At 60.9% G+C, this 57,671-nt stretch carries 50 protein-coding genes and 2 pseudogenes (2 of these 52 running past the window's edge); 31 read left to right on the top strand and 21 right to left on the bottom strand.

Annotated elements, in window-relative coordinates; all coding sequences use genetic code 11:
* The 3 genes in view from CD175_RS27250 to secB are tightly spaced (at most 56 nt apart) and all read left to right on the top strand, a layout consistent with a single transcriptional unit that may run on beyond the window.
* Window positions 1-382: the 3' portion of a rhodanese-like domain-containing protein gene (locus CD175_RS27250; RefSeq protein WP_007972742.1), read on the top strand. The gene continues 32 nt to the left of window position 1, outside the view; the window shows 382 of its 414 coding nt (coding positions 33-414); its start codon lies beyond the left edge, outside the window; its stop codon occupies window positions 380-382.
* A gap of 1 nt (window position 383) precedes the next feature.
* Window positions 384-638, top strand: a complete 255-nt coding sequence (grxC, locus tag CD175_RS27245; RefSeq protein WP_104451153.1) for a glutaredoxin 3 — start codon at window positions 384-386, stop codon at window positions 636-638.
* Window positions 639-694: 56 nt separating this feature from the next.
* The gene (gene secB / locus CD175_RS27240) at window positions 695-1,180 is read left to right on the top strand and encodes a protein-export chaperone SecB (RefSeq protein ID WP_104451152.1); all 486 of its coding nucleotides are present in this window, start codon (window positions 695-697) and stop codon (window positions 1,178-1,180) included.
* A gap of 175 nt (window positions 1,181-1,355) precedes the next feature.
* Here the strand turns inward: secB and CD175_RS27230 are convergent, their stop codons facing one another.
* Window positions 1,356-1,811 carry a tRNA (cytidine(34)-2'-O)-methyltransferase gene (locus CD175_RS27230; protein WP_104451151.1) on the bottom strand — a complete coding sequence of 152 codons (456 nt, stop codon included), beginning with the start codon at window positions 1,809-1,811 and terminating at the stop codon, window positions 1,356-1,358.
* Between CD175_RS27230 and CD175_RS27225 the strand changes: the two genes are divergently transcribed.
* A complete protein-coding gene (locus tag CD175_RS27225) occupies window positions 1,810-2,250 on the top strand; it encodes a hypothetical protein (RefSeq protein ID WP_104451150.1) in 441 nt (146 codons plus the stop codon). The two genes, CD175_RS27230 and CD175_RS27225, sit on opposite strands and share 2 nt — an antisense overlap.
* 504 nt (window positions 2,251-2,754) lie before the next feature.
* Here CD175_RS27225 and ntrC read toward each other — a convergent pair.
* From ntrC to glnA, 5 genes are all read right to left on the bottom strand, one after another.
* The gene (ntrC, locus tag CD175_RS27220) at window positions 2,755-4,191 is read right to left on the bottom strand and encodes a nitrogen regulation protein NR(I) (RefSeq protein ID WP_104451149.1); all 1,437 of its coding nucleotides are present in this window, start codon (window positions 4,189-4,191) and stop codon (window positions 2,755-2,757) included.
* Window positions 4,188-5,273 (bottom strand): nitrogen regulation protein NR(II), encoded by a 1,086-nt coding sequence (gene glnL, locus CD175_RS27215; protein ID WP_007970636.1) that lies wholly within the window; start codon window positions 5,271-5,273, stop codon window positions 4,188-4,190. The genes ntrC and glnL overlap by 4 nt, the downstream gene beginning before the upstream one ends.
* Window positions 5,274-5,503: 230 nt before the next feature.
* Window positions 5,504-6,124 (bottom strand): DUF4124 domain-containing protein, encoded by a 621-nt coding sequence (locus tag CD175_RS27210; RefSeq protein ID WP_104451148.1) that lies wholly within the window; start codon window positions 6,122-6,124, stop codon window positions 5,504-5,506.
* Window positions 6,121-6,636, bottom strand: a complete 516-nt coding sequence (locus CD175_RS27205; RefSeq protein WP_104451147.1) for a DUF4124 domain-containing protein — start codon at window positions 6,634-6,636, stop codon at window positions 6,121-6,123. Before CD175_RS27205 ends, CD175_RS27210 begins: the two co-directional genes overlap by 4 nt.
* Before the next feature lie 316 nt (window positions 6,637-6,952).
* Window positions 6,953-8,359: a glutamate--ammonia ligase gene (gene glnA / locus CD175_RS27200; RefSeq protein ID WP_007970634.1), complete on the bottom strand. Its 1,407-nt coding sequence runs from the start codon at window positions 8,357-8,359 to the stop codon at window positions 6,953-6,955.
* 328 nt (window positions 8,360-8,687) lie between these two features.
* Here glnA and thiI point away from each other — a divergent pair, with 328 nt between their 5' ends.
* Complete coding sequence (gene thiI / locus CD175_RS27190) at window positions 8,688-10,142, top strand: tRNA uracil 4-sulfurtransferase ThiI (RefSeq protein WP_104451145.1); 1,455 nt, start codon at window positions 8,688-8,690, stop codon at window positions 10,140-10,142.
* Between the two features lie 139 nt (window positions 10,143-10,281).
* Window positions 10,282-12,102, top strand: a complete 1,821-nt coding sequence (typA, locus tag CD175_RS27185) for a translational GTPase TypA (protein ID WP_007970631.1) — start codon at window positions 10,282-10,284, stop codon at window positions 12,100-12,102.
* A gap of 219 nt (window positions 12,103-12,321) precedes the next feature.
* Here typA and CD175_RS27180 read toward each other — a convergent pair whose 3' ends face one another.
* The gene (locus tag CD175_RS27180) at window positions 12,322-12,759 is read right to left on the bottom strand and encodes a YkgJ family cysteine cluster protein (protein WP_007970630.1); all 438 of its coding nucleotides are present in this window, start codon (window positions 12,757-12,759) and stop codon (window positions 12,322-12,324) included.
* Window positions 12,760-13,014: 255 nt separating this feature from the next.
* Here CD175_RS27180 and CD175_RS27175 point away from each other — a divergent pair, with 255 nt between their 5' ends.
* The 5 genes from CD175_RS27175 (at window position 13,015) to CD175_RS27155 (ending at window position 22,076) form a co-directional block, all read left to right on the top strand.
* The gene (locus tag CD175_RS27175) at window positions 13,015-15,465 is read left to right on the top strand and encodes a glycogen/starch/alpha-glucan phosphorylase (protein ID WP_104451144.1); all 2,451 of its coding nucleotides are present in this window, start codon (window positions 13,015-13,017) and stop codon (window positions 15,463-15,465) included.
* A gap of 149 nt (window positions 15,466-15,614) precedes the next feature.
* Entirely contained in the window at window positions 15,615-18,818 is a 3,204-nt protein-coding gene (locus CD175_RS27170; RefSeq protein WP_104451143.1) for a DUF2339 domain-containing protein, read from the top strand.
* Complete coding sequence (locus tag CD175_RS27165) at window positions 18,815-20,188, top strand: DUF3999 domain-containing protein (protein ID WP_104451142.1); 1,374 nt, start codon at window positions 18,815-18,817, stop codon at window positions 20,186-20,188. Before CD175_RS27170 ends, CD175_RS27165 begins: the two co-directional genes overlap by 4 nt.
* Window positions 20,189-20,459: 271 nt before the next feature.
* Entirely contained in the window at window positions 20,460-21,470 is a 1,011-nt protein-coding gene (locus CD175_RS27160; RefSeq protein WP_057397179.1) for a class 1 fructose-bisphosphatase, read from the top strand.
* Window positions 21,471-21,473: 3 nt separating this feature from the next.
* Window positions 21,474-22,076 (top strand): DUF924 family protein, encoded by a 603-nt coding sequence (locus tag CD175_RS27155; protein ID WP_104451141.1) that lies wholly within the window; start codon window positions 21,474-21,476, stop codon window positions 22,074-22,076.
* 99 nt (window positions 22,077-22,175) lie between these two features.
* Here the strand turns inward: CD175_RS27155 and CD175_RS32200 are convergent, their stop codons facing one another.
* Both CD175_RS32200 and CD175_RS32195 read right to left on the bottom strand, forming a co-directional pair.
* On the bottom strand, window positions 22,176-22,940 hold the full coding sequence (locus tag CD175_RS32200) for a methyl-accepting chemotaxis protein (protein ID WP_371317842.1): 765 nt from the start codon (window positions 22,938-22,940) through the stop codon (window positions 22,176-22,178).
* 93 nt (window positions 22,941-23,033) lie between these two features.
* Window positions 23,034-24,056, bottom strand: a pseudogene (locus tag CD175_RS32195) (HAMP domain-containing protein); the annotation flags it as partial.
* A 296-nt stretch (window positions 24,057-24,352) separates the two neighbouring features.
* On the opposite strand from CD175_RS32195, the gene CD175_RS27145 reads away from it, so the two are divergent.
* Together CD175_RS27145 and CD175_RS27140 are read left to right on the top strand one after the other, a co-directional pair.
* Complete coding sequence (locus tag CD175_RS27145) at window positions 24,353-24,607, top strand: hypothetical protein (RefSeq protein ID WP_007975531.1); 255 nt, start codon at window positions 24,353-24,355, stop codon at window positions 24,605-24,607.
* Between the two features lie 30 nt (window positions 24,608-24,637).
* Entirely contained in the window at window positions 24,638-25,207 is a 570-nt protein-coding gene (locus tag CD175_RS27140; protein WP_104451139.1) for a lipocalin family protein, read from the top strand.
* Window positions 25,208-25,318: 111 nt separating this feature from the next.
* Here the strand turns inward: CD175_RS27140 and CD175_RS27135 are convergent, their stop codons facing one another.
* Entirely contained in the window at window positions 25,319-26,683 is a 1,365-nt protein-coding gene (locus tag CD175_RS27135) for a formimidoylglutamate deiminase (protein ID WP_104451138.1), read from the bottom strand.
* Window positions 26,684-26,829: 146 nt separating this feature from the next.
* Between CD175_RS27135 and hutC the strand changes: the two genes are divergently transcribed.
* From hutC to mdoH, 18 genes are all read left to right on the top strand, one after another.
* A complete protein-coding gene (gene hutC / locus CD175_RS27130) occupies window positions 26,830-27,540 on the top strand; it encodes a histidine utilization transcriptional repressor HutC (RefSeq protein WP_205886360.1) in 711 nt (236 codons plus the stop codon).
* Between the two features lie 10 nt (window positions 27,541-27,550).
* A complete protein-coding gene (locus tag CD175_RS27125) occupies window positions 27,551-28,120 on the top strand; it encodes a HutD/Ves family protein (protein ID WP_104451136.1) in 570 nt (189 codons plus the stop codon).
* A 442-nt stretch (window positions 28,121-28,562) separates the two neighbouring features.
* Complete coding sequence (gene hutU / locus CD175_RS27120) at window positions 28,563-30,245, top strand: urocanate hydratase (RefSeq protein WP_104451135.1); 1,683 nt, start codon at window positions 28,563-28,565, stop codon at window positions 30,243-30,245.
* 138 nt (window positions 30,246-30,383) lie between these two features.
* On the top strand, window positions 30,384-31,853 hold the full coding sequence (locus tag CD175_RS27115; RefSeq protein ID WP_104451134.1) for a purine-cytosine permease family protein: 1,470 nt from the start codon (window positions 30,384-30,386) through the stop codon (window positions 31,851-31,853).
* Between the two features lie 69 nt (window positions 31,854-31,922).
* Window positions 31,923-32,891 carry an ABC transporter substrate-binding protein gene (locus tag CD175_RS27110; protein WP_104451133.1) on the top strand — a complete coding sequence of 323 codons (969 nt, stop codon included), beginning with the start codon at window positions 31,923-31,925 and terminating at the stop codon, window positions 32,889-32,891.
* Window positions 32,892-32,961: 70 nt separating this feature from the next.
* Window positions 32,962-33,813, top strand: a complete 852-nt coding sequence (locus CD175_RS27105) for an ABC transporter permease (protein ID WP_103396924.1) — start codon at window positions 32,962-32,964, stop codon at window positions 33,811-33,813.
* Window positions 33,810-34,640 carry a quaternary amine ABC transporter ATP-binding protein gene (locus tag CD175_RS27100; RefSeq protein ID WP_007975542.1) on the top strand — a complete coding sequence of 277 codons (831 nt, stop codon included), beginning with the start codon at window positions 33,810-33,812 and terminating at the stop codon, window positions 34,638-34,640. Before CD175_RS27105 ends, CD175_RS27100 begins: the two co-directional genes overlap by 4 nt.
* Before the next feature lie 132 nt (window positions 34,641-34,772).
* The gene (locus tag CD175_RS27095; protein ID WP_104451132.1) at window positions 34,773-36,296 is read left to right on the top strand and encodes an HAL/PAL/TAL family ammonia-lyase; all 1,524 of its coding nucleotides are present in this window, start codon (window positions 34,773-34,775) and stop codon (window positions 36,294-36,296) included.
* A 119-nt stretch (window positions 36,297-36,415) separates the two neighbouring features.
* Complete coding sequence (gene hutH, locus CD175_RS27090; RefSeq protein WP_104451131.1) at window positions 36,416-37,948, top strand: histidine ammonia-lyase; 1,533 nt, start codon at window positions 36,416-36,418, stop codon at window positions 37,946-37,948.
* A gap of 109 nt (window positions 37,949-38,057) precedes the next feature.
* A complete protein-coding gene (locus CD175_RS27085) occupies window positions 38,058-39,467 on the top strand; it encodes an amino acid permease (protein WP_104451130.1) in 1,410 nt (469 codons plus the stop codon).
* 17 nt (window positions 39,468-39,484) lie between these two features.
* Window positions 39,485-40,690, top strand: coding sequence for an imidazolonepropionase (gene hutI / locus CD175_RS27080; protein ID WP_104451129.1), 1,206 nt, complete (start codon window positions 39,485-39,487; stop codon window positions 40,688-40,690).
* Window positions 40,691-40,700: 10 nt separating this feature from the next.
* Window positions 40,701-41,504 carry an N-formylglutamate deformylase gene (gene hutG, locus CD175_RS27075; protein WP_104451128.1) on the top strand — a complete coding sequence of 268 codons (804 nt, stop codon included), beginning with the start codon at window positions 40,701-40,703 and terminating at the stop codon, window positions 41,502-41,504.
* 265 nt (window positions 41,505-41,769) lie between these two features.
* Window positions 41,770-42,717, top strand: a complete 948-nt coding sequence (locus CD175_RS27070; protein ID WP_104451127.1) for a choline ABC transporter substrate-binding protein — start codon at window positions 41,770-41,772, stop codon at window positions 42,715-42,717.
* A gap of 154 nt (window positions 42,718-42,871) precedes the next feature.
* Window positions 42,872-43,777, top strand: coding sequence for an alpha/beta hydrolase (locus CD175_RS27065; RefSeq protein ID WP_104451126.1), 906 nt, complete (start codon window positions 42,872-42,874; stop codon window positions 43,775-43,777).
* Window positions 43,778-43,881: 104 nt separating this feature from the next.
* Complete coding sequence (pip, locus tag CD175_RS27060) at window positions 43,882-44,853, top strand: prolyl aminopeptidase (protein WP_104451125.1); 972 nt, start codon at window positions 43,882-43,884, stop codon at window positions 44,851-44,853.
* Window positions 44,850-45,287, top strand: a complete 438-nt coding sequence (gene dtd / locus CD175_RS27055) for a D-aminoacyl-tRNA deacylase (protein ID WP_104451124.1) — start codon at window positions 44,850-44,852, stop codon at window positions 45,285-45,287. The genes pip and dtd overlap by 4 nt, the downstream gene beginning before the upstream one ends.
* A gap of 321 nt (window positions 45,288-45,608) precedes the next feature.
* A complete protein-coding gene (locus CD175_RS27050) occupies window positions 45,609-47,423 on the top strand; it encodes a glucan biosynthesis protein G (RefSeq protein WP_104451123.1) in 1,815 nt (604 codons plus the stop codon).
* A complete protein-coding gene (gene mdoH / locus CD175_RS27045; RefSeq protein WP_104451122.1) occupies window positions 47,416-49,986 on the top strand; it encodes a glucans biosynthesis glucosyltransferase MdoH in 2,571 nt (856 codons plus the stop codon). The genes CD175_RS27050 and mdoH overlap by 8 nt, the downstream gene beginning before the upstream one ends.
* Window positions 49,987-50,213: 227 nt before the next feature.
* Here the strand turns inward: mdoH and CD175_RS32190 are convergent, their stop codons facing one another.
* The 11 genes and pseudogenes from CD175_RS32190 to ubiE form a co-directional block, all read right to left on the bottom strand.
* The gene (locus CD175_RS32190) at window positions 50,214-50,927 is read right to left on the bottom strand and encodes a methyl-accepting chemotaxis protein (protein ID WP_420849154.1); all 714 of its coding nucleotides are present in this window, start codon (window positions 50,925-50,927) and stop codon (window positions 50,214-50,216) included.
* A 141-nt stretch (window positions 50,928-51,068) separates the two neighbouring features.
* Window positions 51,069-52,130 (bottom strand): annotated as a pseudogene (locus CD175_RS32185) (methyl-accepting chemotaxis protein); the annotation flags it as partial.
* Between the two features lie 150 nt (window positions 52,131-52,280).
* Complete coding sequence (locus CD175_RS27030; protein WP_104451120.1) at window positions 52,281-52,988, bottom strand: 16S rRNA (uracil(1498)-N(3))-methyltransferase; 708 nt, start codon at window positions 52,986-52,988, stop codon at window positions 52,281-52,283.
* Window positions 52,985-53,779, bottom strand: a complete 795-nt coding sequence (tatC, locus tag CD175_RS27025; protein WP_057712372.1) for a twin-arginine translocase subunit TatC — start codon at window positions 53,777-53,779, stop codon at window positions 52,985-52,987. Before tatC ends, CD175_RS27030 begins: the two co-directional genes overlap by 4 nt.
* Complete coding sequence (tatB, locus tag CD175_RS27020) at window positions 53,776-54,216, bottom strand: Sec-independent protein translocase protein TatB (RefSeq protein WP_104451119.1); 441 nt, start codon at window positions 54,214-54,216, stop codon at window positions 53,776-53,778. Before tatB ends, tatC begins: the two co-directional genes overlap by 4 nt.
* 10 nt (window positions 54,217-54,226) lie before the next feature.
* Window positions 54,227-54,499, bottom strand: coding sequence for a twin-arginine translocase TatA/TatE family subunit (locus CD175_RS27015; protein ID WP_104451118.1), 273 nt, complete (start codon window positions 54,497-54,499; stop codon window positions 54,227-54,229).
* 25 nt (window positions 54,500-54,524) lie between these two features.
* A complete protein-coding gene (locus CD175_RS27010; RefSeq protein ID WP_085725457.1) occupies window positions 54,525-54,857 on the bottom strand; it encodes a phosphoribosyl-ATP diphosphatase in 333 nt (110 codons plus the stop codon).
* Entirely contained in the window at window positions 54,850-55,251 is a 402-nt protein-coding gene (gene hisI, locus CD175_RS27005; protein WP_007989281.1) for a phosphoribosyl-AMP cyclohydrolase, read from the bottom strand. The genes CD175_RS27010 and hisI overlap by 8 nt, the downstream gene beginning before the upstream one ends.
* A gap of 81 nt (window positions 55,252-55,332) precedes the next feature.
* Window positions 55,333-56,937 carry a ubiquinone biosynthesis regulatory protein kinase UbiB gene (gene ubiB, locus CD175_RS27000; protein WP_104451117.1) on the bottom strand — a complete coding sequence of 535 codons (1,605 nt, stop codon included), beginning with the start codon at window positions 56,935-56,937 and terminating at the stop codon, window positions 55,333-55,335.
* Window positions 56,934-57,557, bottom strand: a complete 624-nt coding sequence (locus tag CD175_RS26995) for a ubiquinone biosynthesis accessory factor UbiJ (RefSeq protein WP_007975567.1) — start codon at window positions 57,555-57,557, stop codon at window positions 56,934-56,936. Before CD175_RS26995 ends, ubiB begins: the two co-directional genes overlap by 4 nt.
* A protein-coding gene (ubiE, locus tag CD175_RS26990) for a bifunctional demethylmenaquinone methyltransferase/2-methoxy-6-polyprenyl-1,4-benzoquinol methylase UbiE (protein ID WP_007975568.1) crosses the window boundary here: on the bottom strand, window positions 57,557-57,671 show its 3' end. It continues 656 nt past the right edge of the window; the window shows 115 of its 771 coding nt (coding positions 657-771); its start codon lies off the right edge, out of view; its stop codon occupies window positions 57,557-57,559. Before ubiE ends, CD175_RS26995 begins: the two co-directional genes overlap by 1 nt.

Raw genomic sequence — 57,671 nt, 5'->3', positions numbered from 1 at the left:
CCACTACATTCTCGTCGGTATCTTCGTCGTACTGCTGGCGTTGCTGATTGCCTATCAAATGCAGGGCGGCGGCCGTAGCCTGAGCACTGGCGAACTGACCGGCCTGGTCAACAAGGACGCAGGCGTGGTGATCGACATTCGTCCAACCAAGGATTTCGCCGCCGGTCACATTGTCGGCGCGCTGAACATTCCCCAGGACAAACTGATCGCCCGCGTTGGCGAGCTGGAAAAGCACAAGGCCAAGACCATCATCCTGGTCGATGCCATGGGCCAGACTGCCGGCACTCACGCCCGCGAATTGATGAAATCCGGCTTCACCGCCGCCAAGCTTTCCGGCGGTATCTCCAGCTGGAAAGCCGACAATCTGCCGCTGGTGAAGTGATATGAGCAACGTCGTCGTCTATTCCAGCGATTACTGCCCTTACTGCTCGCGAGCCAAGTACCTGCTCGAGAACAAAGGCGTGGCCTTCGAAGAGATCAAGGTCGATGGCAAGCCGCAGGTGCGCGCTGCGATGGCCCAGAAGGCCGGACGTACTTCCGTGCCGCAAATCTGGATCGGCAGCACCCACGTGGGCGGTTGTGATGATTTGTTCGCCCTGGAGCGCGCCGGCAAGCTCGACGTGCTGCTCAGGGCCTGACGGCAATACCTCAAACAAGCAAACCTAAAAGAACCCTGGATCAAGAAGGATCTGCGATGACTGACCAACAGAACACTGCTGCGAACGAAGAAGAAACTGCACCGCAATTCTCCTTGCAGCGCATTTATGTGCGTGACCTGTCCTTCGAAGCTCCGAAAAGCCCGGCGATCTTCCGCCAGCAGTGGGAGCCGAGCGTCGCCCTGGATCTGAACACCCGTCAAAAGGTATTGGAGTCGGACTTCCACGAAGTCGTGCTGACCCTGTCGGTTACCGTGAAAAACGGTGACGAAGTGGCGTTCATCGCTGAAGTGCAGCAGGCCGGTATCTTCCTGATCAAGAACCTGGACGATGCTTCGATGAGCCACACCCTGGGTGCGTTCTGCCCGAACATCCTGTTCCCGTACGCTCGCGAAACCTTGGACAGCCTGGTGACCCGCGGTTCGTTCCCGGCACTGATGCTGGCCCCGGTGAACTTCGATGCGCTGTACGCGCAAGAGCTGCAACGCATGCAGGCTGCCGGCGAGACGCCGACCGTTCAGTAAAAGCTTCGTTTGCCCCATGAAAAAAGCGCCTCTGAAGGCGCTTTTTTCATGGGGCAAACCAAACTGCTGGATGCACTGCCTCCTGTAGGAGCTGCCGAAGGCTGCGATCTTTTGATCTTGATTTTTAAGATCAAAAGATCGCAGCCTTCGGCAGCTCCTACATTGGGTCGTGGTGTTATTTGAAGTCGTTCTGGCGCCAGGCTTCGTAAACCGCGACGGCCACGGTATTCGACAGGTTCAGGCTACGGCAGCCTTCGCGCATCGGCAGGCGCAGGCGTTGCTCGGGGGGCAGGGCGTCCAGGACCTCGGCGGGCAAACCCCGGCTTTCCGGGCCGAACAAGAACGCATCGCCAGGGGCGAAGCTGGCATCGTGGAATGGCCGCGAGCCCTTGGTGGTGAAGGCGAACAGCCGTGGATGACCGAGGCTTTTCAGGCAGCTGGCGAGGTCGGCGTGACGTTGCAGGGTGGCATACTCGTGGTAGTCGAGGCCGGCGCGGCGCAGGCGCTTGTCGTCCATCTCGAAGCCCAGCGGCTCGATCAAATGCAGGTGGCAGCCACTGTTGGCGCACAGCCTGATAACGTTGCCGGTATTCGGCGGAATTTCTGGTTGGAAAAGGATGACGTGAAACATGCACGGCTCCGAAGGTAAAGATGACGCGCATTCTACGCCGCAAGCAGGCGTGCGTTCGAAACTATTCCTGCAGGTGATGGGTTCGCTGGCGATCGTCGGGATGATGATCGGGCTGATGATCGGTCGCCTGACCACGCCAGACCCGAGCCAGTTGCAGCAGGTTGAGGTGATGGGCGACGGGCTGGTGGTGTGGTTCAACAACGAACCCAAGGTCCATGGCGAAATCGTCGACGGCAGTGTCGCGCTGCTGTTTGGCGCCGAGGGCAAGGCGCAGAAAGGCCAGCTCAAGCTTGGCGGTAAGGATGTGAACTGGCGGGTACGTTTGAGTGATGGGGGGTTGCTGCTGACGCTGGTGGCAGCCCGTCCGCTGCAGGGCGAATGGGCCGGTAGCGAGGTCGATGACCGCTGGCGGCTGGAGATCCATCTCCGAGAGCAATAAAAGAGGGAATCCCCGGCCTGCCTGTACCAAGGTTCCCGAAACGGGAGGCTCGTCGCGAGTGCGGTGTGAGCCTGGTGTAAAGAAGGAACCCCTGACCTGCCTGTATCAAGGGCCCCAAAACGGCTGGGCTCGTCGCGGCTGCGGTGTGAGCCCGGTGTAAAGAGGGGAATCCCCGGCCTGCCTGTACCAAGGTCCCCGAAACCGGGTCGGTGATCTGAATCACCTGAAAGGGTTATTGCAGGGGGCGTGCCAGGTTTTAACAAGTTGAAACAGAAACCCGCGTATAAACGTCGAAAGCCCCGTAATCCGGGGCTTTCGTGTTTTTTCGATAGGGGTTCGATTGTGAACGCAGGTAGGGTTTCGGATCGGTTGCCGTGCGCGATTGCGGTTCACGGTGCATCCAGTCGGTGCACGCCGGGCAAAAAAAGATCGCAGCCTCCGGCACCTGTAGGAGCTGCCGAAGGCTGCGATCTTTTCACTGACGACTAAATACCGAAGCCGGACTTAACCTTCATCGCCCTCATCATCATCCCCACCATCCACCTTCATCCCCAATTCCTTGATCTTGCGCGTCAGGGTGTTACGCCCCCAACCCAGCAAAACGGCGGCATCGCGGCGGCGACCGGCGGTGTGTTTGAGGGCGGTCTCGATCATGATCCGCTCGAAGGCCGGCACGGCACTGTCGAGCAGGCTCGACTGGCCGCGGGCCAGCGCCTGGTCTGCCCACTGGCGCAGGGCCTGTTCCCAGTTGGTCACGGGTGCCGAATCCTGCGGCAGGCTCAGCAACTCCGGTGGCAGGTCGCCGATGTGCACTTCGCGACCCGAAGCCATCACCGTGATCCAGCGACAAGTGTTCTCCAGTTGCCGCACGTTGCCGGGCCACGGCAGGTTCTTCAGGTATTCCTCGGTTTCGTTTTTCAGCAGTTTTGGCTCGACGGCCAGTTCTTGCGCGGCGCGGCCGAGGAAGTGCTTGGCCAGGGTCGGGATGTCTTCGCGACGGTCCGACAGGCGCGGGATGTGGATGCGGATCACATTCAGGCGATGGAACAAGTCCTCACGGAATTTCCCGGCATGCACCAGGGTTTCCAGGTTCTGGTGAGTCGCGGCAATGATGCGCACATCGACCTTCACCGGCACATGACCGCCGACGCGGTAAAACTCGCCATCGGCCAGCACCCGCAGCAAGCGGGTCTGGGTGTCGGCGGGCATGTCGCCGATTTCATCGAGGAACAGCGTGCCGCCGTCCGCCTGTTCAAAACGCCCGCGACGCAGGTTGGCCGCGCCGGTGAACGCGCCTTTTTCGTGGCCGAACAGTTCGGATTCCATCAGGTCCTTGGGAATCGCCGCCATGTTCAGCGCGATGAACGGCGAAGCGGCGCGCGGGCTGTGACGGTGCAAGGCGTGGGCCACCAGCTCTTTACCGGTACCGGATTCGCCATTGATCAGCACGGTGATGTTGGAGTGGCTCAGTCGACCAATGGCGCGAAACACTTCCTGCATCGCCGGCGCCTCGCCGATGATTTCCGGGGTACGGGTCAGTGTCGGGGCGACTTCCAGGCCCTGCTGCTCCTGGGCGTGCTGGTTGGCGCGCTTGACCAGGGAGACTGCTTCGTCGACATCGAACGGTTTGGGCAGGTATTCGAAGGCGCCGCCCTGATAGGACGCGACAGCGCTGTCCAGATCGGAATGAGCGGTCATGATGATGACCGGCAGTCGTGGATGCTGCTCGCGAATCCGCGCCAGAAGGTCCAGGCCGCTGGCGCCGGGCATGCGGATGTCGGAAATGATCACGTCCGGTTGCTGGCGCGCCAGGCGGCTCATCACGCCATCGGCGCTGTCGAAGCTTTGCGTGGTCATGCCTTCCTGTTGCAAGGCTTTTTCCAGGACCCAACGGATAGAACGGTCGTCATCGACGATCCACACGGTTTCACTACGGCTCATGTCGATGTGGCTCCTTGTTCCAGTGGCAGAAAGATCGAGAAGGTGGTGTGGCCGGGGTGGCTGTCACATTCGATCAGGCCCTGGTGCTGGCTGATGATGTTCTGGGTAATGGCCAGGCCGAGCCCGGTACCGTCCGGGCGACCGCTGACCATGGGAAAGAAGATGGTTTCCTGAAGCTCCGCAGGGATGCCCGGACCGTTGTCGATGATCTCGATCTTGGTCACCAGGCGATGGCGCACATGGCCGATGGTGAACTGGCGCATGGTACGGCTGCGCAGGCTGATTCGGCCCAGGCGCAGCTCGTTCTGGCTGCTGATGGCCTGCATCGCGTTGCGAACGATGTTCAGTACGGCCTGAATCATCTGTTCGCGGTCGATCAATACGTCGGGAATGCTTGGGTCGTAGTCGCGCACCAGCGTGATGCAACCCTGGCTTTCGGCTTCCACCAGTTGGCAGACGCGCTCCAGCACTTCGTGGACATTACACAGGGCCAGTGACGGCAGCTTGTTGGAGCCGAGCATGCGATCGACCAGGTTACGCAGGCGGTCGGCTTCTTCGATGATGACGTTGGTGTAGTCGCGCAGGCTTTCTTCCGGCAGTTCCCGGGCCAGCAATTGCGCCGCGCCACGAATCCCGCCCAAGGGGTTCTTGATTTCATGGGCGAGCCCGCGCACTAGCATCTTGCTGGTCTCCTGCTTGGAAAGCTGTGCTTCTTCCTTGGTGATCCGCAGCAAGCGGTCGCGAGGGTGGACTTCAAGCAATAGCATGGTGTCGCCATTGCTCAGAATCGGCGTTACCGCGTAGTCGACGGTCAGGGTCTGGCCGGTGAGGGCGGTGAGCATGGCTTCGCGCTTGGTGAACGGGTGGGCCTGTTCGACAGCCTGGCGCAAGGAGTTGAGCGCTTCAGTCGATTCTGTAAACAGTTCACTGATGAACTGCCCATGGCTGCGCTGGCCGCTGATGGCCAGTAGCATCTCCGCCGCCGGGTTCATGTACTCGAGGCGCAGTTCGGCATCGAGCAGAATGGTGGCGGTGGTGAGGTTGTCGAGTAGCAAGCGGTGGAGTGCGTCGCTAATGGTCATCGGGACCTCTTTTGGGGCGGAGCATGCGCAAGAAACAAGTGTTGGTAAGTAGAAGTTGCAAAAAGTAAACCAAGGCTCCGAAAAGAAGCGCCAAAGCCCTGAAACGGGCGTTTGACGCTCGCTTGCGTGGCGTTCTGCCGGCTTTCACGGGTAATTTCGAACCAAAATGGGTTGGAATGTGAGTACGGTGCAGACAGTTGCACCAATATAGTGCGCAAACCTGAATGAGGTTAAAAAAGTCGCAGGAAAGGATTTTTTTCTTCGGCGGGTTTGTCGTTGAGCGGGCATTCCGGCCGCTGGCCGTAGTCGTCGAGGGTGCAGGGTTTGATCTTGCGCTTCTGGGCGAGAGACGTGCGCTGCATATGGAAGGGTTGGCTGGCGGTGCGTTCGATGATGCGTCCCTGCTCATCGAGGATTTCCACGGACAGGGTATGGCTGCCGCGATCGATGTTGCTCAACGGGAACACCGGGCTCAGGCCGGGTTCAGCGGTGGGCTGGCCGTCGAGCAGTAAACGGTAGCGGTGACCGGGTTGCAGGGCGGGTTCGTTGGTGGCACTGACGATGATTTCACCGGTGTTGCTGCGGATGGTCGCATCGGGTTCCGGAACCAGGATGCGCAACAGGTCATAGTGGAACGGCGCTTGTACTTCTGGACTGTCTTCTGCATTCGACGGCGCTGCAGGGGTGGGGTTGGCCGCCATTCGATTGCTATTCACCTGCGGGACACGCGTGGCGTTGCCGGGTTTGGGCTGGTCGGTGAAAACCCGATTGCCTTGGGTGTCAAGGTAAGTAAAGACCTGCGCCGACGTGGGCAGCGCAATGAAGCAGGCGATCAGTAGCCAGGCCTTCAAGGCGTGTGCACTCGTTGCACGGTGAAGGTTGCGGTGGGGCTCTGCTGCACAACGTTTTCGCCATCGATCACTTGCACGGCGAGGCGATGCTCGCCGCGATCGATGTTCACCAGTTGCAGGATCGGCACATTGACTGGCTGGCCGTAGGGTTGATCGTCCAGCAGCAGGCGCATTAGATGGGGGCCTTGCAGGCGCGGCTTGATCAGTACGTTTATCGTGAAGGTGCCATTGTTGGAGCGCAGAGCTTCGGTATTGGGTAGGCCGGTCAGCTCCAGCACTTCATAGGGTTTTTGGGGCTGCTCATTTCGGGCGGCTTCAGCAGCAGGCGCGGCTTCGCCGGGAGGCTGGCGCTCTATGCTGTTGAGGGGCGGCAAGTGGACCGGTTGGGCACTGGTGCCGTCAGGCGGTTGATTGCTGTACGCAGTGGCGCCGTTGGCGTCTGTGTATTTGTAGATCTGCGCCATGGCGGGCAGGGCGATCAGCAGCAGGATGAAGAAAAAACCACGACCCATGGAATCGACCGGAAGCGAAAGCGTTGGGTTGCAGCATAGGTCAGGCCGAGCGGTTAACCCAAGTCGCTAAACATCCGGGCAATAAAAAAGGTTCTTCGCGGAATCCCGGGAAACTGTAGGAGCAGCCGGTCGACGCTCGATTGCTGGCGATGGACTCCAGTGCGCCGCGTTTATTCAGGTTCACACGCGTTATCGTTAACGACCATCGCGGGCAAGCCCGCCCCCACAGGGATGTGCGTCAGCCGTTGAATCGCTGGCAATAAAAAGGCCTCCCGAAGGAGGCCTCTGTCACGCCGCGTGCCGCAGCGCTACCGGATCAGCAGCTGTAGTACAGCTCGTATTCCAGTGGGTGTACGAAGGTACGTACCTTGATTTCTTCTTCGCTTTTCAGGGCGATGTAAGCGTCGATGAAGTCGTCGCTGAAAACGCCGCCTTTGGTCAGGAACGCACGACCCTTGTCCAGCTCTTCCAGGGCTTCTTTCAGGCTGCCGCAAACTTGTGGAATCTCTTTCGCCTCTTCAGGCGGCAGGTCGTACAGGTTTTTGTCAGCAGCGTCGCCAGGGTGGATCTTGTTCTGGATGCCGTCCAGGCCAGCCATCAACAGTGCGGCGAAGCACAGGTACGGGTTGGCAGCCGGATCCGGGAAGCGTGCTTCGATACGGCGGGCTTTCGGGCTCGACACGTAAGGAATGCGGATCGAAGCGGAACGGTTGCGAGCCGAGTAGGCCAGCATCACTGGTGCTTCGAAGCCTGGAACCAGACGCTTGTAGGAGTTGGTCGCCGGGTTGGTGAAGCCGTTCAGGGCCTTACCGTGCTTGATGATGCCGCCGATGAAGTACAGGGCGGTGTCGGACAGGCCGGCATAGCCTTCGCCTGCGAAGGTGTTCTTGCCATCTTTCCAGATGGACATGTGCACGTGCATGCCCGAGCCGTTGTCGCCGTACAGTGGCTTAGGCATGAAGGTCGCGGTGCGGCCGTAGGCGTCGGCAACGTTGTGCACGACGTACTTCAGGGTTTGGGTTTCGTCGGCTTTCTTCACCAGAGTGTTGAACTTGACGCCGATTTCGTTCTGGCCGGCAGTTGCCACTTCGTGGTGGTGAACTTCGACGGTCAGGCCCATTTCTTCCAGTGCGTTGCACATGGAGGTACGGATTTCGTGGTCGTGGTCGAACGGTGGAACCGGGAAGTAGCCGCCTTTGACGCCTGGACGGTGGCCCTTGTTGCCGCCTTCGATGTCCTGGTCGGACATCCAGGAACCTTGTTCGGAGTAGATCTTGAACATGGAACCGGAAATGTCGGACTTGAACTTCACCTGGTCAAAGATGAAGAACTCTGGCTCTGGACCTGCGAATACGGTGTCACCGATACCGGTGGCTTTCAGGTGCTCTTCGGCGCGCTTGGCGATCGCACGTGGGTCGCGGTCGTAGCCTTGCATGCTCGAAGGCTCGATGATGTCGCAGACCAGGATCAGGGTCGGTTCTTCGGTGAACGGATCCAGAACAGCGGTGGAGTCGTCCGGCATCAGGATCATGTCGGAGGCTTCGATGCCTTTCCAGCCAGCGATGGAGGAACCGTCGAACATTTTGCCGACTTCGAAGAAGTCGTCATCCAGCGCATCGCGAGCCGGCATGGTCACGTGGTGCTGAGTGCCTTTGGTGTCCGTGAAGCGCAGATCAATCCATTTGACGTCATGATCTTTGATGAGTTGAACCGACTTCGACATAGTGTCCTCCGGGTGGCTTCGGGCTAGTAGTGGATGCCCTAAAATGTGGGTGATGCCGGCGCGAATACTCTGCCAAGGCAACCTGCCTCACAAGGGAGCAAATTGCATGCCAGTGCCCCAGCATGGGTTTTTTGCCCCAATTTCACGCCTGTCAGGCGGAAAAGCACCATAAAGCGAAAAATACCGCCCTACAATGTGGCGTTCATTTCAATAAATGACCCGTTTTGGTGCGCGCAAAACCTTCTGCACATTAACTGGTTAAACCTTGAGCAATTTCCGCTATAATCCGCGCCCCCCTTTTTCGGCAGGCCCTGCGCGCGCTGTTTCCATGAAATTAATCGTAAAAGTCTTCCCCGAGATCACCATCAAGAGCCGCCCGGTACGGATGCGTTTCATCCGCCAATTGGCCAAGAACATCCGTGCCGTGCTCCGCGATCTGGACCCGGCCGTGGTGGTGAACGGTGTGTGGGACAACCTCGAGCTGGAAACCCGCGTCAGCGACCCCAAGGCCCTGAAGGAGATGGGCGAGCGCCTGAGCTGTATGCCGGGCGTCGCGCACTTCCTGCAAATCGACGAGTACCCGCTGGGTGATTTCGACGACATCGTTGAAAAGTGCAAGCAGCACTACGGTGATGCACTGGCCGGCAAGATTTTCTCGGTGCGTTGCAAGCGTGCCGGCAAGCACCCATTCAGTTCGATCGATATCGAAAAATATGTCGGCAGCCAGTTGCGCCGTCAGTGTGGTGCCGCCGGGATCGACCTGAAAAAGCCTGAAATCGAAGTCCGCATCGAAGTTCGCGACCAACGGTTGTTCGTGATCCACAGCCAGCACAACGGCATCGGCGGATATCCGCTGGGCGCCCTGGAGCAGACGCTGGTGCTGATGTCCGGTGGCTTCGATTCCACCGTGGCGGCCTACCAGATCATGCGCCGCGGCCTGATGGCGCATTTCTGCTTCTTCAACCTGGGCGGACGTGCCCACGAACTGGGCGTCATGGAAGTCGCGCATTTCATCTGGAAGAAGTACGGCAGCTCCCAACGCGTGCTATTTGTCAGTGTGCCGTTCGAGGAAGTGCTGGGCGAAATTCTCGGCAAAGTCGATAACAGTCATATGGGCGTAGTATTGAAGCGTATGATGTTGCGCGCTTCGTCCCGGATTGCCGATCGACTGCACATCGACGCACTGGTCACGGGTGAGGCGATCTCCCAGGTGTCGAGTCAGACGTTGCCGAACCTGTCGGTGATCGATTGCGTGACTGACAAACTGGTCTTGCGTCCACTGATCGTCGCGCACAAGCAGGACATCATCGACACGGCCAACGAAATCGGCACCGCCGATTTCGCCCGGCACATGCCGGAATACTGCGGCGTCATCTCGGTCAATCCGAAGACCGCGGCCAAGCGCTACCGTGTCGAGCACGAAGAGAAAGAATTCGATATGGCGGTGCTCGAGCGTGCGCTCGAAAACGCCAAGCTGGTGCCGATCGATCGCGTGATCGACGAATTGGGCCAGGACTTGCAGATTGAAGAAGTCAGCGAAGCGCTGGCCGGTCAGATCGTCATCGACATCCGTCACCCGGATGCCGCTGAAGACGACCCGCTGGAACTCGCTGGCATCGAGGTACAAACGATGCCGTTTTATGCAGTGAACGCTCGTTTCAAGGAACTGGACCCTACTCGCCAGTACCTGCTGTATTGCGACAAAGGCGTGATGAGTCGCCTGCATGCCCACCATTTGCTCAGTGAGGGGCATGCCAATGTGCGCGTTTATCGACCGAGCTAAGTGCCCGGGGCTGTTTGCCTGTGGCCTGCGTCACCGGCCCCCCGACGCCACCGTCAAGCTGTAACGGCTTTCACGGACGCTACTGTTAATCGCTGCCAAGACTTGTCAGCACACCGAATCCTCTGATCGAGATACACAAGTGATCGAAAATCTACGCAACATCGCCATCATTGCCCACGTTGACCATGGTAAAACCACCCTGGTAGACAAACTCCTGCGTCAATCCGGCACCCTGGAGCGCAACGAGCTCAACGACGAGCGCGTGATGGACTCCAACGACCAGGAAAAAGAGCGCGGTATTACCATTCTGGCGAAAAACACCGCCATCAACTGGAACGGCTACCACATCAACATCGTGGACACCCCGGGCCACGCCGACTTCGGCGGCGAAGTTGAACGCGTAATGTCGATGGTCGACTCCGTTCTGCTGCTGGTTGACGCTCAAGACGGCCCTATGCCGCAAACCCGTTTCGTGACCAAGAAGGCTTTCGAAGCCGGCCTGCGTCCAATCGTGTGCATCAACAAGGTTGACCGTCCAGGCGCGCGTCCGGACTGGGTTCTGGACCAGATCTTCGACCTGTTCGACAACCTGGGCGCCACCGAAGAACAGCTGGACTTCAAAGTCGTCTACGCCTCGGCCCTGAACGGTATTGCCGGTCTGGACCACACCGAAATGGCTGAAGACATGACCCCGCTGTACCAGTCGATCGTCGACAACGTACCTGCGCCGAAAGTCGACCGTGACGGTCCGTTCCAGATGCAGATCTCCGCACTGGACTACAACAGCTTCCTGGGTGTTATCGGCGTTGGCCGTATCGCTCGCGGTCGCGTCAAGCCGAACACCCCGGTTGTGGCTATCGGCGCCGACGGCAAGAAGCGTAACGGTCGTATCCTGAAGCTGATGGGTCACCACGGTCTGCACCGTGTAGACGTTGAAGAAGCTGCTGCAGGCGACATCGTGTGCATCAGCGGTATGGACTCGCTGTTCATCTCCGACACTCTGTGCCACCCGGACACCGTTGAAGCGATGAAGCCGTTGACCGTCGACGAGCCAACCGTTTCCATGACCTTCCAGGTAAACGACTCGCCATTCTGCGGTAAAGAAGGCAAGTTCGTGACTTCCCGTAACATCAAGGAACGTCTGGACAAAGAGCTGCTGTACAACGTTGCACTGCGCGTTGAAGAAGGCGACTCGGCTGACAAGTTCAAGGTTTCCGGCCGTGGCGAACTGCACCTCTCGGTACTGATCGAAACCATGCGTCGCGAAGGCTTCGAAATGGCTGTAGGCCGTCCGGAAGTGATCATCCGTCTGGTTGACGGCGTGAAGCACGAACCGTTCGAAAACGTCACCATCGACCTGCCGGAAGAATCCCAGGGCAAGGTGATGGAAGAGATGGGTCTGCGTAAGGGCGACCTGACCAACATGGTGCCGGATGGCAAGGGCCGTGTACGTCTGGAATACAACATCCCTGCTCGTGGTCTGATCGGTTTCCGTAACCAGTTCCTGACCCTGACCAACGGCGCTGGCATCCTGACCTCGATCTTCGACCGTTACGACGTGATGAAGTCCGGCGACATGTCCGGCCGTCAGAACGGCGTTCTGGTTTCGGTTGAAACCGGCAAGGCACTGACCTACTCCCTGGAAACCCTGCAGGCGCGTGGCAAGCTGTTCGTAGAACACGGTCAGGAAATCTACAACGGTCAGATCGTTGGTCTGAACAGCCGTGACAACGACCTGGGCGTCAACCCTACCAAGGGCAAGAAGCTCGACAACATGCGTGCTTCGGGTAAAGACGAAACCATCGCTCTGGTTCCACCTGTTCGCTTCACCCTGGAACAGGCTCTGGAATTCATCCAGGACGACGAGCTGTGTGAAGTGACTCCTAAGTCCATCCGTCTTCGCAAGAAGATCCTGGACGAAAGCGAGCGTACCCGCGCAGCCAAGAAAGCCAAGGCATAAGATCTAGCCCCGGCTGAACGAAAACGCCCCCGGTCGAAAGGCCGGGGGCGTTTTTGTTTATCTGGGATTTATGCGGTGTTTGTGCCGGCCCCATCGCGAGCAGGCTCGCTCCCACAGTGTTCGAGGTGAACCACAAACTGTGTGAACACCAAAGAACCCCTGTGGGAGCGAGCCTGCTCGCGAAGGCGGCCGATCTGCCACCGAAAATGTCAGGAAGTATCAGAACCGCTCGATCGATCGAGAATTCCGCTCGCGCTCCACTTCCTTCGGCTTGTACGCGCAATACCCCGGCCGCGGGCCGATTTTTGGGTGATTGCGGCAAGTATCCGGGCGCTTATCATAAATAGTGCACAGACGGCTCTTACGATCCAGGTACAGGCAATCGTTGTTGCTCATGCGCTGGAGGGTAAAGATTCCTGACTTCTGGTTGAAACGCTCGACCAGACCTTCCTTTTGCAGACGTTTGGCGATGTTCTTCGGCGGATCGCCCAGCTCGAACTCGTCGACCACGCCGATGCGGATCAGGTCCTTGATCTTGACCTCGACGGGCAGGGTGCAGCAGCTGGACATGCACGAGCCGCACATCGGGGCAGAGTACTTGGCCCAGGTATCGAGGCGGTCGATCTCTGCGGCAGCGATCAGGTTCGGCTTCATCATCGTTTGTTACCAGCGTGTGCATCAGGGCGCGCGATCATACCGGGACTGGTGGATTTTTGAACAACCTTTCGCCAGATTTTTTCACTACCGGCCAATAAACCGCTAATCCGGCACGGCCCCTGCATTGAATCAGGTACTCGACAATGTATTGCCGACCCGATTCGCACTTACAGGAAAAACTGCCGAACCAGAGCCTCTACCGCCTGTCAGACCGACTAGGCTCAGACAACTCCAAGCTCGCTCGAGGTCCTATCGATGACTCAAGAACCACTTGTTCGCGAAGCAGAGGTGGCCGCATTCCGCGACGCCGTCTTGACCAAGCTCACTTATGCAGTGGGCAAAGACCCGGATCACGCCTTCGACCATGACTGGTTCGAAGCCATCGCCCTGGCCGCGCGGGATCACATGGTCGAGCACTGGATGGACCACACGCGGCAGATCTACCGCAAAGGTCAGAAGCGCGTTTATTACCTTTCCCTGGAGTTCCTCATCGGCCGACTGCTGTTCGACAGCCTGAGCAACCTCGGCCTGCTCGACGTGGCGCGCGAAGCCCTGACCGAACTTGGCGTCGACCTTGAGCGCATCCGTCTGCTGGAACCTGATGCGGCCCTGGGCAACGGCGGCCTCGGGCGTCTGGCGGCGTGTTTCCTGGAAAGCATGTCGACCCTCGGCATCGCCGGTCATGGCTATGGCATCCGCTATGAACACGGGTTGTTCCGCCAGGCGATTGTCGACGGCTGGCAGCAGGAGCAGACCGAACACTGGCTGGATTTCGGCAACCCGTGGGAGTTCGAGCGGCCGGAAGTGGTCTACACCATCGGTTTCGGCGGCAGTGTCGAGACCCTGACCGACGACACCGGCAAATCCCGGCAAGTCTGGTCCCCGGCGGAAACCGTGCGGGCGATTGCCTACGACACGCCGGTGGTCGGCTGGCGCGGGGCGAGCGTCAACACGCTGCGCCTGTGGCGCGCCCGCGCATTGGAAGATCTGCACCTGGAGCGTTTCAACGCCGGTGACCACCTGGGTGCCGTGGCCGAAGTGGCCCGGGCCGAAAGTATCTCCCGGGTGCTGTACCCGGCGGACAGCACCGAGGCCGGCCAAGAGTTGCGCCTGCGTCAGGAGTACTTCTTCGTCGCCGCTTCATTGCAGGATCTGCTGCGCCGCCATCGCAACATGCACACCTCGGTGCTGACCCTGGGCGATCACGCCTCGATCCAGCTCAACGACACCCACCCCTCGATTGCCGTGGCTGAACTGATGCGGCAACTGGTCGACGTCTATGACGTGGCATGGGATGCGGCGTGGCAGGTCACCGTCGACACGCTGTCCTACACCAACCACACCTTGCTGCCCGAAGCGTTGGAAACCTGGCCGGTCGGCTTGATGGAGCGCATGTTGCCGCGGCACATGCAGATCATTTACCTGATCAACGCCCACCATATCGACTCCCTGCGGGCCAAAGGCATCCACGACTTCGACGTGCTGCGCGCGGTGTCGCTGATCGAGGAAGACAACGGTCGTCGGGTGCGCATGGGCAACCTGGCGTTTCTCGGCTCCCACAGCGTCAATGGCGTGTCCGGTTTGCACACGCAACTGATGCGCAAGACGGTGTTCTCCGAACTGCACAAGCTGTACCCGGAGCGAATCAACAATAAGACCAATGGCATTACCTTCCGCCGCTGGCTGTATCAGGCCAACCCCGAGCTGACCTCGATGCTGGTCGATGCCCTGGGCCCCGAGGTGCTGGACAACCCGGAAGAGCGTTTGCTCGCCCTCGAGCCGTTTGCCGAGAAAAGCGCGTTCCGCAAGGCGTTCGCCGAGCAACGCCTGCATAGCAAGAAAGCCCTGGCGTTCCTGATTCATGAGCGGTTGGGAGTGGCGGTCAACCCGGCGGCGATGTTCGACGTGCAGGTCAAGCGTATCCACGAATACAAACGCCAGTTGCTCAACTTGATGCACACCGTGGCGTTGTACCAAGCGATTCGTGCCGAACCTGAAATCGACTGGGTGCCACGGGTGAAAATCTTCGCCGGCAAGGCAGCTGCCAGTTATCACCAGGCCAAACTGATCATCAAGCTGACCAACGACATCGCCCGGGTGGTGAACAACGATCCCACCGTGCGCGGCTTGCTCAAAGTGGTGTTCCTGCCCAACTACAACGTCAGCCTGGCGGAGAGCATCATTCCGGCGGCGGATTTGTCCGAGCAAATCTCCACCGCCGGTTTCGAAGCGTCAGGCACCAGTAACATGAAGTTCGGCCTGAACGGCGCGCTGACCATCGGCACCCTGGACGGGGCCAACGTGGAGATGTGCGACCGCATCGGTGCCGAGCACATGTTCATCTTCGGCCTCAGCGCGCAACAGGTGGAGGCGCGCAAGCAGAACCATGAGTTCAGTGCCGTACCGGACATCGCCGCGTCCCATCGCCTGAACGATGTGCTGCAAGCGATTCGTGGCGGGGTGTTCTCGCCGGATGATCCGTCCCGTTACAGCGGGTTGATCGATTCGCTGGTGGACTACGACCGCTTTCTGGTCTGCGCCGACTTCGATTCCTACTGGCACGCGCAGATGCGCGTCGAAGCCCATTGGCACGATTCGAAGGAGTGGTGGCGTTCAGCGGTGTTGAACACGGCGCGGATGGGCTGGTTCTCGTCGGACCGGACCATTCGCGAGTACGCCACGGAAATCTGGAAGGCGCTGGAGTAAGTCTTCAGGCAGGTGGATATACTGGCGGGCCGGAAAAGATCGCAGCCTTCGGCAGCTCCTACAGGATGGGTGTAGGAGCTGCCGAAGGCTGCGATCTTTTGGGCGCTGGTTACGCTAATCTTTCTGGATTGCGCTTAGGGATATCGACCATGCAATGGATGTTCATGCTGATAGGGCTGGTGCTCGGCTGGATACTCGACGAGTCATTCAGCGATGCGCTGCTGGGCGCGTTACTCGGATTGGGTATCGGCCAGGCCCTTCGCTTGGCTCGCATGGACTCGCAGGCCGTCGAGCAGCGGCGTTTGCTGGAGCAGGCGCAGGTAGCCCTGCAAGCGGTCGAGCAACGGCTGACGCTGCTCGAAGCATCGGGCGTCAAGGTGCCGGAAACCCGCGAACCGCTTGTCTCACCTGAAACCTTCCTTGATGAAGCCCCTGCCGCAGCCACGGAGTTGATCTGGGAACTGCCGCCCGAACTCGAGCCAATCCAGGCAGCGGCCAGCGAAATCGGTGGTCCGGCCGCTGATGCCTGGAAACCCGAGCCGTCCGTTCGCGAAGCACAATCACCTGGCTCCCCGCGTGGCCCGAATCTCATCGACCGCGCCATTAGTCGCGCCCGCGCCTGGTTGTTCGGCGGCAATACCGTGTTGCGGGTCGGCGTGGTGCTGCTGTTCCTCGGTCTGGCCTTTCTGCTGCGTTACGCCACCGAAGGCATGGTGGTGCCGCTTGAGTTGCGCTACGCAGGCGTTGCGGCAGCTGCACTGGGGTTGCTCGGGCTGGGCTGGTGGTTGAGGACCCGCAACAGCAGTTACGCGTTGATCCTGCAGGGCGCCGGGATCGCCGTGTTGTACCTGACGGTGTTTGCCGCGATGCGCCTGCATCCGCTACTCGATCCCTCGGCGGCGTTTGGCCTGCTGGTGGCGGTGACGGTCTGTTCGGCGATTCTCGCCATTGCCCAGGACTCCCTGGGGCTGGCCGCCGCGGCCGCACTGGGCGGATTCGCCGCGCCCATCCTGGCCTCCACCGGCGCCGGCAGCCATGTCGCACTGTTTAGCTACTTTACCCTGCTCAATGCCGGCATCTTCGCCATCGCCTGGTTCAAGGCCTGGCGGCTGTTGAATGTCATCGGCTTCACCGGCACCTTCGGCATCGGATTCGCCTGGGGCCTGCGCTCCTACTCGCCGGAGCTGTTGTGGAGCACCGAGCCGTTTCTGATTTTGTTTTTCCTGATGTACGTGGCCATTGGTCTGCTGTTCGCCCGGCGTAGATTGATGGAGATGGGCGATACACCCGCAGACGGCAGTCGCGAAGCACTGCTGCGCTGGTCGGCGCGCAAGGGTGACTACGTCGACGGCACGCTGTTGTTCGGTCCGCCACTGGCGGGTTTCGGCTTGCAGTTCGCGCTGGTGCAGCATCTGGAATTCGCTGCTGCATTCAGTGCCTTGGCAATGGGTATGATTTACATGGGGCTTGCCCGTTGGCTGATGGCCGGGCGCACGCTGTTGTTGGGAGAAACCTGCCTGGTCCTGGGCGTGATCTTCGCCAGCCTGGCGATACCGCTGGGGCTCGATGCACGTTGGACGACGGCGGCATGGGCGGTGGAAGGCGCGGGGATCTTCTGGCTCGGTCTGCGCCAACAAAGGCCCCTGGGCCGGGCCTTTGCCTTGCTGCTGCAATTGGGGGCGGCGCTGGCGTTTCTCAGCGAGCTGCACGACAGCGAGAGCAGCCTGCTCGGCGGTGTACCGTTGGGCACGCTATTGCTGGGCGTCGCGTTGCTGTTCAGCTTCTACCAATTGCGCAAAGCCTCGCCGGAGCAGATCAGGCCATGGGAGCTCAAAGGCGTGCCGGTATTGGCTTGTCTCGGGCTGGCATTTCTCTATTTGCTGGCACCCTTGTTTTTCTTCAGCCACGGCACGGTGATCAGCTGGGCCTTGGCCGGGGCACTCACGTTGTTTGTTGGCTTGCACCTGCAATCGCGCACGTTCGTGTTCACTGCGCTCGCTGTGCAACTGTTGGGTGGCGCGCTGTTCCTGACGGCCGGGCCGCAGTTCAGTGACGGTCTGCAGCCCCTGGCCCATGGCGGGTTCTGGGCGCCGCTGGTGCTGGGGCTGGCCGCGATGGTGGGGGCCTGGCGTTTGCAGATCGGCCATTCGTTCACCGCGTTCAGAGGGCTGAGTCTGTTGCGATTGTCCCAGGCGTTGCTGGTGTGGGGCGCGGGTTGGTGGGCGCTGGCCTGGGTTATCGAAGTGCTGCATTTTGCGCCGCAGTCAATGCAGGCGAGGTTGTTGTTGGGCATCACTGCCGTAAGTGTTGCACTGTGGACGGTATTGGCGCTGCGCCTGAAATGGCCGTCACTGGCGGGACTCGGCACGGTGTTGATTCCCGCTGCGGCGCTGGTGCTGCTCGCGGCCTGGCACTCGCGTTATCACCCGGCGGCCAACTTTGGCTGGCTGGCGTGGGCCACCGTGTTCGTCGTGCATTTCATGTCCCTGCGACGCTTGGCAACGATGCTGCCAGCGCCCGTGCTGAGTGTCGCCCATGTGCTCGGCTGTTGGCTGTTGATGGGCGTGCTGGCGCTGGAACTGCGTTACGCCTTGCTGGTGTTGTCCGAGCAATACAACGCCTGGCGCTGGTTGGGCTGGGCGATTCTGCCAAGCCTGTATCTGGTGTTGATGGCAGCACCTCGCCCATGGCCTTGGCCAGTGTCGGCCTATCCTCGGGAATACCGCGTGTACGCCGCCGCGCCGCTGGCCTTGCTGATGCTCGGTTGGTTCTGGCTGGCGAATATCGCCAGTGAGGGCAACGCCGAACCACTGCCTTACGTGCCATTGATCAACCCGCTGGAGCTGGGCCTGTTGTTTGCGTTGTTCGGCGTCTATGTCTGGTCCCGCAGCGCCATGCCCCAACTGGCTGTCCGCAAGGATTACGCCGCCATCGCCACGCAAGGGGTCGCAGGTGCCTCGTTGTTCGTGTTCTTTACGGCGTTGGTGATGCGCACGGCGCACCATTGGAGCGGGGTGCCGTTCGAGCTGGATCCGTTGCTGGAGTCGATGCGGGTGCAAGCCGGCCTGTCCATTGTCTGGACCTTGATGGCCCTGAGCCTGATGATCGGCGGCCATTTGCGTCGCCGTCGCGAAGTCTGGCTGATCGGTGCGGCCTTGATTGGCGTGGTCGTGGCCAAGCTGTTTTTTGTCGAGTTGAGCAATCGCGGCGGGCTGGCGCGGATCGTTTCGTTTATCGGTGTCGGCGTGTTGCTGCTGGTGGTGGGTTATTTCGCTCCGCTACCGCCCAAGCGCGCCGAAACTGTGCCGGATACCGGCAAACCGGTCCCGGAATCACAAGGAGTGTCGTCTTGAGTCAGAAGCTGAACCTGGGTTGGCTGGGCATTGTTGCCATGGGTGTGGTGTTGTCGGCGGTCGCCCAGGAAAAACCGGCGGACTTCACCACCCAAGTGCCTTTGTTGGTCGCGGGCGAAGGCCCTTGGTATCGTCTTGAACTGCCGTTGAGCGTGCAATTGAGTGCGCGCAAGGCCGACCTGAGCGACCTGCGGGTGTTCAATGCCGTCGGTGATGTTCAGGCGTACGCCCTGGCCCGGGAGTCTGCGCAGAGCAGTGAAACGCGCACCCTGACCGAGGTGAAGCGGTTTGCGCTGTACAACTCGGAGGACGCCACTGAAACCGCACCGAGCGTGCGGGTGCAATCGAGCGCCAATGGCACCTTGGTCGAGGTGCAGCCCACCAGTCAGCTGGAGCCGGGTGAGGAGGAGCTGCGCGGCTGGTTGCTCGACGCTTCCTCAATCAAGGCACCATTGCAGCAATTGATTCTCGACTGGACCAGCGAGCGCGACGGCTTCCAGCGTTTCACCGTTGAAGCCAGCGATGATCTGCAACATTGGCAGTCCTGGGGCGAAGGGCAGGTGGCGCGCCTGACCTTTTCCGATGAGCGGGTCGAACAGCATGAGGTCAACCTGCCGGGTCAGTCGGCGCGCTACCTGCGTTTGCTGTGGATCACACCGCATTCGGCGCCGACACTGACTTCGGCGCAACTGCAAAGCGCCAATACCCGCAGCCTGCCGCTGCCGTTGGTCTGGTCCCAGGCGTTGACCGGCAGCACCGAGAAGGCGGGGGTATACACCTGGCAGTTGCCGATGGGGCTGAATGTCGAGCGGGTGCAGGTCGGGTTGAGCCAACCCAACAGCCTGGCGCCGGTGAGCCTGGCCGGTCGGCGCGACAGCAGCCTGCCATGGCAGCCGTTGGGCAGTGGTTTGCTCTATCGCCTGACGCAGAATGGTGAGGACGTGGTGCAAAACCAATTGCAGTTGTCTGGGCAAATCGTCCAGCAATTGAAACTGACCGTGGACGAACGCGGCGGCGGTCTGGGTGATCAGGCGCCGACGCTGAAGTTTGCCATGCGCGCCACGCAACTGGTGTTTCTGGCACGTGGGCCGGGGCCTTACACGCTGGTGGTGGGGAACGCGACGGCGAAAGCGGCGAACTTGCCGCTGTCGACGCTGATTCCGGATTACAGCCCGGAGAAGCTGGCGACCCTGGGCCGGGCCATGGTGGATGTCGGGGCGGCAGCTACGCAGCCGTCGGCAGGCGCTACATCTGCGCCGATCGACACCCACTGGAAGAAGTTCGGGTTGTGGGCGGTGTTGCTGCTCTGCGTGGTGTTCCTGGCGGCGATGGCGTTCAGTCTGCTGCGCAAGCCTTCTGCCAAATCCTGACCGTGGGTGCTGCGCACCCAATCGCGAGCAGGCTCGCTCCCACAGGTACAGCGCTGTCCTTGTGGGAGCGAGCCTGCTCGCGAAAGCGTTCGCTCAGTCAATAAAAGTGCCGAAATGACCTCTGTTTGCAAGCTCACACTCGCCCATTTCCATCTACGCTGAACCCCGCGCATGAACTCTCTTCGGCGGATCACGTCTGATAGGAGGAAATGCGCCCCGACTCGCGTTAAACTGCGCGGGTTTTTAGCCCCCCATTCCACCGGAGCCTTCCATGTCCCGCGTTACCTTGAGTCGCTATTTGATTGAGCAGACCCGCAGCAACAACACTCCTGCCGATCTGCGCTTCCTGATCGAAGTGGTGGCGCGTGCCTGCAAGGAGATCAACCACGCCGTGTCCAAAGGCGCCCTGGGTGGTGTACTGGGCAGCATGGGCACTGAAAACGTCCAGGGCGAAGTGCAGAAGAAGCTCGACGTGATCTCCAACGAAATCCTGCTCGAAGCCAACGAATGGGGCGGTCACCTGGCCGGCATGGCGTCCGAAGAAATGGACAACGCCTACCAGATCCCGGGCAAATACCCGAAAGGCGCGTACCTGCTGGTATTCGATCCGCTGGACGGTTCGTCGAACATCGACATCAACGCTCCGGTCGGCACTATCTTCTCGGTACTGCGTTGCCCGAACGAATACCTGAGCCAGAACGAACCTTTGAATGAAAAGGCCTTCCTGCAGCCAGGCACCCAGCAAGTGGCCGCCGGTTACGCGATCTACGGTCCACAGACCATGCTGATCCTGACCCTGGGCGACGGCGTGAAAGGCTTCACCCTGGACCGTGAAATGGGCAGTTTCGTACTGACCCACGAAAACATCACCATTCCTGAAAGCACCCAGGAATTTGCCATCAACGCGTCCAACCAGCGTCACTGGGAAGCGCCGGTACAGCGCTACGTCGGCGAATTGCTGGCAGGCGATGAGGGCCCGTTGAAAAAGAACTACAACATGCGCTGGGTCGCCGCGATGGTAGCCGACGTGCACCGCATCCTGACCCGCGGCGGTCTGTTCATGTACCCACGTGACAGCCGCGAGCCGTCCAAGCCGGGCAAGCTGCGCCTGATGTACGAAGCCAACCCGATGTCGTTCCTGGTGGAGCAGGCGGGCGGCGCGTCCACCGACGGTCACCAGCGTATCCTCGACATCCAGCCGGAAGGCCTGCACCAGCGTGTGGCAGTGTTCCTCGGTTCGAAAGAAGAAGTGGCCCGCGTCACGGCTTACCACAAGGAATAAACCATGACCGCGCCCTGGCAGCCGTTGCTTGATTGGTGGTTCGGAAGTTCCGGGTCAGCGAGCGAAGTGGCGGCGCAGAAGGGCAGGTTGTGGTTCGGCAAGCGCGACAGCCAGGACCTCGAAGCGCGTGAGCGTTTCGGGGACTGGGTCGAGCAGGCACTGGCCGGCGGATTGACCGAGTGGATGCAACGTCCCGAAGGTTGGCTGGCCCTGGTGCTGTTGCTCGATCAACTCCCGCGAATGATCTTTCGCGATTCTCCCAAGGCTTTTTCCGGTGACATCAGGGCTCAGACACTGGTGGCGCAAGGCATTGCCGCGGATTTCGACCGGCAGTTGCAGCCGATTCAGCGGGTGTTCATCTACCTGGTGTTCGAGCATAGCGAGAACCTGGCGGTGCAGAACGAAGGCGTCTCGCGCTATATCGAATTGGTGGCGCAGCAGCCGGAGAGCGATCGGGCACTGTTCAGCGATTACCAGGACTATGCCGAGCGGCATCAGAAAGTGATTGCGCAGTTTGGACGGTTTCCGCATCGCAATGCGGTGTTGGGAAGGGCGTCTACGGCTGAGGAATTGGCGTTTCTGTCGAGGCCAGGGTCACGGTTCTAGCGGTTCGGATTGGCGGTGTTGCTATCGCTGGCAAGCCAGCTCCTACAGGGGGTGTGTCGTTGCGCAAAACCTGTAGGAGCTGGCTTGCCAGCGATGCTTTTAAATCCTGAAACTACCCACCAATTGCTTCAACCGCGCCGCCTGCTGCTCAAGATCGGCACACGCACGCAAGGTCGCCTGCAGGTTCTCCACGCCTTCCTGGTTCAGCGTGTTGATCTCGGTGATGTCGACGTTGATCGACTCCACCACGGCCGTCTGTTCTTCAGTGGCGGTGGCGACCGACTGGTTCATGCCATCGATCTCGCCGATGCGCTGGGTCACGCTGCCCAGGCGTTCGCCGGCCTGGTTGGCGATGCCGACGCTGCTTTCGCTCTGGCGCTGGCTGTCGGTCATGATGCCCACTGCTGCGCGGGCGCCGACTTGCAGCTCTTCGATCATCGTCTGCACTTGCTGCGCTGAATCCTGGGTGCGATGAGCGAGGTTGCGTACCTCATCGGCCACTACGGCAAAACCGCGACCGGCCTCACCGGCGCGGGCCGCTTCGATGGCGGCGTTGAGCGCCAGCAGGTTGGTCTGCTGGGAGATGCTGGTGATCACTTCCAGGATCTGCCCGATGTTGACCGTGTTGCTGTTGAGGGTTTCGATGTTGCCGCACGAGTCGCTGATCTTCGCCGACAACTGCTGCATCGCCGCGATGGTTTTATCCACCACCTGCTGGCCATCTTCGGCCAGGCTGCGGGCGTCGCTGGAGTGCTGCGAGGCGAGGGCGGCGTTCTGCGCGATTTCCTGGGCGGCGGCGCCGAGCTGGTTGATCGCCGCGGCCACGCTGCTGGTGCGCGAGGCTTGCTGGTCGGAGTTGTACATCGACGAGTTCGACGCAGCCACTACCCGTAGCGCTACTTCGTTGACCTGCCCGGTGGCCGAGGCCACTTCGATGATCGAGGTGTGAATGCGTTCGACGAAGCGGTTGAACGATAGCCCCAGCGCGCCAAATTCGTCGTGACCGTGAATGGTCAGGCGTTTGGTCAGGTCACCTTCGCCTTCGGCGATGTCGTGCATGGCGCGCCCCATGGTCAGCAGCGGCTGCATCAGCAGGCTGATCAGCATGCCCAGCAGGGCAATGATGATCACTACGGCGATCACCATGGCGATGATCGCCGAGGTGCGGAATTCGCTGAGCATCGAGAACGCCGTTTCCTGATCGAGCACCAGTGCGACGTACCAGTCCGCCGATGGCACGCCGTTGACGTGGGTGAAGGAGATGAACTGGCGCTTGCCGTCGATCTCGACTTCTTTCAGGCCCGGGCTGACTTTCGGCGTATCGCTCGGATAGGCCTCGGCCAGACTCTTGAGCACCAGCTTGCTGTCCGGGTGAATCAGGATCTTGCCGTCGGCGCCGACGATGAACGCATGACCGTGGCCACCGAAGTTCAGCGAGTTGATGATCGCGCTGACGCTGGACAAATCGATGTCGGCACCGGCGACACCGATCATCTGGCCCTGGTGCTGCACCGGGGTGGCCACGGTGATCACCAGTTTGCCGGAGGACGCAGCGATATACGGTTCGGTGACGATGGTCTTTTGTGCGCTATTGGCCGCTTTGTACCAGCCACGGGCACGTGGGTCGTAGTCCGCCGCACGGTTGCCCGCCGGGACCGAGAACATCACGCCGTCGGCGCCACCGAAGTAGCTCAGCTGGAAGTTGCCGGTGTAGGCGGGCAGGTCGATGATCCGTTTCAGGCCGGCGGGGGCATTGCCATCGGCGCTGACCTGTTGGGCCATCGATTGCAGCAACTGCATGCGGCTTTCCAGCCAGGTCTGGATGTTGCTGGTGGTCAGGCTGCCGAGTTCCTGCATCGAGGCTTCGGTACTGTTGCGCAGGGTTTCGCGCTGGCGATAGTCGTTGAACAGGATGAAACAAGCGAATGCGACGGCCACCACGAGGGCGGCAGCCAGCAAGATCTTGTGGCTGAACTTCATGTTTCTGGTCATGGGATGAGCTACCGCAGAGGGGCTGTTCTACAAAATGGGGGAGCAAATGCCACCGACGTGGCATTGCGTTGCATTTATGTCGACTGAACGGCGCCAAAGATTAGGCGGATTTTTCTGAAAAACGACGAAATGCTTGGTGAACCAGGAAAGTGGCTGATTTTCGGCAAAAGGCAGACGAGTGGCCCGATAAATAGCCTGCCGGGCACGGAACCTCACAGGGGTTTTCTCTTCTAAGGTTCAGCTTGGCAGCCATGCCAATCCCCTACGCCCCCCGGAGTTTCACCATGTCGCTGCGTTCCATCGCCCTGCTTTCGTTCTGCGTATTGCTCGCTGCCTGCAGCAAGGTCAATCAGGAAAACTACTCGAAGCTCTCGGCCGGCATGGCCAAGGCCGATGTGGAAACCCTGTTGGGCAAACCCGCCGATTGTTCAGGCGCGCTCGGCATGTCCAGTTGCACCTGGGGCGACAAGAACAGCTTTATCAGCGTGCAGTTCGCCGGTGACAAAGTGCTGATGTTTTCCGGCCAAGGCCTGAAGTAAACCGGGGCGATCGCCCACGGGAGAAAAATAATGAAGCGGTTATTGATCATCCTTTTTGCCGGCCTGGTGTTGGCTGGCTGTGCCACGTCTGGCCAGGACGCCTTGGCGCCCAAGACGGCCAACAGCGTCAACCTCAAGCGCTACCAGGGCACCTGGTACGAGTTGGCCCGTCTGCCGATGTACTTCCAGCGCGACTGCGCGCAATCCGAAGCCCATTACACGCTTAAACCCGATGGCAACGTCGCGGTATTGAACCGCTGCCTGACAGCGCAGTGGCAATGGGAAGAGGTCAAGGGCACGGCTTATCCGGAGGTGCCGGGCAAGAACGACAAGCTGAAGGTCGAGTTCGATACCTGGTTTTCCAGGCTGATCCCGGGTACGGCGAAGGGCGAGTACTGGGTGCTGTACGTCAGCGATGACTACAAGACCGCCATCGTCGGTGATCCGAGCCGGAAATATTTGTGGCTGTTGTCGCGCACGCCGACCGTGAACGGAGTGGTGCGTGAGGAACTGCTGAGCAAGGCGCGTCAGCAGGGTTATGACACCACCCGGTTGATCTGGCGGGCGTCGGAACAGCAGATGGCCAAGACCTCGAACTGATCGCAATACATTTGTAGGAGCTGGCTTGCCAGCGATAGCGGACTGTCAGGCAACATTGATGTTGATTCTGATGGCCCTATCGCTGGCAAGCCAGCTCCTACGGGTTTTGTATCAGCCCAGGAGTTCGCGTAGGACTTGGGTGAAGGCCCGATTGCTTTCCTCTTCGTCAGCATGGCGCCCATCACGCACTACCCACTTGCCATTGACCAGCACATCCCGCACCTGACGATCCCCACCGGCAAACAGCCAGCGGTTGAGAATCCCGTCGCCGCTGGCTGTTGCCAGGTACGGATCGCTGCCGTCCAGTACCAGCCAGTCGGCGCGCTTGCCGACTTCCAGCGCGCCAATCGGCTGGCCCAGTGCCTGGGCGCCGCCATCCAGCGCGGCATCAAACAGCGTGCGGCCGACCATCGGCTGATCCGCGCCATACAAACGATTTCGCCGCTGGTCGCGCAAACGCTGGCCGTATTCCAGCCAGCGCAATTCTTCCACCACGCTCAATGACACATGGCTGTCGGAACCGATGCCCATGCGGCCGCCCTGGGCGAGGAAGTCCACCGCCGGGAAGATCCCGTCGCCGAGGTTGGCTTCGGTGGTCAGGCAAAGACCGGCGATGGCGCGACTCTTGGCCATCGACGTGACTTCTTCCGGGTTGGCGTGGGTCGCGTGGACCAGGCACCAGCGTTGATCGACATCGACGTTTTCGTACAGCCATTGCAGCGGACGACGACCACTCCAGGTCAGGCAGTCGTCGACTTCTTTCTGCTGCTCGGCGATGTGGATGTGCACCGGGCACTGCTTGTCGCTGGCTGCCAGCACTTCGCTGATCTGCTGCGGTGTGACCGCGCGCAGCGAGTGGAAACACAGGCCCAGGGCTTGCGCCGGTTGCTGCGCCAGGACCGGTTGCAGGCGCGATTGCAGCTTGAGGTAGTTTTCGGTGCTGTTGATGAAGCGGCGCTGGCCTTCGTTCGGAGTCTGGCCACCGAAACCGGAGTGGCTGTAGAGCACCGGCAACAGGGTCAAGCCGATGCCCGCGGAACCTGCTGCCTGGCTGATACGCAGGGCCAGTTCGGCCGGGTCGGCATAAGGTTGGCCGCTGATGTCGTGGTGTACGTAATGAAATTCCGCCACCGAGGTGTAACCGGCCTTGAGCATTTCGATGTACAGCTGACGGGCGATGACGCCGAGTTGCTCCGGGCTGATTTTTCCGACGAGGCGATACATCAGGTCGCGCCAGGTCCAGAAACTGTCGTTCGGATTGCCCGCCACTTCCGCCAGCCCGGCCATGGCCCGCTGGAAGGCGTGGGAGTGCAGGTTCGGCATGCCAGGCAGCAGCGGACCGCTCAACCGCTCGGCGCCATCTGCATGAGAATCGGCCTGGATATGGGTCAATACGCCATCGGCGCTGACCTCAAGACGTACATTGTTGGCCCATCCACTAGGCAGCAGCGCGCGTTCGGCAAAGAAGGCGGACATGGTTCAGCACCCCATCGTGTGTTATTTGTATATACATATACAGACGTTTGCCTGCCCGGTAAACTCCGGCAAGCTAGCGACATCAACTAAACGACCAAGGATTAACCGTGCCGACTCCGCCTCCAGTCTCTCCGTTGGCCGCGAACATGGGCGACAGTCCGGCGCCCTTGTACGCCCGCGTCAAACAAATGATCACCCAGCAAATCGACAGCGGAAACTGGCCGCCGCACTACCGCGTTCCGTCGGAAAGCGAGCTGGTCAGCCAGTTGGGCTTCAGCCGCATGACCATCAACCGCGCGCTGCGCGAGATGACCGCCGATGGTCTGTTGGTGCGCATGCAAGGCGTCGGTACGTTCGTCGCCGAGCCGAAAAGCCAGTCCGCGCTGTTCGAAGTGCACAACATCGCTGACGAAATCGCTTCTCGCGGTCATCGCCATACCTGTACGGTCATCACCCTTGAAGAAGAGGCCGCCGGCTCCGAGCGCGCCCTGGCCTTGGACATGCGCGAAGGGCAGAAGGTGTTCCATTCGCTGATCGTGCATTTCGAAAACGATATTCCGGTGCAGATCGAAGACCGTTTCGTCAATGCGCTGGTGGCGCCGGATTACCTCAAGCAGGACTTCACCCTGCAAACGCCCTACGCCTACCTGAACCAGGTCGCGCCGCTGACCGAAGGCGAGCACGTGGTCGAGGCGATCCTGGCCGAGCCGTCCGAATGCAAATTGCTACAGATTGAAAAAGGCGAGCCGTGCCTGCTGATCCGTCGCCGCACCTGGTCCGGCCGCCAGCCGGTGACCGCCGCTCGCTTGATCCACCCCGGTTCCCGTCATCGTCTGGAAGGTCGGTTTCATAAATAGAGAGCCATAAATGAGCAGTCTGAAAGTTTTACGTGCGGTCGATTACCCGCGCATGCCATGGAAAAACGGCGGCGGCAGCACCGAAGAAATCACCCGCGATGCCGGCACCGGCCTGGATGGGTTTGGCTGGCGCCTGTCGATTGCCGACATTGGCGAATCGGGCGGGTTTTCCACGTTCGCCGGTTATGAGCGGATCATCACCGTGTTGCAGGGCGACGGCATGACCCTGACGGTGGATGGCCAGAACACACGGCCACTGTTACCGCTGGACCCGTTTGCCTTCAGTGGTGAAAGCAAGGTGTCCTGCACATTGCTCGGTGGTCCGATCCGCGATTTCAACCTGATTTACGCGCCGCAGCGTTATAGCGCGCGGTTGCAGTGGTTGTCGGGCGAGCAGCGGTTTTTCAGTTCGGCGGGCACGGTGTTGGTGTTCGGCATCAGCGAAGCGCTGGAAGTGAAGGTCGGTAACAGTGCCCAGCAATTGGGTCGCCATGACTGCCTGCAACTCGACGGTAACACTGGCCTGCTGGAAATCTCCGTCAACGGCCCATGCTGCGTGATTGAGCTGTCCGCACGCTGATTCCGGGTTTTCAAAAGATCGCAGCCTTCGGCAGCTCCTACAGGGTAGACACCATCCCCCGTAGGAGCTGCCGAAGGCTGCGATCTTTTTCTTTTCAGCGTTCCCGAATGCGCACCACTTTGTTACCGAACGCCCCAGTGTGGCGCAAAACCCCGCTCAAGTAACAAAGTCCCCTCGCCACAAAAATCTCCCGAAAAAAATTTCATCTTCCCCGGAACCCTTGTTCCAAGCGCTCTCCAGCCGTTTCAGAATTTTTCTTGAATGCTCATCCAACAAGTTGGCCGCTTGATTGCATATGCTTGTATGTACAAGTAAAGACGTATGTGTATGAGTCACGAGGACTCAACCATCGTCCACTGATTCGCCGGTGTGCACTGATGCCCATTGGCTTGCTCGCCCACTGCCTGGGTTGGTTTGGATTGATTGCTGAGGAGTCTTTTTCGTGACTGACATTAAACCTACTAAGTTTCGTGACGTTGAAATCCGTGCCGCACGCGGTAACAAGCTGACCGCCAAGAGCTGGCTGACCGAAGCGCCGCTGCGCATGCTGATGAACAACCTCGACCCGGAAGTCGCCGAGAACCCTAAGGAACTGGTGGTTTACGGTGGTATCGGTCGCGCCGCCCGTAACTGGGAATGCTACGACAAGATCGTCGAAAGCCTGACCAACCTCAACGAAGACGAAACCCTGCTGGTGCAATCCGGCAAGCCGGTCGGCGTGTTCAAGACCCACGCCAACGCCCCGCGCGTGCTGATCGCCAACTCCAACCTGGTGCCGCACTGGGCGAGCTGGGAACACTTCAACGAACTGGACGCCAAAGGCCTGGCCATGTACGGCCAGATGACTGCCGGCAGCTGGATCTACATCGGCAGCCAGGGCATCGTCCAGGGTACCTACGAAACCTTCGTCGAAGCCGGTCGCCAGCACTACAACGACAACCTCAAGGGCAAGTGGGTCCTGACCGCCGGTCTCGGTGGCATGGGCGGTGCCCAGCCTCTGGCTGCAACCCTGGCCGGTGCCTGCTCGCTGAACATCGAATGCCAGCAGGTCAGCATCGATTTCCGTCTGAAAAGCCGCTATGTCGATGAGCAAGCCAAAGACCTCGACGACGCGCTGGCGCGTATCGACAAGTACACCAAAGAAGGCAAGGCGATCTCCATCGCGCTGCTGGGTAACGCGGCTGAAATCCTGCCGGAACTGGTCAAGCGCGGCGTGCGCCCGGACATGGTCACCGACCAGACCAGCGCCCACGACCCGCTCAACGGTTACCTGCCGGCCGGCTGGACCTGGGACCAGTACCGCGCTCGCGCCAAGACTGAACCTGCCGCTGTGATCAAGGCTGCCAAGCAATCGATGGCCGTGCATGTCAAGGCGATGCTGGACTTCCAGAAAATGGGCGTGCCGACCTTCGACTACGGCAACAACATCCGTCAGATGGCCCAGGAAGAAGGCGTGGAAAACGCATTCGACTTCCCAGGCTTCGTACCGGCCTACATCCGTCCGCTGTTCTGCCGCGGTATCGGCCCGTTCCGTTGGGCTGCGCTGTCGGGCAACGCAGAAGACATCTACAAGACCGACGCTAAAGTAAAAGAGCTGATCCCGGACGACGCCCACCTGCACAACTGGCTGGACATGGCGCGCGAGCGCATCAGCTTCCAGGGCCTGCCGGCACGTATCTGCTGGGTTGGCCTGGGCCTGCGCGCCAAGCTGGGCCTGGCGTTCAACGAAATGGTGCGTAGCGGTGAGCTGTCCGCGCCGATCGTGATCGGTCGTGACCACCTGGACTCCGGCTCGGTATCGAGCCCGAACCGCGAAACCGAATCGATGCAAGACGGTTCCGATGCCGTGTCCGACTGGCCACTGCTCAACGCCCTGCTCAACACCGCGAGCGGCGCGACCTGGGTGTCCCTGCACCACGGCGGTGGCGTCGGCATGGGCTTCTCCCAGCACTCGGGCATGGTGATCGTCTGCGACGGTACTGACGAAGCGGCCGAGCGTATCGCTCGCGTGCTGCACAACGACCCGGCCACTGGCGTTATGCGTCACGCCGATGCCGGTTACCAGATCGCCATCGACTGCGCCAAGGAACAAGGGCTGAACCTGCCGATGATTACCGGCAAGTAATGCTTGCCCCTGTAGGAGCTGCCGCAGGCTGCGATCTTTTGGCGTCATTGCTGACGCCGAAGATCAAAAGATCGCAGCCTGCGGCAGCTCCTACAGGGGGCTTACCAACATCGAATAACAATCCATAGAGGTTGAACCATGGCTGTTAACAGCGAACGTGCAGGCAACAAACCGTTGATCGAGAAACGCTCGATCGACTACATCCCGGAAGCGGAAAGACACGGTCGTCTGTTTAGCCAGTTCACCCTGTGGATGGGTGCCAACCTGCAAATCACCGCGATTGTCACCGGGGCGCTCGCCGTGGTGCTGGGCGGTGATGTGTTCTGGTCGCTGATCGGCCTGCTGATCGGGCAATTGCTCGGCGGCGGCGTGATGGCCCTGCATGCGGCGCAAGGCCCCAAGCTTGGCCTGCCGCAGATGATTTCCAGCCGGGTACAGTTCGGCGTGTACGGCGCGGCCATCCCGATCGTGCTGGTCTGCTTGATGTACCTGGGCTTCACCGCTACGGGAACCGTGTTATCCGGCCAGGCGCTGGGCCAGTTGTTTGGCGTCAGCGACACCGTCGGTATCCTCCTTTTCGCCAGTGTCATCGTGCTGGTCACGGTGCTCGGTTATCGGGTGATCCATTGGATCGGCCGTGTGGCCAGCGTCATTGGCGTGATTGCCTTTGTTTATCTGTTCAGCCGTCTGATGAGCCAGGTTGATGTTGGCGCTCTGTTGCAAATCCGCCACTTCAGCTGGAGCAGCTTCTTGCTCGCGGTGTCGCTCGCAGCGTCCTGGCAGATCGCCTTCGGCCCTTATGTGGCTGACTATTCTCGCTACCTGCCGAGCAAGATTTCCTCGGTGAAAACTTTTTTTGCCGCAGGCGCAGGTTCGGTCATTGGTGCACAGGTGGCGATGGTCCTCGGCGTGTTCGCTGCCGCTTCGGCCAACGGGCAATTCGCCGGCCACGAAGTGGCCTACATTGTTGGTCTGGGTGGTACCGGTGCCACCGCTGCGCTGCTGTACTTCAGCATCGCGTTCGGCAAGGTCACCATTTCCACACTGAACTCCTACGGCAGCTTCATGTGCATCGCGACCATCATCAGCGGTTTCCGTGGAGACCTGAAAGTCACGCGCTTGCAGCGTCTGGTTTTCGTGCTGGTCATCGTCGGTGCTGCGACCCTGATGGCGTTGCTCGGCCAGCACTCGTTCCTCGGTGCGTTTAAGTCCTTCATCCTGTTCTTGCTGGCGTTCTTCACGCCATGGAGTGCGATCAACCTGGTGGACTACTACTGCATCACTCGCGAGCGCTATGACGTGCCGGCGCTGGCCGATCCAAAAGGTCGCTACGGTCGTTGGAACCTTCTCGGTATCAGCGTCTATGTGTTCGGCGTGTTGGTGCAGCTGCCGTTCATCTCCACCAAGTTCTATACCGGTCCGCTGGTGGCGGCCCTGGGTGATGTGGATATTTCCTGGATCATCGGTCTGGTGATTCCCGCAGCCCTGTATTACCTGTGTGCGAAAAAATGGCACGGCACAGTGCCTGATCGTTTGATCCTGCCGGTCGAGCAGGACGCGATCACCGAACAAAAGCTGAATGTCGGTCGCGCTGCGGCGCAGGCCTGATTGGACGTGGACAGGGCTGGATGCCTCTTGACTGCCGTAAGCCAATTCATGATTAGGAGCGTCAAAACAATGAAATCGAACAAGACCCTGCTGACCACATTGCTTTCCATGGGCCTGCTGGCCAGCGCTGGCGCCACTCAGGCGGCGGGTTGGTGCGAGTCGGGCAAACCGGTGAAATTCGCCGGTTTGAACTGGGAAAGCGCCATGCTGCTGACCGACGTGATGCAAGTCGTGTTGGAGAAAGGCTACGACTGCAAGACCGACAGCCTGCCGGGTAACTCCATCACCATGGAAAACGCCCTGAGCAGCAACGATATTCAAGTGTTTGCCGAAGAGTGGGTCGGCCGCAGCGAAGTCTGGAACAAGGCTGAGAAGGCCGGCAAGGTCGTCGGTGTCGGCGCGCCGGTGGTGGGTGCGATCGAAGGCTGGTACGTGCCGCGCTACGTGATCGAAGGCGACGCCAAGCGCAAGCTGGAAGCCAAGGCGCCGGACCTGAAGAACATTGCTGACCTGGGCAAATACTCGGCGATCTTCAAGGACGCCGAAGAGCCGTCCAAGGGCCGTTTCTACAACTGCCCGGCCGGTTGGACCTGTGAGCTGGACAACAGCGAAATGCTGAAGAGCTACGGCCTGGAAAGCACCTACACCAACTTCCGCCCAGGCACCGGCCCGGCGCTGGATGCCGCCGTGCTGTCGAGCTACAAGCGTGGCGAGCCGATCCTGTTCTACTACTGGTCGCCAACCCCGCTGATGGGCCAGGTCGACGTGGTCAAGCTGGAAGAGAAACCAGGCGTGAACAAGACCGTGACCATCAAGGTCGGCCTGTCCAAGACCTTCCACGACGAAGCCCCGGAACTGGTGGCCGTGCTGGAAAAGGTCAACGTGCCGATCGACCTGCTGAACCAGAACCTGGGACGCATGACCAAAGAGCGGATCGAGTCGCCAAAACTGGCGAAGATCTTCTTGAAGGAACATCCTGAAGTCTGGCACGCGTGGGTGAGCGAAGACGCAGCCAAGAAAATCGACGCGGCCTTGTAGGTTGGGCTTCTCCGACTGCCGGCAACGGCAGTCGGATGCTTGATCGCAACCCCTTGATTGAGAGTCTCTTATGTTTCCCGAAAGCTTTACCTTTTCCATCGCCGACTGGGTCAACGGTTGGGTCGATTCGCTGGTCACCAACTACGGCGACGTGTTCCGGCACATCTCCGATACGCTGCTGTGGGCCATCGTCAATCTTGAAAGCCTGCTGCGTGCAGCGCCCTGGTGGCTGATGCTGGCGATCGTGGCGGGCGTGGCCTGGCACGCGACCCGTAAAGTCGTGACCACGGCGGTGATCGTCGGTCTGCTGTTCCTGGTGGGTGCGGTCGGCCTCTGGGACAAGCTGATGCAGACCCTGGCGCTGATGATGGTGGCGACGATCATTTCGGTGTTGATCGGCATTCCGCTGGGCATTCTCTCGGCACGCAGCAATCGCCTGCGTTCGGTGCTGATGCCGTTGCTGGACATCATGCAGACCATGCCGAGCTTCGTGTACCTGATCCCGGTGCTGATGCTGTTCGGCCTGGGCAAGGTCCCGGCGATTTTCGCCACCGTGATCTACGCCGCGCCGCCGCTGATCCGCCTGACCGATCTGGGTATTCGCCAGGTCGACGGCGAAGTGATGGAAGCGATCAACGCCTTCGGTGCCAACCGCTGGCAGCAACTGTTCGGCGTGCAACTGCCGCTGGCCCTGCCGAGCATCATGGCGGGCATCAACCAGACCACCATGATGGCCCTGTCGATGGTCGTGATCGCCTCGATGATCGGTGCCCGTGGCCTGGGTGAAGACGTACTGGTGGGGATTCAGACCCTGAACGTCGGACGTGGCCTCGAAGCTGGTCTGGCGATCGTGATTCTGGCTGTGGTGATCGACCGCATTACACAGGCGTACGGTCGTGCACGGCATGAGGTGAGCAAATGAACAACGCAACCGTGAGCAAGATCGAAGTCAAGAACGTCTTCAAGATTTTCGGCAACCGTGCCAAGGACGCGCTGGCCATGGTCGGCCAGGGCAAGACCAAGGATCAGGTGCTGGCCGAAACCGGCTGCGTGGTCGGCGTGAACGACCTGTCGCTGAGTATCGGCAGCGGCGAGATTTTCGTGATCATGGGCCTGTCGGGTTCCGGCAAGTCGACCCTGGTACGCCACTTCAACCGCCTGATCGATCCGACCAGCGGCGCGATCCTGGTGGACGGCGTGGACATCCTGCAATACGACATGGAAGCTCTGCGCGAATTTCGCCGGCGCAAGATCAGCATGGTGTTCCAGAGCTTTGGCCTGTTGCCGCACAAGAGCGTGCTGGACAACGTCGCCTACGGCCTGAAAATTCGTGGCGAAAGCAAAGCCATGTGCGCCGAGCGTGCGCTGCACTGGATCAACACCGTGGGCCTCAAGGGCTACGAAAACAAATATCCGCATCAGCTTTCCGGCGGCATGCGCCAGCGTGTGGGCCTGGCCCGCGCCTTGGCGGCGGACACCGACATCATCCTGATGGACGAAGCGTTCAGTGCCCTTGATCCGCTGATTCGTGCGGAGATGCAGGACCAGTTGCTGGAGCTGCAAAAGACCCTGCACAAGACCATCGTCTTCATCACCCACGACCTCGACGAGGCCGTGCGCATCGGCAACCGCATCGCGATCCTCAAGGACGGCCGCCTGATCCAGGTCGGCACACCGAGAGAGATCCTGCACTCGCCGGCGGATGAGTATGTCGACCGCTTTGTGCAGCGTCGGGCTGCGGTGGTTTAAGAGATTTGCAGTGAGTGAGCTGGCCTCTTCGCGAGCAGGCTCGCTCCCACAGGGAAATGCATTCCAATGTGGGAGCGAGCCTGCTCGCTAAGGCGGCGGTGAAGCTGCATCAATATTTGGATGAGGTTGAAGATGTCCCTGGCTGAAAAAATCGTTATCACCGAAGCGCAGGTCACTTGGCAGGATGTGGTCGCCGTCGCTCGTAATGGCGCGCAGCTTGAGCTGTCGGCGCCGATCTGGGCGCGCATCGAAAACGCCCAGGCCATCGTCCAGCGCATCGTCACCAGCGGCGAACGTGCCTACGGCATCAACACCGGCCTGGGCGCGCTGTGCAACGTCTCGCTGCAGGACGAACAACTCAGCCAATTGTCGCGCAATACCTTGCTCAGCCATGCCTGCGGCGTTGGCGCACCACTGGCCGACGAGCAGACCCGTTCGATCATGTGCGCCGCCATCGTCAACTACAGCCACGGCAAATCCGGCTTGCACCGTCAGGTCGTCGAAGCGCTGCTGGCGCTGCTCAACCGCGGCATCACCCCGCAGGTGCCGTCCCAGGGTTCCGTGGGATACCTGACCCATATGGCCCACATCGGCATTGCGCTGCTGGGCGTGGGAAATGTCAGCTATCGCGGGCAGATCGTTTCTGCGCAACAGGCGCTGGCCGAAGAAGGCCTGCAACTGGTCAAACTCGGCGCCAAGGACGGTTTGTGCCTGGTCAACGGCACGCCGTGCATGACCGGCCTGAGCTGCCTGGCCATTGCCGACGCTACGCGCCTGCTGGAGTGGGCCGACGTGATCGGCGCCATGAGCTTCGAAGCCCAGCGTGGGCAGATCGACGCGTTCGATGCCGAGATCATCGCGCTCAAGCCGCACCCTGGCATGCAACAGGTCGGGATCAACCTGCGCGCCTTGCTCGACGGCAGCGAAGTGATTGCCCAGAGCAAAGGCATTCGCACGCAAGACGCCCTGAGCATTCGCTCGATCCCGCAAGTGCACGGCGCTGCGCGCGATCAACTGGTGCACGCGACCCGACAGATCGAAACCGAACTCAACGGCGCCACCGACAACCCGCTGGTGCTGGGCACTGCGGACAACTACCGCGTGGTGTCCCAGGCCAACCCCCACGGCCAGTCCGTGGCCATGGCCGCGGACCTGCTGGCGATTGCCATGGCGGAAATCGGCTCTATTGCCGAACGTCGCCTGGACCGCTTGATCAACCCGCACGTCAGCGGCTTGCCAGCGTTCCTGGTGGCCAACCCGGGGGTGAACTCCGGGATGATGATCGTGCAATACGTGGCCGCTTCCCTGTGTGCGGAAAACCGTCAGCTGGCGCAACCGGCGGTGCTGGATAACTACGTGACTTCCGGTCTGCAGGAAGATCACCTGAGCCTGGGCACCAACGCCGCGCTGAAGCTGCATCGCGCGCTGGAAAACTGCACGCAGATCCTCGCCATCGAGTACCTGTTGGCAGCCCAGGCGTTCGAATTCTTGAAAGAACAACGCTTCGGCGCGGGCACCGATGCCGCTTGGCGTCTGCTGCGTGAGCACGTTCCTGCCTATGACCAGGATCGCTGGCTGGCGCCGGACATTGCCGCCGCTGCCGGCGTTCTGAAAGACCCTGCTTTGCTGCAAAAAACCTTACCGAATTTGAACTGATTTCCAAACAAGACCAGCGTGCCAAGGCGCCAGCCCCCTTAAAAAGGGGGAAGCGACGGACAACGGATATTTCCGGAGCGTCTGGTAGTTAACAACAAACTCTCAAAAGGAGAATGAACATGACTGCGCTTAATTTGATTCCCGGCCAACTGAGCCTCGCCCAACTGCGTGATGTCTATCAGCAACCGGTCAAACTGACCCTCGATCACAGCGCTGCAGCCCAGATCGAAGCCAGCGTGGCCTGCGTGGAGCAGATCCTCGCCGAGAACCGCACCGCCTACGGCATCAACACCGGTTTCGGCCTGCTGGCCTCGACCCGCATCGCCAGCGAAGACCTGGAAAACCTGCAGCGCTCGCTGGTGCTGTCCCACGCCGCCGGTGTCGGCCAGCCGATCAGCGACGAACTGGTGCGCCTGATCATGGTGCTCAAGGTCAACAGCCTGAGCCGTGGTTTCTCCGGCATCCGCCGCGTGGTGATCGATGCGCTGATCGCCCTGATCAACGCCGAGGTGTACCCGCACATTCCACTGAAAGGTTCGGTGGGCGCTTCCGGTGACCTGGCGCCTCTGGCCCACATGTCGCTGGTGCTGCTGGGCGAAGGCAAGGCGCGCTACAAGGGTGAGTGGATGGAAGCCACTGAAGCGCTGAAAGTCGCCGGCCTGACCCCGCTGACCCTGGCCGCGAAAGAAGGCCTGGCGCTGCTCAACGGCACCCAGGTGTCCACCGCTTTTGCCCTGCGCGGCCTGTTCGAAGGTGAAGACCTGTTTGCCGGTGCCCTGGCACTGGGCGGCCTGACCGTGGAAGCGGTACTGGGCTCGCGCTCGCCGTTCGACGCCCGCATCCACGCGGCCCGTGGTCAGAAAGGCCAGATCGATGCGGCCGCCGCTTATCGCGATCTGCTCGGCGAGCGCAGCGAAGTCTCCGACTCCCATGAAAACTGCGAGAAGGTCCAGGACCCGTACTCCCTGCGTTGCCAGCCGCAAGTCATGGGCGCCTGCCTGACCCAGTTCCGCCAAGCCGCCGAAGTGCTGGCCATCGAAGCCAATGCCGTCTCCGACAACCCGCTGGTGTTCGCTGCGGAAGGTGACGTGATCTCCGGCGGCAACTTCCACGCTGAACCGGTGGCCATGGCCGCCGACAACATGGCCCTGGCCATCGCCGAAATCGGCTCCCTGAGCGAACGTCGCATCTCGTTGATGATGGACAAGCACATGTCGCAACTGCCGCCGTTCCTGGTGGCCAACGGCGGCGTGAACTCCGGCTTCATGATCGCCCAGGTGACCGCCGCGGCACTGGCCAGCGAAAACAAGGCGCTGTCCCATCCGCATTCGGTGGACAGCCTGCCGACCTCCGCCAACCAGGAAGACCACGTGTCGATGGCGCCGGCGGCTGGCAAGCGTCTGTGGGAAATGGCCGAGAACACTCGCGGGATTCTCGCCGTAGAATGGCTGGCGGCGGCTCAGGGCCTGGACCTGCGCAATGGCTTGAAGACTTCGCCGAAGCTGGAACAGGCCCGCGCCATCCTGCGCAACGAAGTGCCGTTCTATGAGAAGGACCGCTTCTTCGCGCCGGACATCAACGCCGCGACCGAGCTGTTGGCTTCGCGTTGCCTGAACGAGCTGGTGACGACCAAGCTGCTGCCGAGCTTGTAAGGGCGCCATCGCCGGCAAGCCGGCTCCTACAGGAGGCACGTTGAACCTGTAGGAGCTGGCTTGCCAGCGATTCGATTTTGCGTCGAATAACAACAATTAAGGACGAGCAATGCAACAGCCAGCAAAGGGTTTGAAACGCGGGCTCTCTGCCCGACATATTCGCTTCATGGCGCTGGGGTCGGCAATCGGCACCGGGCTGTTTTACGGTTCTGCCTCGGCCATTCAAATGGCCGGGCCTGCGGTGCTGCTTGCGTACCTGATTGGTGGCGCGGCGGTGTTCATGGTCATGCGCGCCCTCGGTGAGATGGCGGTGCACAATCCGGTGGCCGGCTCTTTCGGCCAGTACGCCAGTACCTACCTGGGGCCGATGGCGGGCTTCATCCTCGGTTGGACCTACGCATTCGAAATGGTCATCGTCGGCATGGCCGACGTCACTGCATTCGGTATCTACATGGGCTTCTGGTTTCCGGAGGTTTCCCGCTGGATCTGGGTGCTGGGCATCGTCTCGGTGGTAGGCGGCCTGAACCTGTGCAACGTCAAGGTCTTCGGTGAAATGGAGTTCTGGCTGTCGCTGCTCAAGGTCGGGGCCATTGTCGCGATGATCCTGGGTGGCTTCGGCATCATGTTGTTCGGCATCAGCACGGCGCCCGGCGCCCAGGCGACCGACATCAGCAATCTCTGGAGCCATGGCGGCTTCATGCCCAATGGCGTGGGCGGTCTGATCGCTTCGTTCGCGGTGGTGATGTTCGCGTTCGGCGGGATTGAAATCATCGGTGTGACCGCCGGTGAAGCCAAAGACCCGCAGCATGTGCTGCCCCGGGCGATCAATGCCGTGCCGTTGCGCATCCTGTTGTTCTACGTCCTGACGATGCTGGTGCTGATGTCGATCTTTCCATGGCAGCAGATCGGCAGCCAGGGCAGTCCGTTCGTGCAGATTTTCGACAATCTTGGGATCAGCTCGGCGGCGACCATCCTCAATATCGTGGTGATCTCGGCGGCGATCTCGGCCATCAACAGTGACATCTTCGGTGCTGGCCGCATGATGTACGGCCTGGCTCAGCAGGGCCACGCACCCAAGGGCTTCGCACGGCTGTCGCGCAACGGCGTGCCATGGATGACCGTTGTGGTGATGAGCGCCGCGCTGTTGCTGGGCGTGTTGCTGAACTACCTGATCCCGGAAAACGTGTTTCTGCTGATCGCCTCCATCGCGACCTTTGCCACGGTTTGGGTCTGGCTGATGATCCTGTTTACCCAGGTGGCCATGCGTCGTTCCATGAGCGCCGAGCAGGTCGCACAATTGAAATTCCCGGTACCGTTCTGGCCCTATGCACCGATAGCGGCGATTGCCTTCATGCTGTTCGTCTTCGGCGTGTTGGGCTACTTCCCGGACACCCAGGCGGCCCTGATAGTCGGCGTGGTGTGGATCGTGCTGCTGGTGCTGGCCTACCTGACCTGGGTGAAACCGGCGGCAGGCCAGGCTGCCCTGGTGACGCCGGACCCGACTTTTTCTCATCGATAACCTAACGGAGGCCAAGGATGAAAACGCTCTGGCAACACTGTCACGTCGCAACCATGGCGCAAGGCGTCTACTCGATCATCGAGGATGCGGCCATCGTGACGTCAGGCGCGCTCATTGAGTGGATCGGCCCGCGCGCTGAACTGCCGGCGGGGGATTACCCGGCCGTCAACGATCTTGAAGGCGCCTGGGTCACCCCAGGACTGATCGACTGCCACACCCACACGGTGTTCGGCGGTAACCGCAGCGGTGAATTCGAAAAGCGCCTGCAAGGCGTCAGCTACGCGGAAATCGCCGCCAGCGGTGGTGGCATCGCCAGTACCGTGCGCGCCACCCGCGCGGCCAGTGAAGACGAACTGTTCGCCAGTGCCGCCAAGCGCCTGAAAAGCCTGATGCGCGATGGCGTCACCAGCATCGAAATCAAGTCCGGCTACGGCCTGGACCTGGCCAACGAGCGCAAGATGCTGCGTGTGGCCCGTCGCCTCGGCGCCGAACTGCCCGTCAGCGTGCGCAGCACTTGTCTGGCCGCTCACGCCTTGCCGCCGGAATACACCGATCGCGCCGACGACTACATCGATCACATCTGCGCTGACATGCTCCCGGCCCTGGCGGCCGAAGGGCTGGTCGACGCGGTGGATGCATTCTGTGAATACCTGGCGTTCTCGCCAGCGCAGGTCGAACGCGTATTCATCACCGCCCGGGAACTGGGCTTGCCAGTGAAGCTGCACGCCGAACAATTGTCGTCGCTGCACGGCTCGAGCCTGGCGGCGCGTTACCACGCGTTGTCCGCCGATCACCTGGAGTTCATGACCGAAGACGACGCCATCGCCATGGCCGAGTCCGGTACCGTCGCGGTGTTGTTGCCCGGGGCCTTTTACTTCCTGCGCGAAACCCAATTGCCGCCGATGGATGCCCTGCGCAAGCACGGCGTGAAAATCGCCATCGCCAGCGACCTCAACCCGGGCACCTCACCGGGACTGTCGTTGCGCCTGATGCTGAACATGGCCTGCACCTGCTTCCGCATGACCCCGGAAGAAGCCTTGGCGGGTGCCACGATTCACGCCGCTACCGCGCTGGGCATGGCCGATACCCACGGCTCGCTGGAGGCCGGCAAGGTCGCGGATTTCGTCGCCTGGCAAATCGATCGTCCGGCCGACCTGTCGTACTGGTTGGGCGGCGACCTGGAAAAACGCGTCGTGCGCCACGGCGTCGAGACACATCTGTAGGAGAGCCGTTGTGGATAAGGTACTTAACTTCAAACAAGGCCGCGTACCGCTGCTGATCAGCATGCCTCACGCGGGCGTACGTCTGACGCCTGCGGTCGAGGCTGGATTGATCCCCGACGCGAAAAGCCTGCCGGACACCGACTGGCACATCCCTCAACTCTATGACTTCGCCAATGAATTGGGCGCCAGCACCCTGGCTGCCGAGTATTCGCGGTTCGTCATCGACCTGAACCGGCCGTCAGACGACAAGCCTTTGTACGTGGGCGCGACCACCGGCCTGTACCCGGCGACGCTGTTCGACGGTATCCCGTTATTCCGTGAAGGGCTGGAGCCTTCGAAAGAGGAGCGCGCAACCTATCTGGAACAGATCTGGACGCCGTACCACAGCACCCTGCAGCAGGAACTGGCGCGACTGAAGGCCGAGTTCGGTTACGCGCTGCTGTTCGACGCGCATTCGATCCGCTCGATCATCCCGCACCTGTTCGACGGCAAGCTGCCGGACTTCAACCTCGGCACCTTCAATGGCGCCAGTTGCGATCCACAGTTGGCCAGTCAGCTGGAAGCGATCTGCGCGCGTCACGACAATTACACCCACGTGCTGAACGGACGCTTCAAGGGCGGGCATATCACCCGCCATTACGGCAACCCGGGCGAGAACATCCACGCTGTGCAACTGGAGCTCGGGCAGTGCACGTACATGGAAGAGTTCGAGCCGTTCCGTTATCGCGCCGATCTGGCGGAGCCGACGCGGGTGGTGTTGAAGGAATTGCTGCAAGGGCTGCTGGCCTGGGGCGAGAAGCACTACAACGCATAATGCTTGGTATATAACCCTGTGGGAGCGAGCTTGCTCGCGATAGCTGTCTGTCAGTTACATCTATGTCGACTGATCCACCGCCATCGCGAGCAAGCTCGCTCCCACAGGTATGTGTTTATCTTGAAAGCGCGTCGGAACAGTCGCCACCGTGCAAAACACGGTCGCCACAGGTCGCTTTTACCGCTCGTCTGCTGCGTATTGTTCTGGCCACGGTGCACAAAGACACCGGCCCGATAACAATCCGCTGCCGCACGAGATCATCCTGATGAAAAGACTGTTCGCCCGCTGTCTCTCAATCCTCTGCGGCACCGCTTTCCTGAGCACCAGCGTCCTGGCCGCTGACGATCCCTCCTGCAAGGCCGTGCGCATGGGCGTGGTCAACTGGACCGATGTGATCGCCACCAGCGGCATGGCCGATGTGCTGCTCAACGGTCTGGGCTACGAAAGCAAGCAAACCAGCGCCGTGCAGCAAATCATCTTCGCCGGCATCCGTGACAAGCGCCTCGACATCTTTCTCGGTTACTGGAAACCGGCGATGGATAAAAACATCGCACCCTTCGTCGCTGCCAATCAGGTCAAGGTCATGGACAAGCCGAGCCTGGCCGATGCCCAGGCCACTCTCGCGGTCCCTGACTATGTGGCAGCGGCGGGCCTGAAAACCTTCGCCGATATCGCCAGGTTCAAAGACCAGCTCGGCGGCAAGATCTACGGCATCGAGCCGGGCAGCGGTGCCAACACCACGATCAAGACGATGATCGAGACCAATCACTTCGGCCTGAAGGACTTCAAACTGATCGAGTCCGGTGAGGCCGGGATGCTGGCGGCCGTGCAGCGGGCGGTGAATCGCAAGGAGTTCGTGGTATTCGTCGGCTGGACCCCGCACCCGATGAACATCAACATGAAGATCGACTACCTGACCGGCAGCGAAGACGTGTACGGGCCGAACGAAGGTGCGGCGACCGTATCCACCGTCACCGCCCCGGATTACGCCGAGCGCTGCCCGAACGTCAATCGGTTGCTGGAGAACCTGACGTTCACCGCTGCCCAGGAAAGTCAGCTGATGGTGCCGATCATGGAGCGCCAAACGGCTCAGGATGTCGCCAGAAAATGGCTGCGCGAACATCCCGAGGACCTGCAGCGCTGGCTGGCGGGTGTCAGCAGTTTCGATGGCAAGGACGGCATTGCCACGGTTCAGGCCAGCCTGAAGAACTGACCCCCGTCTGATTTGTGCAAGACCTGTGGGAGCGAGCCTGCTCGCGAGGGCGATCTGACAGTCAACATTGATGTTGGATGTGCCGGCCTCTTCGCGAGCAGGCTCGCTCCCACAGGGTGGGCCCCACACATTTCCCTGAACGGGCACCCGGCTCATGGCTTCTTACCCGCTTTCCAAAGAGATGACGGCATTCGTCGAGAAAACCGTCAGTTTCAACAGCACCGACAGCAGCCTCGCCGGATTGCGTCTGGCCTACAGCGAGATGTGCCGGGCGTTTACTCCGGCACGTCCCGCCGGGTTGTATGTGGTCGACTTCGTGTTGTCCGGCGTTGCTGTCCGTTCCTATCAGCCACCGGTCAGCGGTACGTCGTGCATCGTTTACCTGCATGGCGGCGGCTGGGTGGTGGGGGACCTGGACTCCCACGATTTCATCTGCGCCGAATTGGCATCGACTCTCGGTGTGCTGGTGATTGCCGTCGATTATCGCCGGGCACCGGAGCATCCGTTTCCCGCTGCGTTCGATGATTGCCTGAAGGTCTGGCGAGCGCTGCGCACCGGGCCGTTTCAACTCGTTCCGGAGCGCATGCTGGTGGCCGGTGACAGTGCCGGTGGCAATCTCGCAGCCGCGTTGTGCCTGGCACTGCGCGATGCCAGCGAGCCGTTGCCGTGCGCGCAGGCTCTGATCTATCCGGGGTTGGGCGGCGATCACCGGCTGCCATCGCGCAGTGAGTGCGCCGACGCGCCGTTACTCAGCAACAGTGACGTCGATTGCTATCACGCCCTTTACCTGCGGGGCACCCGCCATCCGAGCGCCTACGCCATGCCATTGCTCGCCACGGATTTCAGGGGATTGCCACCGGCCTGGATCGCCGTAGCGCAGTTCGACCCGTTGCGTGATGACGGCGTGCGGTATGCCGAACAACTGAACGCTGCGGGCGGGGCTGCCACGCTGTATGTCGGCGAGGGCCTGGTTCATGGCTGTTTGCGGGCCCGCGGGCAGATGGTCGAGGTCGACGAGCTGTACCAGGCCCTGTTCGGATACCTGGCGGCAAAACTCTGACTCCGCACGGGCATGCTCATTGACGTAATTCGGGTTTATGATGCCGGACGGCAGAATAATAGAAGTCCCCCCAGGGATGACCTCGACCCCTTACGGAGTGCGCAATGCAGACTTTGTACCCGCAGATCAAACCCTACGCCCGGCACGATCTGGCCGTCGACGAGACCCACACGCTGTATGTCGACGAAAGCGGTTCACCTGAAGGTTTGCCGGTGGTGTTCATCCACGGCGGCCCCGGTGCCGGATGTGATGCCCAGAGTCGTTGCTTCTTCGATCCCAATCTGTATCGCATTGTTACCTTCGACCAGCGCGGCTGTGGTCGCTCCACCCCCCACGCCAGCCTGGAAAACAACACGACCTGGGATCTGGTCGCCGACCTGGAGCGGATTCGCCAGCACCTGGGCATCGACAAGTGGGTGCTGTTTGGCGGCTCTTGGGGTTCGACCCTGGCGCTGGCCTATGCGCAAACCCATCCTGAGCGTGTACACGGTCTGATCCTGCGCGGGATTTTTCTGTGCCGTCCGCAGGAAATCGAATGGTTCTACCAGGCTGGCGCGAGCCGTCTGTTCCCCGATTACTGGCAGGACTACATCGCGCCGATCCCGCTGGATGAGCGTGATGACTTGCTCACGGCGTTCCACAAGCGTCTGGTCGGCAACGACCAGATTGCCCAGATGCACGCGGCCAAGGCCTGGTCCACCTGGGAGGGCCGTACTGCGACCCTGCGTCCGAACCCGCTGGTGGTCGATCGCTTCTCCGAGCCACAGCGTGCATTGTCGATTGCCCGCATCGAATGCCACTACTTCAGCAACCACGCCTTCCTGGAATCGAACCAGTTGATCCGTGACATGGGCAAGATCGCCCATTTGCCCGGCGTGATCATCCATGGCCGCTATGACGTGATCTGCCCGCTGGATAACGCCTGGGAATTGCATCAAGCCTGGCCGAACAGCGAACTGCAGGTCATCCGCGATGCCGGTCATGCCGCTTCCGAACCGGGCATCACCGACGCGCTGGTCCGCGCCGCCGATCAGATGGCCCGGCGTCTGCTCGACCTGGCGCCTGACGAGGCATGAAGGGCCTGCTGCAACGGGTGCGTGGCGCGCGAGTCGAGGTTGCCGGCGAAGTCGTGGGTGCCGTCAATCAGGGACTGCTGGTCCTGGTGGCCGTTGAGCCAGACGATACGCGGGCCAGCGCCGACAAACTTCTTAATAAGCTGCTTAACTATCGGGTGTTCAGTGACGCTGAGGGCAAGATGAATCTGTCCCTGGCGGATGTGGGCGGCGGGCTGCTGCTGGTCTCTCAGTTCACCCTGGCTGCCGATACCCGAAGCGGGCTGCGTCCGGGTTTCTCGACTGCGGCCCCTCCGGCTCTGGGTGAGGAATTGTTCGACTATCTATTAAGCAAAGCGAAACAGGTGCATGGCACTGTGGCATCAGGTAGATTCGGCGCGGATATGCAGGTGCACCTGGTCAATGATGGCCCGGTAACCTTCCTGTTACAGACCTGAAAGCGCTTGAAACAAGTTTTTAAGCTCATTTCGACTGAAAACAGGGTTTTATCGCGATAAATACTTTGTTACCCCTGATGCGTTGTAACGCGGCCTACTAGATAATCGCGCGCTACGGGGATCAGCGTTCGTTGGTCCATTTTGACTTAGGTAGAGACTTGTCTGGATCCGATTGGGGAATCATTTCGCCCCAGCGGAGTCGGAACAATGCTCGCCAACTTGGCAAGAGTGGTTTGCAAGGGCGGTTTTTTCATACCGAACACCGTGCAGACCCTTTAACTGGCCGTTGGTTTTTTGATCTGTTTTCGGCGAGGGTTGCTCGTGATTGTTAGTCCCTGTAACGCACCAAAATTGTCTGCCAAACGGTTACGCAGCGCCCTGGTAGCGGGCTCTGCACTGCTCTGCCTGCTCAGCGCCGGCCAGCTTTGGGCATTCAGTCTGGACGATGTATCGGCCAAGGCAAAAGATCTGGCCGCGCAGAAATACGAAGCGCCGCGCAGTAACCTGCCGAACGAGTTCCGCGACATGAAGTTCGCGGACTATCAGAAAATTCGTTTTCTGACGGAAAAAGCCGAATGGGCTGATCAGAAGACGCCGTTCAAACTGTCCTTCTATCACCAGGGCATGCATTTCGATACGCCGGTGAAAATCAACGAAATCACCGCGAACACCGTCGAAGAGATCAAATACGATCCAAGTCGTTTCGACTTCGGCGATGTGAAATTCGATCCGAAGGCCACCGAACAGCTGGGTTATGCCGGTTTCCGTGTGCTGTACCCGATCAACAAGGCCGACAAGCAAGACGAAATCATGACCATGCTCGGCGCGAGCTACTTCCGCGTCGTCGGCAAGGGTCACGTCTATGGCTTGTCCGCTCGCGGCATGGCTATCGATACCGCGTTGCCGTCCGGTGAAGAATTCCCGCGTTTCCGCGAGTTCTGGATTCAACAACCCAAGCCGGGCGACAAGCACCTGGTGATCTTCGCCCTGCTGGACTCTCCGCGTGCCACCGGCGCCTATCGCCTGACCCTGCGTCCGGGCAGCGACACCATCGTCGACGTCAAGGCGCAGATGTTCCTGCGCGACAAGGTTGGCAAACTGGGTATCGCCCCGTTGACCAGCATGTACCTGTTCGGCGCCAACCAGCCATCGAAAGTGCTGAACTATCGTCGCGAACTGCACGATTCCAGCGGCCTGGCGATCCATGCCGGCAACGGCGAGTGGATCTGGCGTCCGCTGAACAATCCGAAACACCTGGCGGTGAGCAACTTCAGCGTGGAAAATCCGCGCGGCTTCGGTCTGCTGCAACGTGGCCGCGACTTCAGCCACTACGAAGACCTCGACGACCGCTACGACAAGCGCCCAAGCGCCTGGATCGAGCCGAAGGGTGACTGGGGCAAGGGCACCGTCGACCTGGTCGAAATCCCGACCGCCGACGAAACCAACGACAACATCGTGGCCTTCTGGAACCCTGAAAAATTGCCGGAACCTGGCCAGCCGCTCGATGTCGCTTATCGTATGCACTGGACCATGGACGAAGCTGCGATTCACGCGCCGGACAGCGCCTGGGTCAAACAGACCCTGCGTTCGACCGGTGACGTCAAGCAGTCCAACCTGATTCGTCAGCCTGATGGCAGTGTTGCCTATCTGGTGGACTTCGAAGGTCCGTCCCTGGCGGCATTGCCGGCCGATACCGAAGTTCGCAGCCAGGTCAGCGTCGGCGACAATGCCGAACTGGTGGAAAACAGCGTGCGCTACAACCCTGAAACCAAGGGCTGGCGCCTGACCCTGCGAATGAAGATCAAGGATCCGGGCAAGGCCACCGAGATGCGTGCCGCGCTGGTGCAGAACATCGTGCCGGCGGACCTGGCCAAGACCTCGATTCCGTCGTCCAGCTCGTCGGTTGCCAAGGCCGACAAGGTTGCCGCCAAGCAACAAGAGAAAGCGGACAAGGAAGCCAAGCAAGCGGAAGCCAAGCAGGCTGAAGCGAAGCCTGTTGCAGATGCCAAGGACAAGGACAATAAAGACGCCAAGCAGCCTGTCGCTGCCGACGCGGCCCCAGCCACACCGGAATCGGCGCCGACTGAAGAAGTCCTGACCGAGACCTGGAGCTATCAGTTGCCTGCCGATGAGTAACTCTCAAGTACGGCCAGAAACTCTTTCCGAGTATCTGGCGCATCTGCCGATGACCGACGAGCAGCGCGCGGAACTCGCGGGCTGCCAGTCTTTCAGCGAATTGCACGAACGCCTGTCGTCTTCGACGTTCGACGCCCCGACCGAAGCCGCCCAGGCATCGGTCGGCAAACGCCTGACCCTGAGCACTGCCGAAGAGCTGCAGGACGCGGAAATGCTGGTGCTCGACGCCAACGGCCGGGTCTGCCTCAAGGCGACCCCGCCGATCCGGCGGACCAAAGTCGTGCCGGAGCCGTGGCGCACCAACATTCTGGTGCGTGGCTGGCGGCGGATGACCGGTCGTACCAACCCGCCGAAGCCACCAAAGGACGAGCGTGTACTGCCGGCTGCGCGCTGGCGTACCGTCGGTTCGATCCGTCGCTATATTCTGTTGCTGCTGATGCTCGGCCAGACCATCGTCGCTGGCTGGTACATGAAAGGCATCATGCCGTACCAGGGCTGGTCGTTCGTCGACCTCAACGAAGTGCTGCACCAACCGCTGCTGCAAACCGCCACGCAAGTGCTGCCTTACGCCTTGCAGACCAGCATTCTGATCCTGTTCGGGATTCTGTTCTGCTGGGTTTCGGCCGGTTTCTGGACCGCGCTGATGGGCTTCCTCGAATTGCTGACCGGTCACGATAAATACCGTATCTCCGGTAAAAGTGCCGGTAACGAGCCGATTCCAAAGGATGCGCGCACCGCCCTGGTGATGCCGATCTGCAACGAAGACGTGCCTCGGGTATTCGCCGGCCTGCGGGCGACCTTCGAGTCGGTTGCGGCCACGGGTGACCTGGACCGCTTCGATTTCTTCGTCCTCAGTGACAGTAACGACGCCGATATCTGTGTGGCCGAGCAACAGGCCTGGCTGGACGTCTGTCGCGAAGCCGGTGGCTTCGGCAAGATCTTCTATCGCCGCCGTCGTCGTCGCGTAAAACGTAAAAGCGGCAACCTCGACGACTTCTGCCGTCGCTGGGGCGGTGACTACAAGTACATGGTCGTACTCGACGCCGACTCCGTGATGAGCGGTGAGTGCCTGACCAGTCTGGTGCGCCTGATGGAAGCCACGCCGGATGCCGGGATCATCCAGACCGCGCCACGGGCGTCGGGCATGGACACCCTGTATGCGCGCATGCAGCAGTTCGCCACTCGCGTGTATGGCCCGCTGTTCACCGCCGGCCTGCACTTCTGGCAACTGGGCGAGTCGCACTACTGGGGCCACAATGCGATCATCCGCATGAAGCCGTTCATCGACCACTGCGCCCTGGCGCCGTTGCCCGGTAAAGGCGCGTTCTCCGGCTCGATCCTGTCCCACGACTTCGTTGAAGCCGCGCTGATGCGCCGTGCCGGTTGGGGCGTGTGGATTGCCTACGACTTGCCGGGCAGCTATGAAGAACTGCCGCCGAACCTGCTGGACGAACTCAAGCGTGACCGTCGCTGGTGTCACGGCAACCTGATGAACTTCCGCCTGTTCCTGGTAAAAGGCATGCACCCGGTGCACCGCGCGGTGTTCCTGACCGGCGTGATGTCCTACCTGTCGGCACCGTTGTGGTTCTTCTTCCTGGTGCTGTCGACTGCGCTGCTGGCGGTCAACACGCTGATGGAACCGCAGTACTTCCTCGAACCGCGCCAGCTCTATCCGCTGTGGCCACAATGGCACCCGGACAAGGCGATTGCGCTGTTCTCGACCACCATCGTGCTGTTGTTCCTGCCGAAGCTGCTGAGCATCATCCTGATCTGGGCCAAGGGTGCGAAAGAGTTCGGTGGCAAGTTCAAGGTGACCCTGTCGATGCTGCTGGAGATGCTGTTCTCCATGCTGCTGGCGCCGGTGCGGATGATCTTCCACACCCGTTTCGTCCTCGCCGCGTTCCTCGGCTGGGCCGCGACCTGGAACTCGCCGCAGCGTGACGATGACTCCACGCCGTGGAGCGAAGCGATCAAGCGCCACGGTCCGCAAACCCTGCTGGGCTTCTTCTGGGCCATGCTGGTGATCTGGCTGAACCCGAGCTTCCTGTGGTGGCTGGTGCCGATCGTCGGTTCGTTGATGCTGTCGATTCCGGTGTCGGTGATCTCCAGTCGCGTCGGCCTGGGCCTGAAGTCCCGTGACGAGAGCCTGTTCCTGATCCCTGAGGAATACAATCCGCCGCAGGCCTTGCTGGCCACCGACCAGTACACCCATGAAAACCGCTGGCACGCGCTGAACGACGGCTTCGTCCGTTCGGTGGTCGATCCACAGCAGAACGCCCTGGCGTGCTCGCTGGCGACCTCGCGTCACAATCAGGCTGAGCCGATTGAGTGGTTGCGGATCGAGCGGGTGCGGCACGCGATGAAGGTGGGGCCTGAAGGCCTGACCAACAACGAGCGAGTGCAGTTGTTGAGCGACCCGGTAGCCTTGGCCCGCTTGCACGAGCAGGTCTGGAGCGAAGGGCATGCCGAGTGGCTAGGCGCATGGCGCAAGTCGGTCCAGGCCGACCCCCATGCTCCGTTGCTGCCGCTCAAGCCGATGAGCGAACAACCTCAGTTGGCATGATAAAAAAACCCGCGAAAGCGGGTTTTTTTATGGCTTGAAGTTTGTTCTTGGGCTCGCACCAGACTCTGTAACAGCAGTGTTTGGTCGATCGCTTTCGCGGGCAAGCCCACTCCCACAGGTATTTTCGGTGTTCACACAATGTGTGCCTCACCTTGAACCCTGTGGGAGCGGGCTTGCCCGCGAAGGCATCACCTCGGTCCTGAGTGAACCGAGGTACGCAGATCACCTCAAACCCTGAACTTGCCCACGAGCATCTGCAAATGCGTCCCCAGTCGTGCCAGCTCAATGCTGGAGGCTGCGGTCTCTTCACTGGCTGCCGAGGTCTGATCCGACACATCCCGCACGTTCAGCACGCTGCGGTTGATCTCTTCGGCCACGGCGCTTTGCTGTTCGGCGGCAGCGGCGATCTGCTGGTTCATCGCCTGAATCGCCGAGACGGTGCGGGTGATGCTTTCCAGTGAGCCACCGGCACGGCGGGTCAGTTCGACACTGCTGTCGGTCAGGGTGCGGCTGTTGTCCATGATGGTCGCCACTTGCTGCGTGCCGCTTTGCAGGCCGACGATCAGCTCTTCGATCTCTTCGGTGGACTTCTGGGTGCGCTGGGCCAGGCTGCGGACTTCGTCTGCGACCACGGCAAAACCCCGTCCGGCTTCACCGGCTCGGGCGGCTTCAATCGCGGCGTTGAGCGCCAGCAGGTTGGTCTGCTGGGCCACGGACTTGATCACGTCGAGCACGCTGCCGATCTTGTCGCTTTCGCGCTTGAGTTCGCCCATGGCCTCGGTGGAGTGGCCGACTTCCGCGGCCAGGCGCTCGATCTGGGCAATGGCTTCGCCCACCACTTTGTCGCCCTCACGGGCCTGCTGGTCGGCGGCGACGGCCGCTTCGGAGGCCTCTTCGGCGTTGCGCGCCACTTCCTGCACGGTGGCGGCCATTTCATTCATGGCCGTCGCGACCTGATCGGTCTCGACTTTCTGGCTGTTGACCCCGGCGCTGGTCTGCTCGGTGACCGCGGACAGCTCTTCAGCAGCGCTGGCGATCTGTGTGACGCCATCGCTGATGCCGCCGATCAGTTCGCGCAAGCCCTGGGTCATGCTCTGCATGGCGCGTTGCAGCTGGCCGAGTTCGTCGCGACGCTGTGACGTCAGGTTGTGGGTCAGGTCGCCGCTGGCAACGCGTTCAGCGACGGCCAGGGTCTGGTTCAACGGAATGATGATCTGCCGGGTGATGGCCCAGGCGGCCAGCAGGCCGAAGGCGATGGCCAGAGCGGTGGCGAGGGTCAGCATGTTCTTGGCATGGGCGGCATCGCTGTCACGCACGATGGTTTGCGAGACGGTGAGTTTCTGACTCATGTCCAACAGGATGTCGCCTTGGGCGGACATGCGTGCCAGGGCCTTGGCGCCGGCCGTTTGGGAGTCGCGGAACTGGCTGACGGCGGCACGATAGGCCTTCAGTGAGTCAGTCGCCTGTTGCAGGTTGGCGATGTGTTCTTCAGGCAGTTTGGCCGGCAGGCCCTCGAGATTCTTCAGGGCGTTGTCGATCGCGTCGAGGGCTGGCTGTTCGGCTTCGCTCTTGCCGCTGTAGGTGTAGCCGCGAACCTGGAAGCGCGCCTGCTGGATCAGTTTGCTCAGGTCGATCACGCTATTGAATGCTGCAACGCTGTCACCTTGCAGCATGGATTTTTCCACTTCGGCGACGCGGGCCACGGCGTTGTCGGCGGTGGCGCCGAGTTTGCTGCGTGCATCTTCACGCTGGGCACCCGCCTGGGTCATGTCGTTAAAGGCACGACGGTATTCGGCGACAGCGGCCAGTTGTTGATCGACCATGGCCGTGTCAGCTGGTTGTTCGATCAGGCCGCGGGCGGTCTGCAGGCCGCTTTCGAGTTTGCCCAGCAGATCGTTGACCGTGCCGGGACCTTGTTCACCGCGACGCATCTCGTAATCCAGGCGTGCAATGCGCAGGTCCTTGGTCAGGTCGTTGAGGCTGGCGATGAACCCCAGTTTATCGCCACGGCTGGTGACGCCGCTCAGGCCGGTCCAGCCGGTGAAGGTGATCAGCAGGGTCAGTAACAGCACCAGACCGAAGCCGATCCCCAGTTTGCGTTTGACGCTGACGTTTCCCAGATTCTCGGCTAGCCATTGGTACATGCTGAATCTCCCCGGACCACAATTTGGTTTTATGGGGGCTGTATCGGCGGCGCACCGAGATTCTGTAGGAGCTGCCGAAGGCTGCGATCTTTTGCTCTAAAAAATCAAAAGATCGCAGCCTTCGGCAGCTCCTACAGGGGGGGCGCAGTGTTAGAAAAGGCGGGCCAGCAGCGCGGTCACGGCGGTTTCGACGCGCAGGATGCGCTCGCCCAGTTGCACCGGTTGCAGGCCGGATTTGCCCAGCAGGTCGATCTCGTAGGGAATCCAGCCACCCTCGGGGCCGATGGCCAGGGTCACCGGTTCGCTGAGTGCGCGAGGGCATGGCGGGTAATTGCCGGGATGCCCCACCAGGCCGAGGGTGCCGTCGGTGATCGCCGGCAAACGGTCCTCGACGAACGGCTTGAAGCGCTTCTCGATGACGACTTCAGGCAGCACGCTGTCCCGGGCTTGTTCGAGGCCGAGGATCAATTGCTCGCGAATGGCCTCGGGCTCCAGGAACGGGGTCTGCCAGAAGCTCTTCTCGACGCGATAGCTGTTGACCAGCACGATACGTGGCACACCCATGGCTGCCACGGTCTGGAACACCCTGCGCAGCATCTTGGGGCGTGGCAGGGCCAATACCAGGGTCAATGGCAGCTTGGCCGGTGGCGGCTGGTCCAGGGTGATGCGCAATTCCGCTTCGTCGGCGTCCAGGCGCAGCACTTCGGCCGAACCCATCAGTCCGCCAATCCGCCCGACGCGCATGCTGTCGCCCACTTCACAGCGGTGGACTTCCTGCATGTGGGTCAACCGGCGATCACGCAGGATCGCCCGGTCGGCCGCAATGAAATCGGCCTCTTCGAGGAGCAGCAGGTTCACGCTTGGGTCGCTGGCGGCTGGTCGTTGTGATCGTCAGCCGGTTGGTCTTCCGGATGGTCGCCACGCTTGCTGATCAGGCTGCCGAACAGGATGCCGATCTCGAACAGCAGCCACATCGGCACGGCCAGCAGGGTCTGCGAGAAGATGTCCGGCGGTGTCAGGATCATGCCGACCACGAAACAGCCGATGATCACGTACGGGCGGATCTTCTTCAGGTATTTGACGTCGACCACGCCGATCCATACCAGCAGTACCACGGCCACCGGGATTTCGAACGCCACGCCAAAGGCGAAGAACAGCGTCATGACGAAATCGAGGTAGCTGGTGATGTCGGTCATCATTTCCACGCCGGCCGGGGTGGCGGCGGCGAAGAACTTGAAGATCAGCGGGAACACCAGGAAGTAGGCGAAGGCCATGCCGGCATAGAACAGAAAGATGCTGGAGACCAGCAAGGGCACGGCAATACGCTTTTCATGCTTGTACAGGCCGGGGGCGATGAAGCCCCAGATCTGGTGCAGGATCACCGGAATCGCCAGGAACAGCGAGACCATCATCGTCAGCTTCAGCGGCGTCAGGAATGGCGACGACACGTCAGTGGCAATCATCGTCGCGCCGGCGGGCAGGTACGCACGCAGCGGCGTGGAGACGAAGGTGTAGATCTGCTGGGTAAAGGCAAACAGGCCGGCGAAGATGATGAAAATCGCCGCTACGCAGCGCAGCAGTCGGGTACGCAACTCGGTGAGGTGCGAAACCAGCGGCATGTGCTGGTCGTTTTCTGGGAGATCGCTCATGGGGCTCGCGGCGGCAATGTTGGGTCATGAGGGGCTGGCGCAACAGGCGCAGCGGGTTCAACCGGAGCGGCTGCAACAACGGGCGCAGGTTCGACAGGCGCTACAACGGGAGCAGGTGCCGAGTCGACAGTGGCGGCAGGCGCTTGAATCGTCTGCGCACCCACATGCTCAACCGGCGTCGGCTCCTGCTGGGTCGGCGTGAAGATTTTCCGCGCCTCCTGCTCAAGCGACAGGATGTGTTCGTTGTGCAGTTGCCGACGAATCTCGTCGGCACCGATTTCACGTTCAACTTCCTGTTTGATCGCGTTGAAGCTGCGCTTCAGGCGCCCGACCCACAGGCCCGCGGTGCGCGCAGCGCCCGGCAAGCGTTCGGGGCCCAGCACCAGCAGGGCAACGAGGCCGACGAGCAGCAGTTCAGAGAAGCTGATACCAAACATTAGTCAGTGCTCACACGTCTTTGCGGATCGGCTCTTCGACTTTCTGTGCCTGCACGTCGATGGTGTGCGGCTGGTTCACAGTGGTCTGTGGCTGGACCGGTGGAGCCGGTTGGGCCGGGGTCGCATTCGGGTCGGCCGGTTTTTCGTCGTCGTTCATGGCTTTCTTGAAGCCCTTGATCGATTCGCCGACGTCGGTGCCGAGGTTTTTCAGTTTCTTGGTGCCGAATACCAGTACCACGACAACCAGAATGACGATCCAGTGTTTCCAGTCAAAAATGCCCATGCTGCTGCTCCTCTCTAATAGTTATTCAGGCGGACGGGCGCGAGGCTTTCTCGGCGTGTCCGGAGAGACCGAAACGACGGTCCAGTTCATCGAGTACAGCCTGTGGATGCTGCCCCAATTGGGCGAGCATGACCATGCTGTGGAACCACAAATCGGCGGTTTCGTAGATCACATCGCTGCAGTCGCCGCTGACGGCGGCGTCCTTGGCGGCAATGATGGTCTCGACCGACTCTTCGCCGACTTTTTCCAGAATCTTGTTCAAGCCCTTGTGATACAGGCTGGCGACATACGAGCTGTCGGCGGCGGCGCCTTTGCGCGCTTCCAGTACCTCGGCGAGGCGGGTGAGAGTGTCACTCATGTTTGTGCCCTGCGGAATAGATGGCATGCGGATCTTTCAGGACCGGGTCGACCGTTGTCCAGTCGCCGTTCTCGTAAACGCGGTAGAAGCAGCTCTGGCGTCCGGTATGGCAAGCGATGTCGCCGATCTGCTCGACCATCAGGATGATGACGTCGGCGTCACAGTCCAGGCGCATCTCGTGCAGGGTTTGCACGTGGCCGGACTCTTCGCCCTTGCGCCACAGCTTGCCACGGGAGCGCGACCAGTAAATGGCGCGGTTCTCGGCAGCGGTCAGTTCCAGTGCTTCGCGGTTCATCCAGGCCATCATCAGGACGCGCCCGGTCTTGTGATCCTGGGCAATCGCCGGCACGAGGCCATCGGCGTCCCACTTGATCTCGTCCAGCCAGTTTTTCATCTTTGACTCCGACAGCGGGCTCGACACTTCAATAGTCGAGCTCAGGCGTTGAAACAGTGTGCCAGTGCGCAGCACAACTGGCTATCGGCGCACGACCAGATACAAACCGACCGCCATCATGATGCCGGCCGGCCAATAGGCCAACTGGTTCAGCGGACCGCCAGCGGCAAGGATGGCGCCACCGGCCAGGTGCGCCGTGCCGAGCAGGCGCAGGAACCATTCGTCCCGGCGTCGATGCCACGGTGGCGGCGGATCGTAGGCGTGTGGCTGGGACATGCGTTCGAGCAGGTCGCGGGCCATGTTGGCCAGGTGCGGGATCTGTTCGAACTGGCTCTGCACGTTGCCGAGCAGGGCTTTGGGGCTGACCCGCTCGCGCATCCAGCGCTCGAGGAACGGCTGCGCGGTGTTCCACAGGTCGAGGTCCGGGTACAGCTGGCGGCCCAGGCCTTCGATGTTCAACAGGGTTTTTTGCAGCAGGACCAACTGCGGTTGAACCTCCATGTTGAAGCGCCGAGCGGTCTGGAACAGGCGCATCAGCACCTGACCGAAGGAAATATCTTTTAACGGTTTTTCGAAGATCGGCTCGCACACGGTACGGATCGCCGCTTCGAATTCGTTGAGCTTGGTTTCCGCCGGCACCCAGCCCGAATCGATGTGCAACTGCGCCACGCGACGGTAATCGCGCTTGAAGAAGGCGAACAGGTTGCGCGCCAGGTAATCCTGGTCTTCCGGGGTCAGGCTGCCGACGATGCCGCAGTCGATCGCAATGTACTGCGGGCTCCACGGATTCACGGTGCTGACGAAGATGTTGCCGGGGTGCATGTCGGCGTGGAAAAAGCTGTCGCGGAACACCTGGGTGAAGAAAATCTCCACGCCACGTTCGGCGAGCATTTTCATGTCGGTGCGCTGGTCGGCCAGGGTCGCCAGATCGGTGACCTGGATGCCGTAGATGCGCTCCATCACCAGTACTTTCGGCCGGCACCAGTCCCAATAGACTTGCGGCACATACAGCAGCGGCGAGCCGTCGAAGTTGCGCTTCAACTGGCTGGCATTGGCCGCCTCGCGCAGCAGGTCGAGTTCGTCGTAGATGGTTTTTTCGTAATCGCTGACCACGTCCACCGGGTGCAGCAGGCGCGCATCGGCGGAGAGTTTTTCGGCGGCGCGGGCGAGGATGAACAGCCATGCCAGGTCCTGGGCGATCACCGGTTTGAGACCGGGGCGGATCACTTTGACCACCACTTCTTCGCCGGTTTTCAGTTGCGCGGCATGCACCTGCGCCACCGAAGCCGAGGCCAGCGGCTCGACATCGAAACGGCTGAACACGTCGCTGATTTTCTTGCCCAGCTGTTCTTCGATCAGCTTGACCGACACTTGCGAGTCGAACGGCGGTACGCGGTCCTGCAGTTTCATCAGTTCATCGGCGATGTCCTCGGGCAACAGGTCGCGGCGAGTGGACAGGATCTGCCCGAACTTGATGAAAATCGGCCCCAGGTCCTGCAACGCCAGGCGCAGTCGCGCGCCACGGCTCAGGTCCAGGGTCTTGCGCGGGAACCAGCGCCACGGCAACGCGTAACGCAGCACCAGCAGAAACCACGGCAGTGGCAGGGCGAACAGCAGGTCATCGAGGCGGTAGCGGATCACGACGCGCTGGATGCGCAACAAACGGCGGACGGCAAGCAGCTTCATGCGTTATCGCTTGGGTCGAGGGATCGGGAAAGGCGCTCGAAACGCGCCTCGAGACGTTCCAGATCGAGCTTGATCTGGTCCAGTTCACTGAATCGGGCTTCGGCTTCGCGCTGACCGACAAGGGTGCGCGATTCTTCGGCCAGGTATTCGCCCAGGTTCTGGCCCAGGCTGGCAAAGCCTTGCTGGTACCAGCGGGCGCGACTGCGCAGGTGGCCGCCGACCAGTTGTGTGGCGACCGGGCCGAGCCAGCGTGAGAGCTCGTACTCCCAGTCCAGCTCCAGGTCCTGGAGGATCGCCGCCAGTTCCAGCAGCACGCCGCTGTCGCCGTCGAGTTCGACTTCAGGGCTGTGCAGGATCGAGGTCTTGTCCTTGCTCATGGCCAGCTTCAACAGGCTTGAAGCCGGTGCACGCAAGGTGCAGTCGGCGCCGGTTTCCCACTGGGAGGCGAGCATCAGGCCTTCGTCGCTGGGCAGGATGAACAGGTGCAGCGCCGGGCTGCGGCAATCGACGGCAATCACTTTGCCGGTCAGATGCGCCAGCCGCGGCAGCGCCGTGCTGTCGAGTCGCAGCACCCGGTTCAGGCCGAGTTCAACGCTGGCGAGCAGGCCGGCGAGCAGCATCAGGGCTTGATGCCGCGGTGCAGGGCAACGATGCCTGCGGTCATGTTGTGATAGGTCACGCGGTCGAAACCGGCCTCGACCATCATCGACTTCAGGGTTTCCTGGTTCGGGTGC

The organism is Pseudomonas laurylsulfatiphila, assembly GCF_002934665.1.
GTDB lineage: Bacteria > Pseudomonadota > Gammaproteobacteria > Pseudomonadales > Pseudomonadaceae > Aquipseudomonas > Aquipseudomonas laurylsulfatiphila.
This window is presented reverse-complemented; position numbering and strand designations above follow the sequence as displayed.

What these genes read in the sequence shown, in the direction of transcription:
- CD175_RS27175 (WP_104451144.1), top strand. Translation starts at nt 13,015, where the DNA reads ATGACTCAAGAACCACTTGTTCGCGAAGCAGAGGTGGCCGCATTCCGC.
- CD175_RS27105 (WP_103396924.1), top strand. Translation starts at nt 32,962, where the DNA reads ATGTTTCCCGAAAGCTTTACCTTTTCCATCGCCGACTGGGTCAACGGT.
- mdoH (WP_104451122.1), top strand. Translation starts at nt 47,416, where the DNA reads ATGAGTAACTCTCAAGTACGGCCAGAAACTCTTTCCGAGTATCTGGCG.
- CD175_RS27015 (WP_104451118.1), bottom strand. Translation starts at nt 54,499, where the DNA reads ATGGGCATTTTTGACTGGAAACACTGGATCGTCATTCTGGTTGTCGTG.
- thiI (WP_104451145.1), top strand. Translation starts at nt 8,688, where the DNA reads ATGAAATTAATCGTAAAAGTCTTCCCCGAGATCACCATCAAGAGCCGC.
- ntrC (WP_104451149.1), bottom strand. Translation starts at nt 4,191, where the DNA reads ATGAGCCGTAGTGAAACCGTGTGGATCGTCGATGACGACCGTTCTATC.
- hutC (WP_205886360.1), top strand. Translation starts at nt 26,830, where the DNA reads ATGGGCGACAGTCCGGCGCCCTTGTACGCCCGCGTCAAACAAATGATC.
- CD175_RS27160 (WP_057397179.1), top strand. Translation starts at nt 20,460, where the DNA reads ATGTCCCGCGTTACCTTGAGTCGCTATTTGATTGAGCAGACCCGCAGC.
- grxC (WP_104451153.1), top strand. Translation starts at nt 384, where the DNA reads ATGAGCAACGTCGTCGTCTATTCCAGCGATTACTGCCCTTACTGCTCG.
- CD175_RS26995 (WP_007975567.1), bottom strand. Translation starts at nt 57,557, where the DNA reads ATGCTGCTCGCCGGCCTGCTCGCCAGCGTTGAACTCGGCCTGAACCGG.
- CD175_RS27225 (WP_104451150.1), top strand. Translation starts at nt 1,810, where the DNA reads ATGCACGGCTCCGAAGGTAAAGATGACGCGCATTCTACGCCGCAAGCA.
- CD175_RS27085 (WP_104451130.1), top strand. Translation starts at nt 38,058, where the DNA reads ATGCAACAGCCAGCAAAGGGTTTGAAACGCGGGCTCTCTGCCCGACAT.
- CD175_RS27180 (WP_007970630.1), bottom strand. Translation starts at nt 12,759, where the DNA reads ATGATGAAGCCGAACCTGATCGCTGCCGCAGAGATCGACCGCCTCGAT.
- CD175_RS27205 (WP_104451147.1), bottom strand. Translation starts at nt 6,636, where the DNA reads ATGGGTCGTGGTTTTTTCTTCATCCTGCTGCTGATCGCCCTGCCCGCC.
- CD175_RS27010 (WP_085725457.1), bottom strand. Translation starts at nt 54,857, where the DNA reads ATGAGTGACACTCTCACCCGCCTCGCCGAGGTACTGGAAGCGCGCAAA.
- pip (WP_104451125.1), top strand. Translation starts at nt 43,882, where the DNA reads ATGCAGACTTTGTACCCGCAGATCAAACCCTACGCCCGGCACGATCTG.
- CD175_RS27170 (WP_104451143.1), top strand. Translation starts at nt 15,615, where the DNA reads ATGCAATGGATGTTCATGCTGATAGGGCTGGTGCTCGGCTGGATACTC.
- hutI (WP_104451129.1), top strand. Translation starts at nt 39,485, where the DNA reads ATGAAAACGCTCTGGCAACACTGTCACGTCGCAACCATGGCGCAAGGC.
- CD175_RS32200 (WP_371317842.1), bottom strand. Translation starts at nt 22,940, where the DNA reads ATGTACAACTCCGACCAGCAAGCCTCGCGCACCAGCAGCGTGGCCGCG.
- CD175_RS27115 (WP_104451134.1), top strand. Translation starts at nt 30,384, where the DNA reads ATGGCTGTTAACAGCGAACGTGCAGGCAACAAACCGTTGATCGAGAAA.
- hutH (WP_104451131.1), top strand. Translation starts at nt 36,416, where the DNA reads ATGACTGCGCTTAATTTGATTCCCGGCCAACTGAGCCTCGCCCAACTG.
- dtd (WP_104451124.1), top strand. Translation starts at nt 44,850, where the DNA reads ATGAAGGGCCTGCTGCAACGGGTGCGTGGCGCGCGAGTCGAGGTTGCC.
- CD175_RS27135 (WP_104451138.1), bottom strand. Translation starts at nt 26,683, where the DNA reads ATGTCCGCCTTCTTTGCCGAACGCGCGCTGCTGCCTAGTGGATGGGCC.
- glnL (WP_007970636.1), bottom strand. Translation starts at nt 5,273, where the DNA reads ATGACCATTAGCGACGCACTCCACCGCTTGCTACTCGACAACCTCACC.
- ubiB (WP_104451117.1), bottom strand. Translation starts at nt 56,937, where the DNA reads ATGAAGCTGCTTGCCGTCCGCCGTTTGTTGCGCATCCAGCGCGTCGTG.
- CD175_RS27140 (WP_104451139.1), top strand. Translation starts at nt 24,638, where the DNA reads ATGAAGCGGTTATTGATCATCCTTTTTGCCGGCCTGGTGTTGGCTGGC.
- CD175_RS27110 (WP_104451133.1), top strand. Translation starts at nt 31,923, where the DNA reads ATGAAATCGAACAAGACCCTGCTGACCACATTGCTTTCCATGGGCCTG.
- CD175_RS27155 (WP_104451141.1), top strand. Translation starts at nt 21,474, where the DNA reads ATGACCGCGCCCTGGCAGCCGTTGCTTGATTGGTGGTTCGGAAGTTCC.
- glnA (WP_007970634.1), bottom strand. Translation starts at nt 8,359, where the DNA reads ATGTCGAAGTCGGTTCAACTCATCAAAGATCATGACGTCAAATGGATT.
- CD175_RS27125 (WP_104451136.1), top strand. Translation starts at nt 27,551, where the DNA reads ATGAGCAGTCTGAAAGTTTTACGTGCGGTCGATTACCCGCGCATGCCA.
- hisI (WP_007989281.1), bottom strand. Translation starts at nt 55,251, where the DNA reads ATGAAAAACTGGCTGGACGAGATCAAGTGGGACGCCGATGGCCTCGTG.
- tatB (WP_104451119.1), bottom strand. Translation starts at nt 54,216, where the DNA reads ATGTTTGGTATCAGCTTCTCTGAACTGCTGCTCGTCGGCCTCGTTGCC.
- CD175_RS27065 (WP_104451126.1), top strand. Translation starts at nt 42,872, where the DNA reads ATGGCTTCTTACCCGCTTTCCAAAGAGATGACGGCATTCGTCGAGAAA.
- CD175_RS32190 (WP_420849154.1), bottom strand. Translation starts at nt 50,927, where the DNA reads ATGAATGAAATGGCCGCCACCGTGCAGGAAGTGGCGCGCAACGCCGAA.
- tatC (WP_057712372.1), bottom strand. Translation starts at nt 53,779, where the DNA reads ATGAGCGATCTCCCAGAAAACGACCAGCACATGCCGCTGGTTTCGCAC.
- CD175_RS27100 (WP_007975542.1), top strand. Translation starts at nt 33,810, where the DNA reads ATGAACAACGCAACCGTGAGCAAGATCGAAGTCAAGAACGTCTTCAAG.
- secB (WP_104451152.1), top strand. Translation starts at nt 695, where the DNA reads ATGACTGACCAACAGAACACTGCTGCGAACGAAGAAGAAACTGCACCG.
- CD175_RS27230 (WP_104451151.1), bottom strand. Translation starts at nt 1,811, where the DNA reads ATGTTTCACGTCATCCTTTTCCAACCAGAAATTCCGCCGAATACCGGC.
- CD175_RS27070 (WP_104451127.1), top strand. Translation starts at nt 41,770, where the DNA reads ATGAAAAGACTGTTCGCCCGCTGTCTCTCAATCCTCTGCGGCACCGCT.
- CD175_RS27095 (WP_104451132.1), top strand. Translation starts at nt 34,773, where the DNA reads ATGTCCCTGGCTGAAAAAATCGTTATCACCGAAGCGCAGGTCACTTGG.
- CD175_RS27145 (WP_007975531.1), top strand. Translation starts at nt 24,353, where the DNA reads ATGTCGCTGCGTTCCATCGCCCTGCTTTCGTTCTGCGTATTGCTCGCT.